This window comes from Hymenobacter sp. BT559, assembly GCF_016427535.1.
Lineage (GTDB): Bacteria > Bacteroidota > Bacteroidia > Cytophagales > Hymenobacteraceae > Hymenobacter.
Map to the genome: position 1 here is coordinate 1 of NZ_JAELXV010000005.1, position 57,522 is coordinate 57,522.

Sequence of the window (57,522 nt, forward strand, 5' to 3'; positions counted from 1 at the left end):
AAATATTCCTACACCTAGGCGAACCTAGGCTGATGTCGAGTGCTATCCTTGCTCGTAGTTGACGTTTGTCTAATTCGTGTCGTTTGGTTGTGTCATGCTTAGTAGGCTTGCGCTTGCTAGCGTGACTCCTCACGTTTTGTCTATTTCCAACATTCAAAGAACGATTGTTGCTTCCAATTGAAGCAACTTGGTGGGCTGCATAGCATCCCATTTCGCTGTTTGCAGCGCCCTATTTTTGATTGGGAGTGCAAAGCTAGTTAAATTTTTTGACTTTCCAAATTCGAAGCGAAAATTTTTTAATTTTTTTCCTTTCTCGTTTTCTAGTCTAACCGCCTCCTTTTGAAGCGGGATGCAAAGGTAAGGAGTGCACTTCCGACTTTGCAAGAGGTTTGAAAAATTTCTTTTTCTAGGTCTTGCGAAGGATGGCACGGTGCCTAAGACACATATACCAGCTGGGGAGTTCCGTGCGCTTTGCTTTTATCTGGGAGACTTGCGTTTTTCCAGGTTTCCAGCGGGCCTGTTGCCGTTTGGGACTGCAAAGATAGGACGACTTTTTAGGCGGGCAAGCGATGGATTACGAAATAAAATGAGTCCGGGTTATAAGTAGCTGGGTTTGGGAGAGAAAAATTTAATCATCTTCCAGTGCCACGCTTCTATTCAATATTATGTTGTTTACAGTGTACTATACGCTTTCTTCAGCTCTGTTTTAGCTTACTACTCTTTGTGTCAGCATCCTACGGATAAACTACGCTGGGTATGGAAGCTATACCAGCATCTGCTTTCACAAAGTGGATTGCTTCAACATCTAAAGCCTACAAAGGCGTTTACCACTTTGGGGAGTCGGAAACCGAGTCAGATTTCGCGCTAGTAGTAAGTGGAGGGATTATTACTGCTCAGATTCGCTCTAGTGAGTGGGCGACCAAGCCGGAGAAATGGCAGAAGATTTATCAGTCACTTACTAATGTTAGAATTGTTGGCAATAAATTCTATTCTAAGGAGACTGAAGGGGACTCCGCACTATTTACTAGTGATGGAAAGAAGACTTACGGGCTGAGAATAGGTAAGCCTTATAGCGGTTCGATGACTAAAGGGCAGTTTGAAGTTGGCGCAAAGACCGGGCTGCTCAGTACTTACTACGAGGGCACCTACCCACAGGCTTCTTACCGAGTCTTGAAACCGACAGACCTTAGTAAATACACTAAGGAACAGTTGGCACTGATGCGTAATGAAGTATTTGCTAGGTATGGGTACGCCTTTTCACACAATGAGCAGATGCGGCGCTATTTCACCAAAAAGGAGTGGTACCAAGTAGAGAAGGTATCTCTGGACTTGGTACTCACTCCTATTGAGAAGAATCTGCTGACTATACAGGCGGCAGAAGCTCAGGCGGGGTTAGCGAAATAGCGTGCTCACGCGGTCGGGACCGACGCTGACGATGCGGATGGGCACTTGCAGCTCCTTTTCGAGGAAGGCTAGGTAGTCTTGCAGAGGCTGTGGGAACTGGGCGGCGTCGGTCACGTGGGTGAGGTCGGTATTCCAGCCGGGGATGGCTTGGTACTCGGGGGTGATGGCTTCGAGCTGGCCGGGGTCGGGCAAGTTGGCGGTGCTTTCGCCGGTGGCGGTGCGGTAGTGGGTGCAGGCTTGGATTTCGGCGAAGCCGTCGAGCACGTCGGCTTTCATGAGGTGCAGTTCGGTGACGCCATTGAGCATAATGGCGTAGCGCAGGGCGGGTAGGTCTATCCAGCCGGTGCGGCGGGGGCGGCCGGTGGTAGAGCCAAACTCGCGGCCGGCTTGGCGGATTTGCTCGCCAACTTCATCATCGAGTTCCGTGGGGAAGGGGCCACTACCAACGCGGGTGCAGTAGGCTTTGGTGATGCCGTAGACCTTGTCGATGTGGCGGGGCGCGATGCCGAGGCCGGTGCAGGCGCCGGCGGCAATGGTGCTCGACGAGGTAACGTAAGGATAGGTGCCAAAGTCGATATCGAGTAGCGAGCCCTGGGCTCCTTCAGCGAGGATGCGCTTGCCTTGCTTCAGCAGGTCGTTGAGCAGAAATTCGGTATCGATGATTTGCAGGGTACGCAGAAACTCGATGGCGGAGAAGAAATCGGCTTCAAACTCGGCAATCTCCAACTCTTTGCCATAGTGGCCGGCGATGCTGGCGTGGTGGGCTACGGCCTCCTTGTAACGCTCTTGGAAATCGGGCAGCAGAATGTGGCTGACGCGTAGGCCTACGCGGCCGATTTTGTCGGAATAGGTGGGGCCGATGCCTTTGAGGGTACTGCCGATTTTGGTGTTGCCACGGGCCTCCTCGCTGATGCGGTCGAGGGCACGGTGGCTAGGCAGGATGAGCTGGGCCTTTTTGGAGAGGTAGAGGTTTTGGCTCCAATCTACTCCCCTATCGGTCAGTTTTTGCAGCTCGCCGCGGAATACGACCGGGTCGAGTACCACGCCGTTGCCGACTACGTTGAGGATGTGGGGGTGGAAGATGCCGCTCGGCACTTGGTGCAGCACGTGCTTCTGGCCGTCGAAGGTAAGGGTGTGGCCGGCGTTGGGGCCACCTTGGAAGCGGGCTACGGCATCGTAGGTGGGGGCTAATACGTCTACGATTTTACCTTTTCCTTCGTCGCCCCACTGGAGGCCTACTAGTACGTCTACGGGCATTTTTACAATTAACAATGAGCAATTAATAATGAGCAGCTACTGACCTGCTGATTAGTAATTACATCGTGAGGTATTCGGGGTTTGGCAAAAAAATAGCCGCCTAGGAGGCGGCTACGGTTAACTGTTGGCGGGCAGCGGCTTGGTCAGCGGCTACAGTGAAAATGTTGTTTAGCTTGGTGAGAGCCAGCATTTTTTTGGGGTGGTCGGCAGGGTTAATAAGCACCATCTCGCCGCCGCGGCTGCGGAACTTGGTGAGCAGCGACACCAGCACGCCGATACCGGTGCTGTTGATGTAGCGGATGCCCGAGAGGTCGACGGCGCAGTTGGTGACGGCCTCGCCTAGGTACTCGTTTACCGAGTCAAGCAATTGCTGAGTGTCGGGGCTGCCGATGAGGTCGCCGGTGAGGGTGAGGTAGAGAACGCCGTCGGCGAGGGTGCTGGTGGTGGTCATCTACTTGGTGGGCTCGGGGGCGGGGTGGGCGGCAGCTTTGGCACGGCAGTCGCCGCAAATGCCGTACAAATTTAGGGAGTGATGCAGAATATGAAAATTCAGCAGGTCGCCGACCATTGTTTGGATACCGTGGATACGGGGGTCGCAAAACTCAACCACCTTGTGGCATTCGGTGCAGATAACGTGGTCGTGCTGGCGGTAGCCGTAGCTTTTTTCGTACTGCGCGAGGTTGCGACCAAACTGATGCTTGCTCACAAGGCCTTGCTCAACAAGCAAATCCAGGGTATTATACACTGTGGCACGGCTCACCTGCAAGTTGCGCTCTTTCATGCCGGCGTAAAGCTCCTCCACATCGAAGTGACCCGAGCGGGCATAGATTTCTTCGAGGATGGCATAGCGCTCAGCAGTTTTGCGGAGGCCTTTATTTTCGAGGTGGGCGGTGAAGATTTTCTTAACTTCTTCGAGACGGTCGGTATTGAGCGTAGCTTGGCTGGCGGCGCTGGGCGCGTGGCGGGCGGCGTAGCCAGTCTCGGTAGAGCCGCCTAGGCTAGAGCCGGGGCCGCTGGTGGGCACCGGAGCGGGTGGGGCGTGGAGGTCGGTTTTCACGATAGTTACTTATTATATAGTATCGGTTGCTTGGCTAGTATTACTACAAAGCTACTACCGCTAAGATTCATACCTAGGTCGAGGTTAGTCGGCTGTGGCGGGGCGGGCCAGAGCTGCTACTGCCAACCCCATAACAGCGATAATGGCGAATGATACTCGCAGGTTAGTCGCACCGGCCACCAGCCCGATGAGTGGCGGACCGAGCAGAAACCCGGCAAAACCCACTGTCGAAACGGCTGCTAGCGCCACACCGGCCGGCATAGTGCGCGAGCGGCCCGCCGCGCTGTACACTAACGGCACCACCGACGACACCCCTAGGCCTACTAGCATGAAACCTAGGGATGCTAGTAGAAGTGTCGGAAACGCCACAGCAATCGATAAGCCCACTGTAGTCAACAATCCGCTGAGCTGCAAGGTCCGTGAGCGGCCAAACTTATCGGTAAACCAGTCGGCGATGAAGCGGCCGGTCGCCATCATAGCCATAAAGACTGAGAAGCCAATGCCTACCTGCGCTTTTTCGGCCAGCACTACCTTTTTGAAATACACGCCGCTCCAATCGAACATAGTGCCTTCGGAGAGTAGCGAGCAAAAGGCCAGTACACCTAGGAGCATCAGGCCTTTATCAGGCAATACAAAAATGGGTTGGTCGGCGGGGCTAGGAGCATCGGCCGGCACTAGATAAGGGCGCATCAGGGCCACGCCCAGCCAGATGAAAAGGGCCATGCCGGTGAAGTGCTGAAGCGGTGATATTCCCCAACCTATCATGGCCGTACCTAGGGCAGCCCCTACGAAGCCGGCTAAGCTCCAGATACCGTGAAACGTAGCTAGGATGGACTTGCCATAAATGGCCTCCACCCCTACCCCTTGGGTGTTGACGCTAATATTGGCCATGTTGCTGCCGAAGCCGAACAGCACGAGCGCGGCCAGCAGTTGCGGCACATTCTGGGCCAGGCCCAACAACGGCAGCGCCCCGGAGTAGAGCAGCACGGCCAGCACCGTCATGGTGCGGCTGCCGTGCTTGGCCACCAGCCAGCCCGTGATGGGCAGCGACGCGATAAGGCCCACTGGCACCGCCAGCAGCACACCACCCAACTCGGTTTCGGAGAGATGCATCTTTTGCTGCACCGTAGGGATGCGCGAGGCCCAGGTCGAAAAACACAGGCCCTGCAATAGGAAGGAGGCGCTCACGGCCAGCCGATGCACGTGGCGGGGCCGGGTAGCGGCAATGGAAGCTTGCATACGGGGACTACGCCCAGTGGGCGAAGTAGCCTAGGTGCCAGAGCAACCTAGGGCTTTAAATAAACGAACTGATATGAATGGGAGGCGATAGTGGGAATTCCTGCTACGGGTAGTAGCAGCGGATAAGATTACATTTCGAAGTACAGCGGATAATGATTGGCGCAGCCAGGGTTGAAAGCGGCCTGGCATAGCGGGCACGTATTCTCGCAGGCCAAATATTCGCTGATGCTCAACGTACTGCGGCAGTTACCACATAAAATGGCTTCAGTGTTGCGCTCGGTTTTCTTCCACACAACCGGCGCGTGTCCCGCTAGTTCGTTGTGGCACTCAATACAAGCGTAAAAAGTGCCGCAGCACTTATGCTTAATAGCGATGATATCGCGCTCGGAATGGTAGTGAGCGCACTGCGTGCGGGCGTTCGCGCCGCGGCCGTGGACTTGTATGTTAGTAGCGGTAGTCATTACGAATCGAACCGTTCTACTTGCAGCACGCCATTGACCCGGCTGAGGCGCTGAATGAGCTTGTTGAGGTGGTCGGTATCATTGACAAAAACCAAGATTTGCCCCTCGAAGAATCCGTCATTAGCTTCCACTGTGATGGAGCGCATATTTACTTTCAACGCCGTTGATATAATGCGCGTTACGTCATTTACGATACCTACCCGGTCAGAGCCTTTGAAGCGGATGCCAGCCAGGAAAGCGAGTTCGAGCTGGTCAGTCCATTTGGCGCGTACGATGCGGTTGCCGTAATTCGACATGAGGTCGACGGCGCGGTGGCAACTGGTGCGGTGGATGATGAGGCCGGTTTCAGTTTCGAAGCCGAATACATCGTCGCCTGGGATGGGGTTGCAGCAGCGCGCCAGACTGTGGTTGAACTTGTCGGTGCGCTCGCCGACTACCAGCATATTGGGGTGCAAGCCCCTGATTTTCTGAATCTCGCTGTCGAATTTCTTCGGCTCCAGCACCGAGGGGCGCGGCGAAATAAAGCCCTCCTGCCGAAACAGATTTTCTCGTATTTCGCGGCCGTCGAGTTGCCCCATTGCCAAGCGGAAATAGAATTCCTGGGGTGTAGGCGCATTGAAATAAGTCATCACCCGCTGGAAGTTTTCGGGCGTGTTGTCGACCCCAATCAACTCGAGCCGCTTTTCATAGATGAACTTGCCATCGTCGGCCTTCGAGCGCTTGTCGTCGCGCAGAAAGTCCTTGATGCGCGTCTTGGCTTTGCTGGTAATCACGTAGTTAAGCCACTCAGCCGTAGGCTTCTGCTTGTGCGAGGTCAAAATCTCGACCTGGTCGCCGTTGCGTAGCTTGTAGCTGAAAGGCTCCAACTTTTGGTTGACTTTGGCACCTAGGCAACGCAGGCCGATGTGAGTGTGAATGTCGAACGCAAAATCGAGCGCCGTCGCCTTTTCGGGGAGGATGATGAGCTTGCCCTTGGGCGTGAAGGTGTAAACCTCTTTCACGAAGAGGTTTTGCCGGAACTCGTCCATGAATTCTAGCGCGCTGGAATTGTTGGTTTCCAGCATTTCGCGCACGCGGTTCACCCAGGCTTCGAGTGTGCTCTCGGGCTGGAGGCTGCCGGTGTCCTTGTATTTCCAGTGCGCGGCGTAGCCTTTTTCGGCAATATCGTCCATGCGCCGCGAGCGGATTTGCACCTCTACCCACTGACCGGGGTGCGACATCACGGTAGTATGCAAACTCTCGTAGCCGTTGGCTTTGGGCGTGCTCACCCAGTCGCGTAGGCGGTCGGGGTTTGGCTGGTAGAAGTCGGTTACAATGGAATAAACCTGCCAGCAGGCAGCCTTTTCCTGGTCGTGCGGCACATCGAGAATAATGCGAATAGCAAACAGGTCGTACACCTCCTCAAAGGTCACGTTTTGCTTGCGCATCTTCTTGAGAATCGAATAGATGCTTTTAGGCCGGCCCTTTATTTCGTAGCTGAAGCCTTGGGCTTTCAACTCCTCATCAATGGGCTGCACAAACTCCTTGATGAAGCGATTGCGGGCGCTCTGGCTCTGCTTAACCTTGCCGCGCAGGTCGGTGTAAATCTCAGTGTCCGTGTACTTTAGATGCAGATCTTCGAGCTCCGTTTTGATGGCGTAGAGACCTAGGCGGTGCGCCAGCGGGGCGTATAGGTAGATAGTTTCCGACGCGATTTTGAGCTGCTTGTGGCGCGGCATCGAGTCGAGCGTCCGCATGTTGTGTAGGCGGTCGGCTAGTTTGATGAGGATAACGCGCACATCCTCGCTCAGCGTGAGTAGCATCTTGCGGAAGTTCTCGGCCTGCTCACTGGTGCCCTGCTCAAATACGCCCGAAATCTTGGTCAGCCCATCCACGATGCGGGCCACTTTTGGACCAAAATCACGCTCTACGTCCGAAATTTCGGTGGGCGTGTCTTCTACTACGTCGTGCAAGAGGGCCGCCACGATGCTGGTCGTACCCAGGCCAATTTCCTCCACCGCAATCTGAGCCACGGCCAGCGGGTGCAGGATGTAGGGCTCGCCCGACTTGCGGCGCATGTCTTTATGCGCCTCCAGGCTTTGGTTGAAGGCTTTCTTAATCAGCTTAGCATCATTACCTTGCAGGTAGGGCTTGGCGGTGCGGAGCAGGCGGCGGTACTGGCGCAAAATTTCCTGGCGCTCAGCTTCGAGGTCGATAACGGGAGACATAATACTATAACTAACAAGCGGGAAAGCAGAAAAGTGGCTGCCAATATAGCGGATGACTAGGTGCTGCTATCTGCATACGGAACTAGCAGTATTTTTAATCTATTGCAAAAGTTTAGAATCATTTTTTGCACAGACATAATTTCGTGAGTACCTTTGCGGCCCCGCAGCGAACGAGCAAGCGGGCAGCCAAACAAGCGGATGTGGCGAAATTGGTAGACGCGCCAGATTTAGGCTCTGGTTCCTTACGGTGTGTGGGTTCGAGTCCCTCCATCCGCACTTGTTTTTAACAAAACAGGCCCCTGGCTAAGTAGTTAGGGGCTTTTTTTTTAACCTTTCCCGACTGGCAAGCACCAGCTTGCTCCCACCGTTTTGAATATTACGCTTGACCGCAATGAGGAGCAGCTAACCGGGCTGCTGAACGTGCATCTCGACGAGGCTGACTACAGCGACGCTGTAGAAAAGCAAATCAAGGAAACCAGCAAAAAAGCGCAATTCAAGGGTTTCCGCCCCGGCAAAGTGCCGGCTGGTCTGGTGCGCAAAATGTACGGCAAAGGCATTTTGGCCGACGAAATCAATCGCCTGCTGGGTCAGAGCGTGGATTCGTACCTGAAGGACAACAACGTAAAAATCCTGGGCGAGCCGATTCCGGTACCTAGCGATGTAGACTTCGATACCGCTAAGTCGTTCGACTTCCAGTTTGAGCTAGGCCTGCTGCCCGACTTCGAGTTGCCCGCTGACCAGCAGCTGGAAATTAAGCGCTCGGCCGTGAGCATTGATGATGCTACGCTGGCTGAGACCAACGAGCAGATTGTTCGTCAATTTGGCGAAACCACCAACCCCGAGGCTTCGGAGGCGAACGACTACCTGCTGGGCAAGCTGAAAAAGGCTGGCGAAGAAGGTGAAGGCCTGAGCGTATTGCTGCCCATCAACAAGGTAACGAACGGCCAGGAGCAGTTCGTGGGCGTGAAAGACGGCGACACGGTAACGTTTAACCTGAGCGCTGCTTTCGGCGGCGACGCTAGCGCCATCCGCAACTTCACTGGCATGAGCCGCGAGGAAGCTGCCGCTGTAACTGGCAAGTACGAGCTGGCTGTTGAGAAAATCAACCGCACGGCTGCCCCCGAAGAAAATCAGGAGCTGTTTGACAAAGTATTCGGCCCCGAGACGGTTTCTTCGAAAGAGGAGTACGACGCTAAAATCCGCGAGACGATTCAGCAGAACTACGACCGTGAGTCGGATAACCTGGTAAACCGCAAGCTCATCGACGCGCTGATTGACAACACGACCATTCAGATTCCGACCGAGTTCTTCAAGAAATGGCTAGTGCGTGCCAACGAAGGCAAGCTCGACGCCGCTACCGTAGAGCAGCACTACTCGGACTACGAGCGTGAGCTGAAGTGGAGCCTCATCCGCAACAAAGTGGTAGAAGACATGGGCCTCAAAGTAGAGACCGATGAAATCCGTAACCGCGTGCTGGACAAAATCCTAGGTCAATTTGGCGGTGGCATGCAGCTGACCGACGAGATGCGCCAGGGCATGGTTGGCTTTGCTGACAACTACCTCAAGCAGGAGAATGGCAAAAACTACGTGCAGGAGTACGAGGCCATTCTGGCAGAGAAAGTAGTGGAAGCCCTGCGTGGCAAAGTTGTTGTTACGGATGAACCCGTAACGGCCGAAGAATTCCGCAACCAGAACGAGGGCTAAGCCCTAGGTTGGTTAAAGATTAAAAAAGCCCTTACGCCCCGCGTAAGGGCTTTTTTGTTGTTCATTTACACCGCTTGTTCTTACACGCGTAGCGAGGCAATTGCACCTGTCGAACGTTGCTGTTCGGAGGCGCTTGCTTGGCTACGCCTGCAGGGACAGAGAAAGTAAGTTGACAACATTCGGCCGCCGCGTCCGTCTTTTGTTTTTGAACACGGGCCAGCGCAAGCTTACCCTACATTTTTACCCAATGCTGAATAAACAAGAATTTCGCAAATTTGCCGTTAAGCATCAAGGGCTTAGCGGGTTGGGTGTTGACCAGTACATCCAGCACGTAGAGGGCCAGACGCGCGGTGGGCTTATCCTGCCGACTAACATGACCCGCTCGGTTATCGAGGAGCGTCCGCAGAACTTCCGCGAAATCGACGTGTTTTCGCGCCTCATCATGGACCGTATCGTATTCCTAGGTACGGCCGTGGATGACTACATCGCCAACATCCTGACGGCACAGATGCTGTTCCTGGAGTCGGCCGACTCGAAGAAGGATATCCTGCTGTATATCAACTCGCCCGGTGGCTCGGTATACGCTGGCCTCGGCATCTACGATACTATGCAGTACGTGAACCCCGACGTGGCTACCATCTGCACGGGCCTCGCGGCCTCGATGGGTGCCGTGCTGCTCGCCGGTGGTGCCAAAGACAAGCGTTCGGCCCTGCCCCACGCTCGCGTGATGATTCACCAGCCTTCGGGCGGCGCACAAGGCCAATCGACGGACATCGAAATCACGGCCCGCGAGATTCTGAAGCTCAAGAAGGAGCTGTATGACATTCTGGCAAAACACTCGGGCAAAACGTACCAGGAAATCTACGACAACTCGGAGCGCGACTACTGGATGCGCGCTGATGAGGCCAAAGAGTACGGTCTGATTGACGAGGTACTGGAGAAAAAGCCTGCCTAGACCGCAGATTCAAACGGATTTGTAGGATTTAACGGATACGCCTGCTGCGCAGGCTGGCTATGCGATACGAGAATGCCCTGGCTTTGCGGCCAGGGCATTTTTTGTGTAGCGCAGACTTTCAGTCCGCAAGTGGCAATGCGTTGCGCTTGTGGACTGAAAGTCCGCGCTATTTCCAACCTAGTGCCTGCTTAATGCGGGCGTAAATCTCCGTGTTCTGGTACATGCCAGTGAAAAGCTCGCTGCCGGGACCGTAGGCAAAGACAGGGACCATTACGGCAGAGTGCTTATTGGTGGAAAAGCGGGCTGTTACCTGGCCTTCGGCCATGCCACCGTCAATGATGCTGTAGCCGCCGGTTTCGTGGTCGGCGGTGACGACGACGAGGGTTTCGCCGTTGGCGGCGGCGAAAGCGAAGGCACGGCCTACCTGCTGGTCGAAGTCGAGGACTTCCTGCACGTTGTAGGTCGTGTTGTTGAAGTGGCCGGCGTCGTCGATTTGCGAGCCTTCAACCATCAAGAAGAAGCCATTTTTGTTGCGGCCGAGCAGGTCGAGGGCTTTGGTTACGCCTAGGGTCATGTAGGCGGCGGTGCGCTCGGGCATGCGGGGCGGGCCGGTTTCGGCTAGCAAGGCAATGGCTTTGGGCGTGGTGAGGGCCTGGGCGGCGGCGGGCGTGGTGGCTACCTGGTAGCCTTGGGCGCGGTATTGGGCCAGCAGGTCTACGCCATCCTGGCGGTGGGCGAAGTACTTAAGGCCGCCAGCGTACATAAAGTCGATGGGTGCGGCGGGGAATTTGGCGGCGATGGCCTCGGGCTGGTTGCGGTCGGGGTGCGTGATGGCAAAGGCGGCGGGCGTAGCATCGGTCAATTCGCAAGCCGCCACCAGGCCAGTGGCCTTGCCGTGCTCGCGGGCCTCCCACATGATGCTGCGGAAGGTGTGACCCGCAGAATCAACGCCTAGGGCGCCGTTGTAGGTCTTGTGGCCAGTGGCCATCGCGGTGGCACTGGCCGCTGAGTCAGTAATCTTGCCATATTGGTTGCAGGTGATAGACAGGCCGGTGGCCTGCGCCTGCTGCATGTAGAGCTGGCCGTGGTTGGCAATGAGGCCGCCCGTGACCTGAGCCGGACCCATGCCGTCGCCGATAAGCAGAATAACGTTTTTAATTGGCTTCCTAGGTCCGGCGTAGGGCCGGAGCGCGGGCACGGTGTAGGCGGGCTTCGCGGCCGTGTATTCACGCTTATAGAGCGGCTCCTCGACGGGCGGGGCTTTGTCGGGCTGGTGCTTGATGGCCTCGATAACAGCGCTACGGGCGGGGGGTGTAGCGGGCGTTTGGGCGTGAGCTGCTACGGGCAGGCCGCAGACTAGCAGCAGTAGCTTATGATTTAGCTTGGGCATCAATAACTTGTTTTAGTTCGGCTAGCTCGTCGGCCCCGACCAGCACGGCGGGGTAGCGGAGCAAGGCGGCCCACACAGCGCGGCGCTGGGCGGGCGTGGCGGCGGGTGTATTCCAAAAGCGGATTTTTTGGCCGGTGCGCTGGGCCTGGTCGTTCCAGGTGCGGAGGCGGGCGGCCTCGGCGGCAGGCATGGGGCCCAGGCCGTTCCACTTGAAGTAGGTGGCCCAGTCGCCATTTACGGTACAAATATGGGCGGCTTGAGCGGCCCCTAGGTCGGCTAGCTGACCATCCAAGAACACAAGTGCCTCGGGGTCGGCCAGCACCTCGGCGCGGGGGTAGCCGCCGGTGAGGATGACGCGCACGCCGGCCGGGCGCAGGTGGCGGGGCGTGGAAAGCAGGTCGCGGTAGCGGGCCAGTACCTGCCGCAGCCGGGCGTAGGTGGCAGGGCCGTCGTTTTTAAAATCAACAAACAGCCACAGTTCAGCGGGCTTAGTGTAGAAGCTCTGCGTTTGCTGAATTTTGCGCAGCGGGTCGAGGTAGAGGCTTTGTAGAGTAATAGCGCGGCGCAAGGCGGCGGGCTCGTGGCCCACTTGCAGGGTCGTGTCGATTAAGAATATGTCGGCTTCTACACTTTTAAAGCCTAGTTGGAGGGCGTCGTAGAGCGGATGTGGGCGCCAGTAGTCGTTATGCGAGTGGCCTTGGTTGAGGGGTGGCGCGGGGCGGAAGGTGGGAGTTTGAGTTGGGAGGAAAGCGAGGAGGGCGGCGAGGAGAATATGCGTAATAGGCATAGTAGGGTTATTTTTAGTTACTCGCCTAATGTGGGCGCCTCACCCCTAGCCCTCTCTTTGGAGAGGGGCTAGGGGTGAGGCGCCCACATGGGCACGTCTTAAAGTTGTCTACTACCAGCCTTGGTTCTGCTGAATCTGCGAGTTCACCACGTCGTTCGGCGGGATGGGCCACACGTTGTGAATAGCGGGGTTAAAAGTGCGCGCCGGCCATACCGTCACAACCGTGAAGGTCGAGTTGGGGTCGGTTTTATTGGCGTAGTCGCGGCCGGTTTGGGGGCGGGCATAGGTGGCCTGGGCATCACCCCAGCGCACGAGGTCGGCGTGGCGGTCGGCAAACTCGCCGGCTAGCTCTACTCGGCGCTCCTGCTTGAGGTCGGCGAGGGTAGCGCCGGTTTTGGGGGCCAGGCCGGCGCGCTGGCGCACGGCGTTGAGGGCCGCGTCGCCGCTTTTGCCCTGGCGAATTTGGGCTTCGGCTTTCAGCAGCAGCACCTCGGCATAGCGCATGAGGGGCACGTTGAGGTCGGTGGTGGGCTTGTCACCGTTGGCGTTAACATGGTCGCTGACGGGGGTGGTGAAGGGGTCCATGTACTTGCTGAACTGGAAGCCCGTGAGCGAGTTGCTGGAAGCGTAGCGGCGCGTTTGGCCCAGGTACTGAAAGGTGTCGCCGAAGGTCATCACGGTGGCGTCGCGGCGTGGGTCGCCGGTTTCGAAGGCCTGGTACAGCTCCAGCGTGGGGTGGAAGTAGCCCCAGCCGTTGTACTGGCCCCAGCCTTTGTTTTCGAGCAGCACGCCGGGCAGAATGCTGCCATCTTGCTTACCCGATACTACCGACCAGATGTATTCCTTCGACCAGTTATTGCTGATGGTGAATACATTGTGGAAGTCTTTACTGGGCTGGCCGGTGTTAATGAGCCCGCGGCCCGAGCCAGAGTTGGCCACGGCATCGGCGGCGGCTTCGGCGGCGGCCCACTTCGTATTGTCGTACTGCGCCCAGTAGGCGTAGGTTTTGGTGAGGTAGGCCAAGGCGGCGTCTTTGTGGGCGCGGCCCAGGTCGGTGCCCTGGTAGGTAGTTACGAGGGGCAGTAGGTCGGCGGCTTTCTTGAAGTCCTGCTCCATCAGCTGGTAATTCTCGATGACGCTGGCGGGGCGCGGAAACAGCGCCTGGTCCATGTTGGCCTCGGTCACAATGGGCACGCCGGCGCGCTGGTCGCCATAGCGGGTGGCGATGTGGAAGTAGCTGAACCCGCGCATAAAGTACGCCTCGCCCAAAATACGATTCTTGAGGCTGCTGCTGATGTTCATGCCAGGCACGTTCTTCAGCACCTCGTTGCAGCGGCGGATGACGCGATACGAGTAGCCGTACATCTTATTGATGTCGCCCTCTGAGCCGGTGGCCGTGAAATTGCGGGTGTTAGCGGCGGTGGCGCGGGTGCGGCCAGTCACCATGTCGTCGGAGGCGTTGATGAGCCAGAAGAAGCCCCGGCCGAACATGTCATCGTTGTTCATATAGCCATACAGGGCCGTGGAGGCTGCCACGGCATCGGCCTCGCTCTGCCAGAAATTGGCATACGTGACCGTGCCCTGGGGCGTGAGGTCGGTGAACTGGTCTTTGCAGCCAGTGGCGGTACCTAGGAGTAGGGTGGCGCAGATATAGGCGGAGAATTTCATAGAGAGTAGATAATTAAGAAGGTGTTGTGCGGACTTTGTAGTCCGCGTATATCCGGGCAGAGTCGTGCGGACTTTATTCCCCGCTTCCGTCTGGCTGTTCGCTAGCGGACGCGGACTACAAAGTCCGCGCAACATCAGATGCCCATATTCAGGCCCACCGTGAGCGTGCGGGGCACCGGGTACGCGCCCTGGTCCAAGCCGCGATTGCCCACCTCAGGGTCCATGCCAGTGTATTTGGTGATGGTGAATAGGTTCTCGACCGTCATGTAGAGGCGCAGGCTGGCGCCGTTGCGGATGCGGCTGGTGAGGCCGGCGGGCAGCGTGTAGCCCACCATCAGGTTTTTGAGGCGCAGGTACGAGCCATCTTCCAGAAACCAGTCAGAGGGCTGGCTGAAGTTCTTATTTGAGTCGTTGAGCGAGAGGCGCGGAACGGTGGCGTCGGGGTTGTCGGGGGTCCAGGCGCCGAGCACGCGGCTATCGAGGTTGTAGCCTTGCAGGCCGGCGTTGTAAGTCGAGAACTTGTAGGCGTTAAAGAGATTCACACCGCTCACGCCCTGCCACAGCATGCTGATATCGAAGCCCTTCCACTGGCCGCTGAGGGTGAGGCCGTAGGTGCGTTTGGGCATGGCGTTGCCCATGTACACGCGGTCGTTGTCGTCGATTTTACCATCGCCGTTGGCGTCTTTAAACTTCAGGTCGCCGGGCTTGGCGTTGGGCTGAATCTGGTTGCCGTCGGCCGTTTTGTAGGCGGCGATGTCCTGGGCGCTCTTGAAAATACCGTCGGTCTGGATGAGGTAGTAGGCGTAGAGCGGCTGGCCCACCGTCGAGCGGAAGGGGTAGAGCTGCGAGCGCACGTTTTCGCCGTGGGCGATGAAGGGGCTGCCGTAGCCGTCGAGGTCTTTCACCTCGTTTTTCAGCAGCGTCAGGTTGCCATTGGCCTGGTACTTAAACTCGCCCACCTGGCCGTTGTAGCCCAGGCTCAGCTCCAGACCTTTGTTGAGCACGGTGCCCACGTTGGAAGTCGGGCCCTCCCCTACCCCGCTGCTGGGGTTGGGGGCCACCGGCAGGATGAGGCCGCGGGTGTATTTCTGGAAATAATCGACCGTGAAGGTGAGGCGGTCGTTGAGCACGCTCATGTCGAGGCCAGCATCGAAGGTTTCCGAGCGCTCCCATTTCAGGCTGGGGTTCGACTGCTTGTTGAGGTAGTAGCCGTTGGTGTAGTTCGGATTAGACCCTAGGTAGGACTGCCCCACCACCAGCGGCACGTTGTAGGCGTAGTAGTCAACCGACTGAATATTACCAATCTGGCCCCATGAAGCGCGCAATTTTAGGGTCTGAAACACGCGGTTGCCGATAAACGACTCCGACGAGAGCTTCCACGCCCCCGAGATGGCCGGGAAGAAGTCGGCGTTATGAGTGGCGAGGCGCGAGGTGCGGTCGCGGCGCAGGCTGCCGCTCACGAAGTAGCGGTCGTCGTAGCTGTAGGTGAGGCGGCCGATGGCCGAAGTCAGAGCATCTTGGTACACGCTGCTGCTGGGGCGCACCACGGCTTCCTTGGCGTTGCCTAGGTACTGGTACCAGCTGTCTTCGCGGTCGAAGTTCTGCACCTGCACGCCCCAGTACTCGTAGTTGGTGCGCTGGGCCGAGTATACGGCCGTGAGGTCGAGTACGTGCTTGCCGAAGTTCTTGACGTAGCCTACCTGGTTGTCCCAAATCCACTTGTTCCGGCTTTCCTCGCTCTGGCTCAAGTAGTTCATGGTATTGGAGCGGCCCGGCTCCGGGATGCGGGGGTCGAAGCGCTTGTAGTCGTTGCGCAGCAAATCGATGCTGAAGCTGCTGCGCACGCGCAGGCCATCTAGCGGCCGGTACTCGAGGTAGCCGATGCCGTTGAGATTGAGGCTGGGGCTAGTGATGGTGGGGCGCAAGAGCAACGCCACCGGGTTGTACACGTCGCCGTAGGCGCCGGCAAACTGAAACGCTGGGGCAGGTGACATCGGCGTGACGCCGCCAAACGTACCGTCCGCGTTATACACCGGCGCGGCCGAGGGCATGTAAAGGGCGTTGATAATGGCCCCCGAGTACGAGCTGGACGTGTTGGCACCCTGGCCGCTGGTCTGGTTGATGTACACGTTTTGGCCCACCGTCACCTTACTTCCTAGGTCGTAGTCCGACTTGAGGCGCAGTGTATAGCGCTTGAGTTTGGTGCCAATGAGCAGGCCCTCGCGGTCGTGGTAGCCAAACGAGGCTAGGTAGTGGCCAGTGCCACTGCCGCCGCTCACGCTGGCATTCAGGTTATAAATGCTACCGGTGCGGAAAATCTCGTCTATCCAGTTGGTGCGCGTGGTTTGGCCCCAGGGGTTTTTGGTGGCGTCGTGGGCGTCGAGGCGGGCGCGGCCGTCATTGTCGGCGGCTTGGTTATAGGCGGCGGCCTGCTGGGGGGCAGTCAGGGCCTGCGGCAGCTTGTAGGCCGACTGCCAGCCCTGGTAGGTGTCGATGGTGACGCGCGGCGCGCCCTCGCGGCCAGCCTTGGTCGTTATTACAATCACGCCCGAAGCGGCCTGCGCGCCGTAGATGGCGGCCGCGGCGGCGTCTTTCAGCACCGTGATGCTGGCGATATCGTTGGGATTCAGCGGCCCGCCGTAGTAGGGCATACCATCGACCACGTAGAGCGGGGGCTCGGCATTTACCGAGCCCCCGCCGCGAATGACGACGCTAGCCGTGGCCGTGGGGTCGCCGGAGTTCTGCTGCACCGTCACGCCGGCCAGGTTGCCTTGCAGCATGTCCTGCACGTTAGTGATGGGGCGGCTGGCCTGCTTCTCGGCGTTGGGCAGCGAGGCAATGGCCGTAGTCAGGTTGTCGCGCTTGGCCGTGCCGTAGCCAATAACTACTACGTCATTTAGTCCCTGGGGCGCTTCCTTCAGGGTAATGGTTAGGCCGGCCTCGCCGTTATACGCCACTTCCTGGCTGGCGTAGCCTACGTAGGACAACATCAACACCACGGGCTTACCGGCTGGCGCGTCAAGCGTAAACTGGCCTTCCGCATTGGTAGCGGTGCCGATGCTGGTACCTTTGAGCACCACCGTCACGCCCGGCATGGGCTGGCCAGCCGCGTCGCGCACGGTACCCGAAACGGGCTGGCCGGCGGCCACCAGAGCCCCTAGGGTAGAGGAGGAAGCAGGCAGCGCCGCCAGCGCCGCCGTGGGCACCAGAGTGGCCGCGCTCAGCCCTAGGGCCGCCAGGGCCACGGGGCCAGCGGGCGCGTTAAGTAATCGGCGGCGCAGAGGTAGGGATGCAGTCAAGGCGAACTATAAAAGAGTGAGATAAGGCAGCAAGAACTCGAGCCCAACCGTTGATTTTTAGGCACAAGCGCACCCGTTGCCCCAAGGAGGGCAGGTAGCCAAATACCCGCAGTAGCGTGGGCCGCTGACCGGCCAGTGCCTAGGTCAGCGCGAGGGGGAGAATCAGAGAAGAACCGTAGGGCATTAATCGCCAGCAAGCAAGTGGCTTTGTGCGGGACAAAGGTCGGGCTAGGCTGTTGGCGTTATATTTTTCAAAGATTAACTTACCGTTAAGGCTGAGTTTATCCTAGTGCTGGCGGGGGTGAAGCGCTGCGCGGACTAGATAGTTCGCGACTTCACACAGCTGAACAAGGACTGTAAAGTCCACGCAACAGCCCACAGACGCAGCTTATACCTGGAAACATTCGCTTACCGGTGGCGCTTTAGCTTAATCCTGAACGGTTAGATTATCGGTGTGGCTTGCAACGCGGGCGCGTTTTGCGTCATCATTGCCCTGCTGCGTGGCGTATCTTTGAACCCGTTTCGCCGAAATCTGCTTTTGCTACCCAAGTTTATATAAGTTGCCCGATGCCAGAAATAGCCTGCTCTTTTTGCAATAAGCCCAAGCGCGACGTCGCGGTGATGATTTCGGGCATCAATGCCCACATCTGCGAGAAGTGCGTGGCGCAGGCCCAGCACATTCTGTCCGAAGAAACCAAGCTGCAAGCCGAGGCCCGCCAGCCCAAGTTTAACCTCATCAAGCCCCGCGAAATAAAGCAGCACCTCGACCAGTACGTGGTGGGCCAGGACGAGGCCAAACGTGTGATGAGCGTGGCCGTATACAACCACTACAAGCGCCTGATGCAGAAGCCCGCTGCGGGCCAGGACGAGGTAGTGATTGAGAAGTCGAACATCATCATGGTGGGCGAAACCGGTACTGGCAAAACCTTCCTGGCGCGCATGCTGGCCAAGATTCTGCAAGTGCCCTTCTGCATTGCCGATGCCACTGTGCTGACCGAGGCCGGCTACGTGGGCGAAGACGTGGAGAGCATTTTGACGCGCCTGCTGCAAGCCGCCGACTACAACGTGGAGGCGGCCGAGCGCGGCATCGTCTACATCGACGAGATTGACAAAATCGCCCGCAAGAGCGACAACCCTAGCATCACACGCGACGTGAGCGGCGAGGGTGTGCAGCAGGCGCTGCTCAAGCTGCTCGAAGGCACCCACGTAAACGTGCCCCCGCAGGGCGGCCGCAAGCACCCCGACCAGAAAATGGTGGCGGTGAACACCGAAAACATCCTCTTCATCTGCGGCGGTGCCTTCTCGGGCATCGACCGCATCATCAAGAGCCGCCTGAACACCAAGCCGATGGGCTTCGCCAAAACCAACCTGGACGAGAGCGTAGACACGCAGAATTTCCTGCGCTACATCACGGCCCAGGACATCAAGAGCTTCGGCCTCATCCCCGAGCTCATTGGCCGCCTGCCCGTGCTCACGCACCTCAACCCGCTTGACAAGAGCACGCTACGCATGATTTTGACCGAGCCTAAAAACTCGCTCGTGCGCCAGTACCAGCGCTTGTTTGGCATGGAGAACATCGCCCTGGGCTTCACCGAAGAGGCACTGGAGTACATCGTAGAGAAAGCCGACGAGTACCGCCTAGGTGCCCGTGGCCTGCGCTCTATCTGCGAAAGCATCATGACCGATGCCATGTTTGAGATGCCCTCAGAGGTCGGCACACACGAATTGATGATTACCGAGAGCTACGCGCGGGGCAAGTTCGAGAAGTCGCCGCTGCGGCTGATGCGCGCTGCGTAGATTTATGTGGTTATTACTAAAAAGGGCTCGCTTCGGCGGGCCTTTTTTATTACTCGCCGCTCGTGTGACCCCACCCCCGGCCCCTCCCCTCCGGGAGAGGGGAGCCGACTGAAAGCAAGTGTAAGCGAACGTGACCAGTCGTCAGGCTCCCCTCTCCCGGAGGGGAGGGGCCGGGGGTGGGGTCACACGAGCGGCGGGCAATTGCAAGAAGTCATACTAGCCCGCCAGCTCCCGCTGCGCCGCCTCGCGCTCGGCGGGCGTATTCACGTTGCGTAACGCATCGCTGCCAGGCGTGGGCAATACTTCTACATCGCTGTTGATGAGCATTTTGCGCGGACACGAATACCCTAGGCCCAAAAAACGCAACAGCTCGGGGTAAGCCCTAGGCTCAAAAATGGTGATGAGCGGCTCGGGAAAGTCGCTGCCGGGGCTCTGGAAGGCGGTGGCCAGGCGGGCAGTTTGGCGACCGGCCACGAGTTGGCGCAGTACATCGGCGGTCAGGAAAGGCAGGTCGCAGGCCAGCACCAGCCAAGCGGCGTTGGGGTCGTGGCGGAAGGCCGACAAAATGCCGCCCAGCGGCCCTAGGCCTAGGAAAGTATCGGGCAAGGGCTGAAGGCCAGCGGGTAGCTCGGCCGCTTGCTCGGCGCGGCACGACACGAAGATATCCTGGCAAACTTCAGCTAGCAGGGCGGCGGCTACTTCTCGCTGCTCGCGGCCATCGGGGCCATAGCGGAGGCGGCCCTTGTCGGTTTGCATACGCTGGCTAAGGCCGCCGGCCAGCACCAGGCCGCGTAGGGGGGCCTGGCGGCGCCCTAGCCACTGCTGCACCCAGGCGGCCAGGCCGGCCACATCGGCCAGCGCGAACTGTGGCAGCTGCGCGTGGTGCGGCAGGTGCGCTTGTAGGTAGTCAGGCAGCTGGGTTACGCCTTCAGCGAACACGAAGGCTTGTACGTCAGTCAGCTTATCGAGCTTGTGCGCAAGGGTTTTGCGCGGGTCGATGAGCACGATTTGATGGCGGGCGCGGAAGTGATTGCCGTTTACCAGCACGAGACTAGTGCCGGCCAGCAGGTCGGGCTGCGAGAAGCGGTCGAACGCGCGGCGCTCGTCGCGGCGGCGGAAGTGGATTTTGTCGGTCACTTCCACGGCCGCGCCGGCTTGCAGTAGCGGGCTCAAGGCCTGGGCTTCGTCGGCGTCGCCGCTGGCGTGGTCGGCATCGACGTAGCCCACGCGGTGCCCGGCGGGGGCCAGCGCGGCCGTGAGGCTAGCGGCGAGCCGCTGAATATCGCCGCAGGGCGCGCCTAGGAAGGCTAGCTCGTGGCGGGCAAAATCGCCTAGGTCAGGGCGGGCGAGGTCGGCGTGCTTGGTACGGGGCGGAGTCAGAGGAGTCATAAGGCTGTAACAGCGTAGCGCGAACTTTGTAGTTCGCGTATGCAAGCGAGCAGTACGCCCGCATTGCATTCAGTCTGTCCTCCTACGCGAACTACCAAGTTCGCGCTACTTCGCCCATGATTTCCGTCGCCGACGCTTACCAGCAGATTCTCGCCACCGCCCGGCCCCTGCCCCCCGAAACCGTGCCGCTGGCCACCGCCGTAGGCCGCGTGTTGCACCAGGAAATAACCGCCGACCGCGATTTTCCGCCCTACCACCGCGTGACGATGGACGGCATTGCCATCAGCTTCGCAGCGCTGGAAAAAGGCCAGACTACCTTTCCCATCGAGCGCACGCAGCTAGCCGGCGCGGCACCCGAGTCATTGCATAACCCGCAGTCCGCCATTGAAATAATGACCGGCGCGGCTCTGCCGCCCGGCACCGACACGGTTATTCGCTATGAGGACCTGGACTTCGTGGACAGCCCTACCCGCCAGGCCACCGTGCGCGTGGCCCCGCCCCGGCCGGGCCACAACGTACATGCGCAGGGCAGCGACCAAACGGCTGGCACCCTGCTCTTAGCTCCCGGCCTGGTCCTCAGCCCCGCCGATATAGCGGTAGCCGCCACCGTAGGCGCGGCTACGCTGGCCGTGGCCCGGCGCCCTAAGGTAGCGGTAGTGAGCACCGGCGACGAAATAGTGGACGTAGCCGACGCGCCCCTCCCCCACCAGATTCGGCGCTCCAACGCCTACATGCTGCAAGCAGCTCTGACACTATACGGGGCTACGAGCGACATTTTCCACCTCGACGACGACCTAGGTACCTTGAAAGCCAGCCTGCCGCCACTGCTAGCCGAGTACGATGCCGTGCTGCTGAGCGGCGGTGTCTCGAAGGGTAAGGCCGACTTTTTGCCGCAGGCGCTACGCGAGTCGGACGTTACGGAGCTGTTTCACCGGGTGGCGCAGCGACCGGGGCAGCCGCTGTGGTTTGGGCAGCGGCCAGGCGGCGCGGTAGTGTTTGCCCTACCGGGCAACCCGGTGGCGACGTTCGCCGCCTACTACCGCTACGTGCGCGGCTGGCTGCGCGCCTGCCAGCAGGCGGCCTCTAGGTCGTTAGTTTTTGCTGAGTTGGTCGAGGCCGTGGAGTTCAAGCCAGCGCTTACCTATTTTCTGGCTGTGCGGCTCGAAAGCGCGCCCGATGGCCGCCTGCTGGCGCACCCCGCACCCACCGCCGGCTCGGGCGACCTAGCTGGCCTGCTTGCGGCAGATGGGCTGCTGGAGCTTGCGCCCGACGCTACTCATTTTGCGACGGGCACAGCGTGGCCGGTGTGGCCGTATCGGGGGTAGCTGCCCATTTACCAGCGGCAGATAACCAGCAGCTTTCTTAGCTTAATATTCTGATTTACTTGGCACACGGTGCATCAGGCGGGTTAGGCTGAACTGTATATTTGATGGTGCTTAGCACACTCAATTAACTAGTCAGCTTCTTATCTCCACATACGCCAACTATGCCCCTATTTAATCCTACCGCCAGCGTTGCCCCAGGCGACCGGTTGGCGTTTGGCTGGCTAAAAGCCAGCTGGCTCTACCTGATGCTCATCCCGGCACTGGTCTGGGGTTGGTCGTCGCTGTCGCTGCCGCGTAGCTTGGCTTCGGTGGCGCTCACGGTCTTTACAGTGGGACTGGGCCACTCCATTGGGTTGCACCGCGGCGTTATTCACCGCTCGTACCGCTGCTCGCGGCTCATGCGTGGGTTTTTAGCGTATTGCTTTGTGCATTCGGGCCTAGGCGGGCCATTGTCGTGGGTGCGGGTTCATTACTTCCGCGACTACTGGCAAAACCGGCCCGACTGCCCAGCCTACTTCAGCTACGACCACTCGATGTGGCGCGACTACGGATGGAACCTTCACCTGGCCCTACGTCCTGCCGATGAGTCCCGCTACGCCATCCCATCCGAAGACCTGTACGACCCGTGGCTACAATTTCTAGAGCGCACTTGGTACTGGCATGTGCTGGGGGCAGCCGCTCTCATTTGGAGCTTTTTTGGTTTTGAAACTATGATAGTATGCGTGTGCCTGCGCATCAGCGTCACCATCTTGGGGCACTGGTTTGTGGGATTTGTGTCACATAAATACGGCTATGCCCGCTACGACATCGACCACGCCACCGAGCATGGCTACAACAACTTTGTGCTGGGTGCGCTTTCGTTCGGCGAAGGCTTTCACAATAACCACCACGCGCACCCCAGTTCGGCCAAAATGAGCACCGCCTGGTACGAGCTCGACCTAGGCTGGTACTTGATTGCAACCCTACGCGCCCTAGGTCTGATTTGGGACGTGCAAGTGGTAGGTCAGACGCCCACTCAAAAGCCGCAGGCTAAGGCCCGCGCCTACCGTTGGCGCTGGCCCTGGCAAGACTAACGGCCACTGCCTTAAAACAAAAAGCCCCGACGCTCACACCGAGCGCCGGGGCTTTTATTTTCGCTGCAAAGCGCTTACTTAAACAGCGCCAGCGCCTTAATGAACGTTTGCGAAACGCCCCACGCCAGCGGAATACCTACGTAGAGCCATGCCAGAATAGTTGAGCCACCGGCCGACTCTTCGGTAGCGGGGGCAGTAGAATTTGGTTTCGGATTCATTGCTAGTCAAGCTTAAAAGGTGATAAGCAGCGGCCTAGTGGCCGCCCGCTTCGATAGTAACCGGGCCTTTCTCCTGGTATTTCTCGTTGACGGCCGTCACGGCCAGGTCAGCAAGGAAGCCCACGGCCAGCAGGCCTGCCATCGTGTAGAACACCGTTTGGTAAGCGGCGGCGCCGGTGAAACCAGCGGCCTTGCGGCCTTCCGACAAACTGTGCACAATGAGTGGACCTAGGACGCCCGCCGTGCTCCAGGCCGTGAGTAAGCGCCCGTGGATGGCACCTACTTGATACTTGCCAAAGAGGTCGGACAGGAAAGCCGGCGCGGTAGAAAAGCCGCCGCCATACATGCTGATAATCACGCAGGCTACTACTACAAACAGCGTGAGCTGCCCATTGAGGCCCAGCGTTGGAGCGAGCGCATAAAGAACAACCCCCAGGCCGAAATAGATGAGGTAGATAGGCTTACGGCCCAATTTATCTGAAGCAGACGACCAGAAGAAGCGCCCCAGCAAATTGAATAGGCTGAGCAAACCCACAAAGCCAGCACCGGCTGCGGCGAGCGCGACGGTATCCATACCTTTCCCTTTCTCGGTCCCGGAAATGACGGACTGAATGAGCGGCGAAGCGGTTTCAAGCACACCGATACCAGCAGTTACGTTGCAAAGCAGCACTACCCACAGCAGCCAAAATTGCGGCGTTTTGATGGCGTTGTCGGCCGATACGTTGCCAGTCGTAATCATGGTGTTGTGCTCCTCATTGGGCACGTAGCCGGCAGGCTTCCAATCATCAGCAGGCACCCGAATAGTCCATACACCCCACTGCATGAACAGCAAGTAGATGATACCCATCACGATAAATGTGGGTGCCACGCCCTGCGGGGCCGAGCCTTTGAAGTGGTTCATGAGCGCCACGGCCAGCGGCGAGCCTATCATGGCGCCGCCCCCAAAGCCCATGATGGCCATACCGGTAGCCACGCCCTTGCGGTCAGGAAACCACTTGATGAGCGTGCTCACCGGCGAGATGTAGCCGATGCCCAGCCCGATGCCGCCTACGAAGCCGTAGCCGAAATACACCAGCCAGATATTGTGCAGATGCACGCCCAGCGAGGCTATCAAGAATCCACCCCCGAAGCACAACGCCGAGGCCAGCATGGCCTTGCGCGGCCCCACGCGCTCGAGCCACTTGCCAAAAATGGCAGCCGACAAACCCAGCAGCACAATGGCGATGGAGAACGTCCAGCCAATCTGGCCGGGCGTCCAGTCGGTAGGCGCGGGGTGGGCCGGGTCACCGCTGATGAGCGACCCTAGGGGCTTGTTGAACACGCTAAAGGCGTAAGCCTGCCCGATGGCCAAGTGGATGGCCAGCGCGGCTGGCGGCACTAGCCAGCGGTTGTAGCCAGGTGGCGCAATAGTACGGCTGCGGTCGAGCAGCCCAGCGGAAGTATCGGGCATAAGGGAATTTGAAAGGTGAGAGAGTGGTGAATATTTTGCGCCTAAAGCGCTATGTTGGTGCAAGGTATAGGCGTTGTGTAAGCAGGCAAGCTCGCAAACGGATTATTTTGCTAATCTGTTATAGGTACGTTGTCGCAGTGCGCTAGTTGTAGTGCTCCATAGCCTGACATTGAAATAAAAAGCCCCTAGCTTGAGGCTAGAGGCTTTTCAAAATACTAGTGCCGCACCTAGGCGGGTACTGCTTCGGCTCGCTGCTTTTGGGTCTGCGGAGCCTTTTCGACCTTGGCCGGAGCCACGGTTACTACCACATATTTCGAAGTAGGTGTGTTGCTCACCTTAGCTACGCTCGAGATAGGAACCAGCGGGTTAGCTTCGGGGAAATAAGCCGACACGTTGCCCTTCGGGATATCATAGGGAATAACCAGGAACCTTTCAACTGTGCGCTGCTGGCCCTCAAAGTGGCTCGTGATATCAACTGGCTGCTTGGCCTTGAGGCCCCGCTCGGCGATATCTTCCTTATTCATGAAAATTACGCGACGCTCGCCGTGAATGCCACGGTAACGGTCGTTGTAATCGTAGATGGTCGTGTTGAACTGGTCGTGGCTGCGCACGGTCATCAGGATGAGCTGGCCGGGCTCTAAGCTGTACTTCTCCAGCTCGGTGGTGGTGAAGTTCGCCATGCCGTTCTTGGTCGTGAACTTGCGCTCGCGGGGGCCATTGGGCAGGTAGAAGCCACCGGGCTGTCGCAGTTGCTCATTGAACTTCTCGAAGCCCGGAATAACGCGCGAAATGTGGTCACGAATCACGTCGTAGTTCTCAGTCATAGCCACCCAGTCGGCCACGTTGGTACGGTCGGGACCTAGGGTGGCAATGGCTACACCCGCCAAAATGGCGACTTCGCTCATCATCTGGCCAGCTACTGGCACCAGCACGCCCTTATTCTGGCTGACCACGCCCATCGAATTTTCGCAGCTTGTCATCTGGTGGCCAGACTTTTGCATGTCGATATCAAGGTGCGTGAAGCACGGCAGCAGCAAGCTGGTTTTGCCGGTAGTGAGGTGCCCACGATTGAGCTTAGTACCTACAAATACGGTTAGGTTCTGCTTGCGCATGCCCTCGGCAATCACCTCTGTATCGGGGCCAGCCGCCAGCAAGTTGCCACCTAGACTGAAGAAAACCTTCAGCTCGCCGTGGTACATTTTCTTGATGGCTTCTACCGTGTCGTAGCCGTGCTCGTAGGGCGGCTGGAAGTTAAATTCCTTACCTAGGGCGTCTTGGAACACCTTAGTTGGCTGCTCCCACACGCCCATCGTGCGGTCGCCCTGCACGTTGGAGTGGCCGCGCACCGGGCAGGTGCCCGCACCGGGCTTGCCGATGGCGCCCTTCATAAGGTGCAGGTTGACAATCTCCTGAATGGTTTGTACACCCTGGCGCTGTTGCGTCACGCCCATGGCCCAGCAAGTGATAATCTTCTGCTTGGTAGCCAGCATATTGGCAGCTGCCAACAGCAAAGCACGGCTGATGCCGCTGAGCTCTTCAATATCCTCCCACTTGGTGTTGCGGATGTTCTGCTCAAACGACTCGAAGCCCGTGGTAAACTCCTTGATAAAGGCGTGGTCTACCACCTGACCGGGGTTCATATCCTCGGCTTCAAACAAATGCTTCATGATGCCGCGCAGCAGGCCCATGTCGCCATCCACCCGCACTTGTAGGTAGAGGTCGGTGATAGGGGTGCCATCGCCCATCAGCGCACCTAGGGCACGCAGCGGATTCATGAAATCCTGCGGGTTTTTGAAGTGATTCAAGCCCGCTTCAATCAGCGGATTGACACTGATAATCTTGGCACCGTTACGCTTGGCTTTCTGCAAAGCCGAGAGCATGCGCGGGTGGTTGGTACCAGGGTTTTGGCCAATAATGAGAATGACCTCAGCCTCGTAGATGTCGTTGAGCGTAACGGAGCCTTTGCCCAGCCCTAGGGTTGGGCTGAGGGCCGCGCCGCTGCTCTCGTGGCACATGTTCGAGCAGTCGGGTAAGTTATTGGTGCCGAACTGCTTGGCAAACAATTGAAACAAGAATGCCGGCTCGTTGGGCACCTTGCCCGAGGTGTAGAACGACGCCTCATTAGGCGAATCCAGCGCGTTCAGTTCTTTGCCGATAAGCTCGAAGGCTTCGGGCCACTCGATGGGCTCGTAGTGCGTGCCGCCGGGGCGCTTCACCATGGGGTGCGTGAGGCGCCCTAGGTTGTTTTGGTCGCGGTCGGTCATTCGCGAGAGGTCGGCCAGGCTATGCTTGGCAAATATCTCGGGGCCACAGGCTTTGTCATCGGCATCGGAGGCAGTGGCCTTCGCGCCGTTTTCGCAGAACTCGGCTATCGAGCGGTGGTCGTCGGGGTCGGGCCAGGCGCAGGAAGAGCAGTCGAAGCCGTCTTTCTGGTTCATTTTGAGCAGACCGTGGGTACCACGCGTCATGCCAGCTTCGCCCCAGCTAAACTGCATCGACTTCATCACCGCCTCTACACCGGCCGCGATTTTCATGCGGTTTTCGAGCTTGAGGCCGGTAAACTCCTCCGTGGGTTGGGCCAGCACCGGGTTGTGGTACTTGGCACCGGCCACGTCGGGGGCCGGGATAGGCCGCTCGTCGCGGTCCTCCTGTGGGTCGGGGCGATAGTGGTCGTTGGTGGGAGCTACACCTTGGTCCGAGCGCTCGCCACTTTTGGGGGCATTTTGCTCGGCGCCTTGCTGCTCGCTTTTGCCAGCCTTGCTGGGGTCGTTGGTGGGCGACTCTTCCATAATATTATCGGGTATGAACGGGTGGGATACTTACTTTAAAAGTAATGACAACTGGCGACCGCCGCGCCAGCGGCACTGCGCAGCTTAGTGGCGGCAGTCCAAGTCTTTTTCTACTAGGATACGTAATTCGCGCCCTTCAGCGACAACGATTTGGGCCGAAAAACCATTTTTTTCGGTATTGGTCCATTCCTGCGCCAATGCGGCGGGCACTTCTACGGCTAGCGCTCCAGCGGCATAGCGCACCTGCACGGCCTCGGCAGAAGCCGTAGCGGGCAGTTTCTCCAGCGAATAATGCAAGGTCTGGTCGGCGCCGGGGCCAAATACAATGGTATAAGCCACGCGCCCGCTGTGAGCAAACTCTTGTACCTCAGCCTCTGACACCCGTAGGCGCAAGGAATTTTCTTCTAGTCTAAGCTTCATAAATCACGGATTAGTTCTGATTAAACCGGATTTCACGGGTTTTGTGGACGCCATTTGCCGGTGTCTGGTAGGCCGTAGTGGCCATACGCGCGAGCAAGCGTGGCTGAGAATTGGTAATTCTGGGCGCGTCTAATGTGCTTTACAACCTCTACAAAATCCGATTCAATCCGTGCTAATCCGTGATTCGTGGGTGTAGATATTAAACCGCTCGTTGCGCACGAAGCCCAACAGTGTGATGCCAAATTCGTCGGCCGCTTCTACGGCCAAGCTGCTCGGCGCGCCCACCGCCGCCAGAATGGCCACGCCCGCCAGCGCCGCCTTCTGCACCAGTTCGAAGCTGGCCCGGCCGCTCAGCAGCACTACGTGCTGCCCTAGGGGAAACTGCCCGCTCAGCAGCGATGCGCCCACCACTTTGTCAAAGGCATTGTGGCGGCCCACATCCTCACGCAGCAGTTGCAACTCGCCATCGGCCGAGAACAGGGCCGTGGCGTGCAGCCCACCCGTTTGTTCAAATACCGCCTGAGCCGCCCGCTGCCGCTCGGGTAGCGCGTGGAGGAGGGCGGCAGTCACCCTAGGGCTGTCTAAATCGGGCGGCAGCGGGCAGGCTGTGGCGCGCACCGCCGCAATGCTGGTTTTGCCGCACACTCCGCAGCTGGAGGTAGTGTAGAAATGCCGCTCTAGGCGGTCTAGCTCTACGGCCACGCCGGGGGCCAGCTCGGCCTGGATTACGTTGCCGCGCTCCTCGGGCCTCCTAGGGTCGGCGCGATGCTCGATGCGTAGTATATCAGCGGGTTGGCTGATTATGCCTTCGCTTAGCAGAAAGCCCGCTACCAGCTCGGCATCGTGGCCAGGCGTGCGCATGGTCACGGCCAGGGCGCGCGTCTGGCGCTGGGCGGCGGGGCCGTGCAGCAGGCTGATTTCCAGCGGCGCTTCCACGGCCAGCAGGTCGGTGGCGTGGGTGGTGGCCGCGCCGGTTACGCGCACTACGGTAGTGCGAGTGGCGCTGGCGGCGGATGGGGGCTGAAGCGGCGAGGTCATGAGCGAAATAACCTCGGCGGGCCGTTGCGGCTCACCGAGGTTATTGCTTTTTTAACCACGAATGGGAGCGAATGTTCGCCGTAGCGCGGACTTTCCGTCCGTGGGCCAATACGCTTTTCAGTAATATCTCAGCACTCGCGGACTGAAAGTCCGCGCTACTTGCCTTCCCGCAAGTACTTCACCATTAGGGTAGCCGTTTGGCGGGCGGCATTGTGCTGGCCCAGCTTGGTGCGCAATTCGGCGTAGCCTGCTTTCTGGCGAGCTATGTAGTCTTGGTCCGTCAGCAGGCGCTTGAGTTCGTCAAGCAAGTTGCGGGCGGTGAACTTGCTTTGAATGAACTCCTGCACCACCTCGCGGCCCATAATGAGGTTGACCAGCGAGATGTACGGCACTTTTATCAGCGCCTTGCTCACCTGGTACGTGAGGGCGCTGGTGCGGTAGCATACCACCTGCGGCACGCCAAACAGCGCGGTTTCGAGCGTAGCCGTGCCGCTGGTCACGAGCGCGGCGCTGGCGCGGCTCAAGAGGTCAAACGCCTGGTCGAATACCAACTTGATGCCGTTACGCTCGAAGTGCGCGTAGTACGCGCGGTCGAGGTTGCTCACGCCGGCCACCACAAACTGGTACTCCTGAAACGCGGGCAGCACGGCGAGCATCTCATGCAGCATTTCTTCGATTTCCTGCTTGCGCGAGCCGGGTAGCACCGCAATTATTTTCTTCTTAGGGTCGAGGCCGTGCTGCGCCTCAAAGCCGGGGTTGGGCACAAAGTCGGCTACCTGGTCGGCGGTGGGGTTGCCGATATAATCGACCTTGTACTCAAAGCGTTGGTAGAACTCTTCCTCAAACGGCAGGATGACGAACATCCGGTCCACGTGCGCCTTGATTTTCTCGACCCGGCTCTGATTCCAGGCCCAGATTTTGGGCGAGATATAGTAATACACCTGCACGCCGTGCGCCTTAGCCCAGTCGGCCATGCGCAGGTTGAACCCGCCGTAATCGACCAGAATCAGCACGTCGGGCTGGTAGGCCAGAATATCGCGCTGGCACTCTTTTAGATAGCCCCGAAATTTGAGAATGCTCGTGGCCGTTTCCCAAAAGCCCATCACGGCGAGCTCGCGGTAGTGATGCACGAGGTGCCCGCCCTCGGCTTGCATCAGGTCGCCGCCCCAGTAGCGGAAGTCGGCCGCAGCGTCCTGCTTTTTCAGCTCGTGCAAGAGGTGGGCGGCGTGCGTGTCGCCGGAGCGCTCGCCGGCTATCAGATAGTATTTCACCTTCTTAGTGTCATCCTGAGCGCAGCGAAAGACCTTGTCACGCCTGCACCGCCGGGGTTAATAATTGCTGACCAAAGCTACCATGATAAGATGCTTCCTTCGCCAGCAGGACAGGCACGCTAGCCGTAGTATTCCACCGCGTTGCGGGGCGTTTCGTAAATCTTGATGCAGTGCAGTTGCGCCCCGGTGATAGCGGGCAGCTCACGCACCAAAATCTGCCAGAAAGCCACAGCCAGGTTTTCGGTGCTGGCTAGCTGGCCCTTCAGGAAGGGCACGTCGAGGTTCAGGTTTTTGTGGTCGACCTGGTCGGTAATGTGCGTGCGGATGAGGTCGCTGAGGACTTTGAGGTCCACTACGAAGCCAGTGTCGGGGTCAGGCTGGCCCTTCACAGTCACTATCATCTCGTAGTTGTGGCCGTGCCAGTTTTCATTGGCGCAGGGACCAAATACCTCTTTGTTGCGCTCGGGCGTCCAGGCGGGGTTATAGAGCTTGTGGGCGGCATTAAAATGCTCGCGGCGACTAACGTATAGCATAAATTAATAGGAAGGCGAAAGATGGACCTAGGCGGGCTACTTGCCCACCGGCAGTCAGTTCCAGCGCCACTTTTTGGGGCGGCAAAGATACGATGCTTGCCCCCGGCAGCACGGCCACCCTTTTTGGGCTAGCTAGTGCAAAAAGCAGTGGCCGCGCCAAGCCCAGCCCGCCAGCCAGCGCTACCTTTAGGGCCAAATTTGCTTTTCTATGATAGTCGTAACCGGTGCGGCCGGCTTTATTGCCAGCTGCTTAGTCTCGCGCCTCAACGCCGCCAACTTCAATGACATTGTGGTGGTCGACAACTTTGCCGTGGAGAAAAAGCTCCCTAACATCCGGGGCAAGAAGCTGCGCGAGTATGTCGACCGACTGGAGTTTTTCGACTGGCTCGACCAGCACCACGAGCAAGTCGAGTTCGTCTTCCACCTAGGGGCCCGCACCGATACCACCGAGCAGGACTACGCCGTACTCGACCTGCTTAACCTCAACTACAGCAAGCAGATGTGGCAGGCCTGCGTGCGCTACCAGCTGCCGCTGGTGTACGCCTCCTCGGCCGCTACCTACGGCGACGGCACCCTCGGCTACTCCGACAACGACGCCCTGCTGCCCCAGCTGCGCCCGCTCAACCCCTACGGCGAGTCGAAAAATGACTTCGACAACTGGGCGGTGCAGCAAACCGAAAAGCCCTACTTCTGGGCGGGCCTGAAGTTCTTCAACGTGTACGGCCCCAACGAATACCACAAGGGCCGCATGGCGTCGGTAATATTCCACGCCTTTCACCAGATTCGGCAGTACGGCAACATGACCTTGTTCCGCTCGCACAACCCCAACTACATCGATGGCGGCCAAATGCGCGATTTTGTGTACGTGAAGGACGTGGTCGAAGTGTGCTTCTTCCTGCTCAACCACCGCACGCAGTCGGGCATCTACAATCTGGGCAGCGGCCAGGCCCGCACCTTCATGGACCTCACCCTGAATACCTTCGCAGCCCTAGGTGCCACGCCCGACGTGCGCTTCCGCGATACGCCCGAGGATATTCGCGACAAGTACCAGTACTTCACCGAGGCCGACATGAGCAAGCTACGTAGCATTGGCTACGACCTGCCCTTCACCTCGCTCGAAGCTGGCATTCAGGATTACGTGCAGCAGTACTTGCTACCCGACCGCTACTACTAGCCTCGGCACGCTCTAGGTCGCCCAACAAAAAGCCGCCGTTCGCATATGCGAACGGCGGCTTTTTGTATGATAAGGAGACTTAGCCTAGACCTAGGCGGCCAGTGGCAAGCCTGTGGGGTACATGGGCAGCACCGGCGTTTCGGTGGTTTCGAGCGGGCGCTGGGGAGCAGCGGGCGTAGCCGCAACGGCTGCTTCATCGGCGTGGCGGCGCAGGGCGCGCATGAGCAAATACTTGTACTTCTCAGCATCGGCCAGGGCCTGCTCTACGGCGTGCAGCGCGTCGGCGTAGCCCACTACAGGCTGCAGCTCGCGGCGCGGGCGGCGGGCTTCAAATACGTGCGGAGCGAGGTATTCGGCGGGGCTTTTCATAGTGGCGATAGGTAAGTAACTGTTGCTTGTACTGTCAACGCCTAGCGGGTCGTCAAAATTCATTCTAGGGCAATTTTACAATGAATTAAACTACCTGTTTATCAACGATTAATAAATTATTTTCGATTTGATTTTCTACTTTAAAATGCACTACTAAAAAGCAGCTTTCGAGGTAGACAACAGCACTGACCCTCCCCTATTCGGTGCCCGTTTTGCTTAAAACTTGGCACGGCTTTTTCTAGTAAATAGCCTAGATAGTTGCCTGTGATTACCACGCGGTTTAGGCGCCGTTGCGCTCGTTTGGCGAATGGCTTTTAAACCCGGGGACCTTACTCGCATCTAACTCGTGTTCTTCTATCTAGTAAGACCTAATTAAAGCGCTTCGGCGCTCCAGCTATGCGACTCAAATCTTTGTTTGCCTTGTTTTTTGCACTGAGCTTTGGCCTGTTGCTCAGCAGCTGCACACCCGGCGTGTATGTGGGTGCCAGCACAGGCTCCCCCTATGGGTACGGCGGGGGATATGGCTACGGCTACGGCCCGCGCTACTACGGCCGGCCCGGCTACTACGCCCCACCCGTGCGGGTGCGGCCAGCCCCCTACTACCGCCCAGGCCCGCGCTTTCGGGGCGGCTACCGGGGCGAAGGTGGTTTCCGCGGGGGTAATGGCGGTTTCCGCGGCGGCCCCGGTGGCTTCCAGGGGGGTGGCCGGCGTGGAGGTCGGTAGTGTTCACCCGGCTTTTGCTGGTTTTCAGCAGCCTTTCACCTTGCTTCTATAAGTTTCTCACTCTTAACCTAGCGCGCTGCGGCGCGTCCCCTCCCATGCGCTTTCAACCTCTGTTCTTTGCTTTGCTGTTGAGCCTGGGTGTGCTCGGCACACGGGCGGTTTCAGCCCAGGTAGTTATCAATGCCCAGATTGGCCGGCCCTACTACGCCCCGCGGCCTTACTATGGGCCCCGCTACTACTACCCGCCAGTAGCGCCCCCGGTAGTAGTGGCACCGCCGCCGCCCGTGGTGGTGTATCCGCAGCCTTACTACTACGCGCCCCGGCCGCGGGTGTACTACGCCCCTCGCCCCTACTACCGCCACGGGCGCGGCTACGGCCGCCGGTGGTAGCATCCTAGGTACCTAGGCAGGCCAGAAACACAAAGCGCCTCCGATAGCCACGGCTGTCGGGGGCGCTTTTTTTTTAATGAGTAAAGTGACCCTAGGGCACCGCTAGGCGTCCCCCAGTTCGTGCACCCGCGTGCCGCCACCATCCTCCTCGGCGGCGCGCAGCATGGCTTGGGCCACTGCCTTGGCCTTGATGGGCCGGTACTTCTGCCAGCGGCCACGCAGTATGGGGCGCGCCAAGGCTAGCAGCCAGCCGCCAATGCGCTCGCCCAGCCGCGGGGCCGCTCGCTCGCCGAGCAGCAGCGAGGGCCTGAAAATGTGGATGGCCCGAAAGGGCGTTTGGCGCACAGATGCTTCCATTTCGCCCTTTACCTGGCTGTAGTAAAAACGCGACTCGGTATCGGCCCCTAGCGCCGACACTACCAGAAACTGGGCCGCAAAATTGGCCGCCGTAATGGCCGCCAGCTTTACCACGTGTAGAAAATCGACTTCGAAAAAAGCCTCCTTGGAGCCCGCTTGCCGCATGGTAGTACCTAGGCAGCAGTATACATCGTCGGCAATGAGGCGCAGGCGTTCGGCTTCGAGCTGGCTGAGCTCCGTGACTACCTGCGTGAGCTTGGGGTGCTGCACGGCTACTGCCCGGCGACCCACCACGATTACTTTGGCATAGCGCTCCGAGGCAAGCAGCAGCGGCAAGAGTGCGCTGCCAACCAAGCCCGTGGCCCCGGCGAGTAAAGCTGTTTTTTTCATTGAAAGTAGAATAGCAAGGCGGAGGATAAGACTGCTGTTTTTAACTAAAGGTTTAGCCTAGCAGCTTAGCCACACTGCGAAGTGAGATGCCCTACCGCGCCGCAATAGACTATTAATCTGCCGCTTACTTACTGGCTACTCATAGGTGCGTGCAATTAGAATCTTCGCAATAACGCTGCAGCCTCGCTACTGACGCATGTCATTATTCCAATAAAAACTCGTAGTCTTGTGGTGTCTTTATTATTCTAGCCCCCAGCTTATTCTTTCCTGATATACTAGCATCGCAGCCTAAGGCATTTACCTCTCCCTAAAATCAGTAGCCATTGCCTTGCAACCGATAACCGACGAGCACAGCGCCCAGCTTTGGGAGGCCTTTCGGGGAGGTGAGGCCCGAGCGCTGGCCACGCTCTTTGATGGCTACTACGAGGCGCTGTACCACTACGGGCTGAAGCTGACCGGCGACGAGGAACTAGTAAAGGACTGCATCCAAAATCTCTTTCAGAAGCTGTGGCGGCGGCGCGAGGGACTGCGGGCCGTGCAGGTGGTGAAGGCGTACCTCTTCAAAGCACTGCGGCGGCACCTAGGCGACGAAACCAAGCTGCTGCGGCAGCACCGCTACCTGCTACCGGCCTACTCCGATTCGTTTGAGGTCACTTACTCGCACGAGGAGTTTTTGATTGCTCAGCAGGGCGACGCCGAGCAGCAGGCCCGGCTGCTAGCAGCCCTCAACCGCCTTTCCAAGCGTCAGCGTGAAGCACTGTATCTGAAGTTTTTCGATGGGTTTGCCTACGAGCGCATTGCAGAGGTGATGGGCCTTAACACCCAGTCGGTCCGCAATTTGGTTTTCAATACTTTGCAAGTGCTACGCAAAGTATTAGCGATGGTAGTACTGCTGCTTTCCGGGCTAGCCGCCTAGCTTTAAATAGGGTGACAGACACCTATCTGGTAGCGCTTCAAAGAAAAGTTTTTGCGGGCATGAGTATAAACGGCCTCTTAGGCCGTGATGGAGATGAACCGGGCTGCTAGACTACCTAGGAGCCCGCAGCGGCACCCTGCTGCTAGCCCGTTTAGCCCACTGCTTATGCCCTACAACGACTACTCGACTGATGATTTTTTGGCTGACGAGTCGTTTCAATCCTTCGTGATTGGCCACGACCCGGCGGCTGGCCAGTTTTGGCGCGCCTGGGTAGCCGAGCACCCTGCCAAGCAGACCGAATTTGACGAGGCCGCGGCGCTGCTGCAACTGCTAGCCACCGGCCAGTCGCCCCGCCTACCCCACTCGCTAAAGCAAACTGAAGCCGCAAAGCTGTGGCAGGCCATGCATGCCGCTCCCGCACCTCAACCACAGCCTATGCTGCGCGTGGGCCAACGAGCCCGCCGCTGGGCGGGGGCCGCCCTAGGTGCCTTGGCGTTGGGTTTTGCGGGCCTCGGGCTGTGGCAGCGCGCCGCCGTGGCCCCCACCCCAGCCTGGACCAGCTACGCCACCAAAGCGGGCGAGCGCCGCGAACTGACGCTACCCGATGGCTCCCGCGTGATGCTGAATGCCAACTCAGTACTGAAGCTGGCCACTACCTGGCAGCCGGGCCACGCCCGCGAAGTATGGCTGGCGGGCGAAGCTTTTTTCCGGGTGCGCCACACGGCACCGGCGCAACTCATGGCGGTGGCTGCTGCCCCGGCCAATGTAAAGTTTACGGTGCACGCCGGGCCGCTCGATGTGGCGGTACTCGGCACGCAGTTCGACGTGCTGAACCGGCCGGGCCGGGCCAAGGTCGTGCTGCAAACGGGGCAGGTGCAACTGCGGCACGTGCGGCCCGGCGGCACTGAAACGCTGCTGCTCAAGCCCGGTGAGTTGGCCGAGCTGCGCCCAGCGGCGGCGGCCGCGCCGCTGGCCAAGCGCCCTGTCGATGCCGCGCTGTATGCAGGCTGGACTAGCGGGCACCTAGACTTTGCCGACACGCCGGCCTCGGAGGTCATTGCCCTGCTCGAAGACACTTATGGGTTGCACATCACGCTGGGCAACCCCGCTTTGCGCCAGCAAAAGCTTAGCGGCTCGGTGCCTAGTCAGGACCTAGACGTGCTGCTGGCCACGCTCGCTAAGTCACTAGATACGAGTGTGCACCGCACGGGCACCCACGTGCGGTTCGACTGATTTTCGCCTGCCTTTTCGCCGTTTCTCACCCTCTTTTCCATTCCCACCCATGGTTCATTATACCCCATCGATTAAGCTGCTGCCCCTTTTGTTTGCCGGGGGGCTGCACGTGGCACGGGCGCAAAGCCCCGTCGTGGCCATGCTGCGGCCCACGCAGGATGTCACGGCTGGCGCGGCGCGAGCCGCCGAGCGTGGCACCTCGCTCGAAAGCATTTTGCAGGAGCTGAAGAAGACGCACCACGTCTTTTTTATGTACCGCAGCGAGCTGGTTAAGAACAAGTTCGTGAATGTGGAAGCCCGCACCTTTCGCACCTGGGAGGAAAAGCTGACCTACGCCGTGACGGCCAGCGGCCTGCGGGTGGAGAAGACGGACCACAACGTGTACGTCATTTCGCAGCCCAAATTGCCCGGTCCTGAGGCTCAGACGAGCTCGACCACCAGCGGCCCCAATGCCGCCCCGGATGCTACCCTCTCCCCCACCGCCGTACCCGTAACCGGCCGCGTAACTGGCCCCGACGGGGCGGCCGTGCCCGGCGTGACGGTGCTAGTGAAGGGCACTACCAACGGCACGACCACCGATGCCAACGGCAATTTTTCGCTCACTTTGCCCGATACCAATGGCACGCTGGTAGTGTCGGCCATCGGTTTCGTGACGCAAGAGCTGCCGCTGCAAGGGCGCACGCAGCTAAACGTGGTGCTGGCCAACGATGTGCAGGCCCTAGGTGACGTAGTCGTCCTAGGTTACACTACCGAGCGCAAGGCCGACCTCACTGGGGCCGTGGCGCAGGTGAGCCAGCGCGACATCAGCGGCCTGCCGGTGACGACGCCCGCGCAGATTTTGCAGGGCAAGGCGGCGGGCGTGGCCATTACGGCGGCCACTGGGGCGCCGGGAGAGAACATCGCGGTGCGCATCCGGGGGGTGGGCACTATAAATGACAACAACCCGCTTTATATAATTGATGGTGTGCCGACTAAGGACGGCATCAACCAGATTTCGCCCAATGATATTGAGAGCATCAACATTCTAAAGGATGCATCGTCGGCAGCCATCTACGGGGCGCGGGCCTCGAATGGCGTGGTGGTGGTGACGACCAAGCGCGGCAAATCGGGCAAGCCGCGGCTGAGTGTGAGCGCCTACAGCGGCGTGCAAACGGCGGTTAACCTCATCAAAATGGCTAACACGCCGCAGTACGTGAACGCCTACAACGTGGCCGCCCAGAACGATGGCCGCACCCAGATTCCGGCGGCGGTAGCCGCCACGCTGCCCGATGTAAACTGGCTGAAGGAAGTACTGAAACCAGCCTGGCAGCACAACGTGCAGCTCGACGTGAGCGGCGGCGGCGAAAACTCGCAGTACATCGTGTCGGGCAGCTACCTGACGCAGGATGGCTTGATAAATAACTCATCCTACGACCGCTACAACCTGCGCACAGCCGTGAGCAGCTCGCTGTCGAAGTATGTAAAAATCGGCACCAACGCCAACCTCTCGTACAGCAAAACCCGGCAAGTGGGCACTTCCGGCGACGGGTTTGGTGATGGCAATCCGGGAGCCAGCGTGGTACGCTTTGCGCTGTTTCGCACGCCGGGCACACCGGTCTACAACGACCTAGGGCAGTTTGTGGACTTGCCTACGGCGGGCGGGCAGCCGGCCTCGGCCTTCCTAGGTGACGGTATCAACCCGGTGGCGCTGGCCGACGCGGCCGACCGCAATTTCAACGCTTACTCGGTGCTCGGCAACGCTTATATAGAGGTGACGCCGGTGGCGCATTTGCGCATCCGGTCTGACTACGGCATCACGTTTCGCATCACCGATTACAAGCAGTTTTTTAAGACCTACGGCATCGACCGCTCGTTCAACTCACCGGCCTCATTGGCGCAGTCCAATACCAACGAATTCAATTTCAACTGGACTAACACGGCTGTTTACGACCTATCTGTGGGCAAGAGCACATTTGCCTTTTTGCTGGGCACCGAGGCCATTAAGAATAATTCGCGGGGCATTTCGGCCTCGCGGCGCGGGTACGTCGACCAGTCGCCCACATTCCAGTACCTCGACAATGGCACGGGCATTCAGCAGAATGGGGGCGGCGAGGCGCACTCGGCGCTGCTTTCGGGCTTTGGCCGGCTGACGTATGACTACGACGGGCGGTACCTAGCTACCGTCAACTTCCGGCGCGATGGCTCGTCGCAGCTTTCGCCGGGCCGGCGCACCCAGAATTTCTACTCCGGCTCGGTGGGCTGGAACCTAGCACGCGAAGCCTTTATGAGCAACCTAGAAGCCATTTCGCTACTGAAAGCGCGGGTGAGCCTAGGGCAGCTCGGCAACTCGGCCATCGGCAACTACCCCTACGCCTCGCTGGTGGGCAACACGGGCTATTACCCGTTTGGGGGCGTATCGACGCAGGCGCTGAGCGTGGTGACCAAGGGCAACCCGGACATCAAGTGGGAGACCAGCACCCAAACCAACTTCGGCCTCGACCTAGGGCTGCTGAAGGGCGCGCTGCAAATCTCGGCCGACTACTTTATCAAGAATACCTCGGATGTGCTGCTGTTTTTGCCGCAGCCCAGCAGCGCCGGCAACGGCGGCAACCCGGCCGTGAACGCCGGCAAGATTCAGAACCGAGGTTTTGAGCTGGAGCTGAGCTACCGCAACACCATCGGCAAGGACTGGAGCTACGGCCTGAACGGCAACCTGGCCACGCTACGCAACGAAGTGCAGTCCCTAGGTACGGCCACGCCCATCGTGGGCGGCCGCATCGACAACAACTACTACGCCACGCTGACTACAGTGGGCCAGCCGATTGGAGCGTTTTACTTGCTGAAAACGGAGGGTATTTTTCAGACCGCGCAGGAGGTGTTTACGCACGCCTACCAGGGGCCGGGCATTCAGCCGGGCGACGTGAAATTTCAGGACCTAAGCGGCCCCGATGGGGTGCCCGATGGCGTGATTGATGGCTACGACCGCACCTTCGTGGGCAGCCCCATTCCGAAGCTGACCTACGGCCTGACCGGCAACGTGAGCTTTAAGAACATCGACCTGAGTGTGTTCTTTCAGGGCGTGCAGGGCAACAAGCTCTATAACCAGGTCAACACGGACATCGAGGGCTTTTACCGCGCCTTCAACCTCACCGAGCGGGCGGCCACCAACTACTGGACCGGCCCCGGCAGCACCAACCAGTTTCCGCGCCTGTCGTGGACCGGCGCTTCCAACAACAAGCAGCCCTCCGACCGCTTCTTGGAGGATGGCTCCTACCTGCGCCTCAAGAACGTGCAGCTCGGCTACACCTTCAATGAGAAGCTGCTGAGCGCGGTGCGCATTTCGTCGGTGCGCATCTACGCCAGCGTGCAAAACCTGCTCACCTTCACCAAGTACACCGGCCTCGACCCCGAGCAGGGCACCAACAGCAACTCGCTCGGCGATGGCGTGCGAGCCACCGGCATCGACTTCGGCACCTACCCCTCGGCGCGCACCTTCACGGTGGGCATCAACGCTGGCTTCTAACCTTTTCGCGCGCTATCTATCATGAAAATCCCACCCGCCGCCCTCCTACTGGGGGGCCTGCTGCTCGGCACCGCCAGCTGCAAAACTTTCCTGGACCAGCCCGTGCTAGGGCAGTATGAAGCCGGCCAGTTTTTCACGTCAGACACCAATGCCATCCTGGCCGTGAACGCGGCCTACGTGCCACTGTCGTTCCGCGACGCATCGTCGAACGCGCTGTGGGTGCTCGGTGATGTGGCCTCCGACGACGCCGTGAAGGGCAGTAATCCTGGCGACCAAGCCGACTTCGAAAACATTGATATTTTCAACATCACGCCCATTAACTCGGCCGTGGAGGCCCAGTGGCGGCGCTACTACGACGGCATCCTGAAGTGCAACGTGGTGCTCGACGGCCTGCCCGCCGACAATGCCAGCGTGAGCGCCGCCGTGCGGCAGCAGGTGACGGGGCAGGCGCAGTTTCTGCGGGCGTATTACTACTTTCAGTTGGCGGCCATTTACGGCAACGTGCCACTGCGCCTGAAGGTGGAAACGCCCGCCGAGCTGCAAAGCCCGGCCGTGCCCCAGGCCCAGATTTTTGCGCAGGTAGAGCTAGACTGCCAGGCCGCCATGGCCGCGCTGCCCGCCACCTGGACCGGCACCGACGTGGGCCGCGCTACCAAGGGCGCCGCCATGGCGCTGCTCGCCAAAACCTATCTCTACGAGCAGAAATGGACCCTGGCGGCTCAAACCGCCCAGGCCGTGGAGGCCCTAGGTACCTATAGCCTGCTGCCAGTGTTTGCCGACAATTTCCGGGCGACGACCAAGAACAACCCGGAGGCCATTTTCTCGGTGCAGCACACTTCGGGCCTCAGCCCCAACCAGGGCAACAACCTCAACCAGTGGTTTGCCCCGCGCCCGCAGAATGGCTACGGGTTTTTCTGGCCCACCCAGAGCCTCGTCGACAACTTTGAGCGCACCTCGGCCGGCGTCGTAGACCCTAGGCTCGATTATTCGGTGGGCCGCAGTGGGCAGTCGTTTTTCGGTGTGCCCTTCGACCCTACTTGGAGCGGCACGGGCTACGTGTCGAAAAAGCACTTGCAGCCGCTGACCGAGATACCCACTACCATCAAGGGCGATGGCAACCTGAACTTCCAGGCCATTCGTTACGCCGACGTGCTGCTCATTGATGCCGAGGCGTCTAACGAAGCTGGCAACAGCGCCAACGCGCTGAAGGCGCTAAACCAAGTGCGCAAGCGTGCCCGCGAGAGCTACCTCTACGACACCTCGCTGCCCAACTCGGGCACGGTGCCCAGCGGCCTGCTGCCCGATGTGACTACCACCGACCAAAGCCTGCTGCGCGACGCCATCCGGCGCGAGCGCCGCTCGGAGCTGGCGCTGGAGTTTCAGCGGTTTTTCGACATCACGCGCTACGGGCAGGCCTACGCCCAGCAGGCGCTGGCCGACCGGCCCAACTTCAACTACAGCCGCAACCGCTTCTACCCCATCCCGCAGAGCGAGCGCGACACCAACAAGGGCTTGTAGCCGCCTTTCCTTCCCACCCAACTCTTCGCTAGGTTATGAAAAGCTCTAAATTTTACGTGTTAGTGCTGTCTGGGCTGCTCGGGGCGCTGACGTTTGCCTCGTCGTGCTCGAAAGACAACGACGACACTGCTCCCGTGGGCCCCGTGGATAAAACCAAACTCACGGCCCTCATTGACTCCGTGACCGTCGGCTACAATGCCGCCGTGGAGGGTAACAAGCCCGGTAACTACGCGCCGGGCGCCAAGGCCGCCCTCAAAACGGCCCTGGACCTATCCACCGTCACCAAAAACGACCCTAGCTACAACCAAGCCGCCGTGAACGCGACCACCGCCAACCTGCGGCGGGCCGTGGCGGCCTTCAAGTCGGCCCTGGTGCAGGAAGTGTCGGTAGCCAACCTAGTGGCGCAGTGGAAGTTTGAGGGCAATGCCAACGACGCCACGCCTAATGCTAATAACGGCACTCTGAAATCGGGCCCCACCGGCCCCGGCACCGCGCCCGGCGATGGCGGCACGCTGCCTACGCTGGTAGCCGACCGCTTTGGCCAGGCCGGTCAGGCTTATGAGTTTACTAATGGCGCCTACATCGAGGTGCCGTACAAGGCGGCGCTGAATCCACAAGCCATCACTATCAGCTTGTGGTGCAAGCGCTTTGATGGCAATGATGCCAACTACCTAGTGTCGCTAAACCGCTGGCAGAGTTACAAATTCCAGCTGCAAGGCGCGGGCAAGCCTTTCCTCACCGTGGGCACTACGTCGACCATCGCGGACAAGGACGCCGACTCGGGCATCGTGCCCATCAATACATGGACGCACGTGGCTGCGTCGTACACCGACGGCAGCATGAAGTTTTACATCAACGGGGCGCTGGTCAAAACCTGGACCGACGTGAAGGGCCCGCTTAAGACTGCCCCGCAGGCCGTGCCGCTGTGCATTGGCCAGCAGCTGCCTAAGGACATCTACAACAGCACGCCCACCGGCGGCCAAGCTACCGGCTACTTCGACTACTATGGCCCGGCCTTCTTCAAAGGTCAGATAGACGACATCCGCCTCTACAACCGCGCCCTGACCGACGCAGAGGTGCAGTCCATCTATACTATTGAAAAATAGCCGCTTTAGCTTGTCCTTGCGAGCGCAGCGAAGCAATCGCACCCGAACGGCGACGCTTAACAGGTGCGATTGCTTCGCTGCACTCGCAAGGACAGACAAGTTCAGTCTGTCTCCCACTCTTTCCTACCCTCTTCACTCTCCGAAACTGCATGCGCAATTTCTCTCGCTACGCCCATTGCCTCGCTGGCGGCACAGCCCTACTAGCCCTCCTAGGTGGCTGCAACGGCTCTTCTAAAACTGATACCGCGGCCACCGCATCTACCATGACGCCCTCAGCAGATACTACGGCAACGGCCGCCGCTGGCCCTAGCTGGGCGCTGCTAGGCTTTGCCAAAGCCGACAGTGCCAACCCCATTATGGGGCCCAGCACCGTAGGCAAGTTCACTGACCCCATTCTGAAAAAGGTGGTCTTGTGGGAAGAAAAAGACGTGTTCAACCCCGCCGTAGTAGTGCGCGATGGCAAGGTGTACATGCTGTACCGGGCCGAAAACAAAATCACCACTTTCGGCAAAGCCTCGCGCGTGGGCCTGGCCAGCAGCACCGATGGCATCCACTTTCAACGCGAGCCAGAGCCGGTGCTCTACCCCGCCAACGATGCCCAGAAGAAGTACGAAACTGGTGGCACCGAGGACCCTAGGGTGGTAGAAGACGACAAGGGCACTTACTACATGACCTATACGGCCTACGATGGCAAGCTAGCCCGCCTGCACGTAGCCTCCTCGCCCGACCTACGCCACTGGACCAAATACGGCAATGCCTTCGGGGGCAAGTACCTAGATAAGTGGAGCAAGTCAGGCTCCATCGTGTCGCGCTACGAGACCGATGGCCGCATTGTGGCCGCCAAAATCAAGGGCAAATACTGGATGTACTGGGGCGACGCCCAAATCTGGCTGGCTACTTCAGACGACCTCATTCATTGGACGCCCGTCGAGATGGCGCCCGGCGAGAAGCCCCCCGTGCCCCTACGCGCCCAGGCCCTCACCCTGCCCAATCTAAAAGTGGTGCTACCTACCCGCGCCGGCAAGTTCGACAGCGACCTCGTAGAATCTGGCCCACCCGCCATGCTCACCGACCAGGGCATTCGTCTGATTTACAATAGCCGCAACATACCCGCCATCGGCGACAAGTCGCTGCCCGAAGGCACTTACACGGCTGCCCAGGCCCTGTTTGACAAAGACGACCCGACCAAGCTGCTCCAGCGCCTAGACACCTTCTTCATGCGCCCCGAGAAGCCCTACGAAACCACCGGCCAGGTCAACCAAGTGGTGTTTCTGGAAGGGTTAGCGCGCTTTAAGTCCAAGTGGTTTCTGTATTATGGCACCGCCGATTCGAAGATTGCCGTAGCCGTGCGGCCGCAGTAGCCAGGCTGCTGCAAATGCGGAGCCTTCCCTTTCTTTACAAGTCCCTCTCCCATTCATCCCACCTATGCAACCTACTGCGACCGTTAGCCCACCCGCGAAAGCCCCGTTTACAGAGAAGAAATACATTCCCACACTGGTTTTTGTCTCGTCGCTGTTCATGCTTTGGGCCATCGCCATCACGATGGGCGACGTGCTCAATAAGCACTTCCAAAACGTGCTCAACGTAAGCAAGGCGCAGTCGGGGCTGGTGCAGTTTTCCATCTTTGGGGCGTATGCCGTGATGGGTATTCCGGCCGGCTTGTTCATGAAGCGCTTTGGCTACAAGCGCGGCGTGCAACTGGGCCTAGGGCTGTATGCGCTAGGGGCCTTCCTATTTGTGCCCGCGGCTAATGCTAGCTCATTTGGCTTCTTCCGCGGCGCGCTGTTTGTGCTCGCCTGCGGGCTGGCTACGCTGGAAGCTGTAGCGCACCCCTTTATGGCCGCGCTCGGCGACCAGCGCACCAGCGACCAGCGCCTCAACTTCGCGCAGTCGTTCAACGGCCTCGGGGCAATGATAGGGCCGCTGCTGGGAAGCTACTTCATTCTTAGCGGCGAAAACTCCCACACGGCCGGCGACCTCACTTCGGTAAAAACGCTGTACCTGTTTATTGGCAGCGTGATTCTGGCTATTGCCGTGGCGTTTTCCTTCGTGAAAGTGCCTGCTCTACAGGACGCCCACGCCGCTGATGCCCACGCCGACACCGAAGCCGGCTTCTACGCAGGCACTGCCGACGCGCCGCCCGCACCTAAGGGCTTGTTGCAGCGAGCGCATTTTCGGTGGGCTTGGCTAGCGCAGTTTCTCAACGTGGCCGCGCAAGGCGGCACCTGGGCCTTCTTCATTAACTATGGTGTCGAAAAAATGCACTTCACCGATAAGGTAGCCGGCAATTACTTCTCTCTATTTATGGGGCTGATGATGGGCGGACGCTTCGTAGGCACCTTCCTCATGCGCTACATAGCCCCTAGTCGGCTGCTAACTGCCTTCGCTCTGGCTAATGTGCTCATGTGCCTCGTGGTGGCCCAAAGCTGGGGCTGGCCCTCGTTCATAGCGCTGCTGCTGATTAATTTCTTTTTCAGCATCATGTTCCCCACTATCTTTTCGCTGGGTATTAAAGACCTAGGGCCCCAGACCCAGCAGGCATCGTCCATCTTAGTAATGGCGGTAGCGGGCGGCGCAGTTTTTCCCTACCTAATGGGGAAAATTGCCAACCACGACATTGCGGCGGCCTATTACCTGCCTATTATTTGCTACGCCTTCATCGCGTTGTTTGGGGCGCGGCTCTACCGGGTAGATAAAGTAGCCCACCCACGCTTTTAGCAAAACGAACGCCTGTCATGCGGAGCCCCGCGAAGTATCTCTATCGGTCTGGTAGAGATACTTCGCGGGGCTCCGCATGACAGGCGTATTTGTAGGTAGGCTGCCTCTTCTCGGCTGGCTATTTACCTAGCTCTTCGGCGCGGTCGCGGGCGGCGGTAGCCCCGGCAATAAGCCCTTCGCGCACGGCAGTTTGTCCAAAGGCGCGCATGGCTGCTTCGGTGGTGCCGCCCTTCGATGACACGCGGGCTATCCAGTCTTGGCAGCTGAGGCCGGCCTGGCTGTAAAGCTCCACCGCGCCGCGGAAGGTTTGGCTGACCAGCAGCTCGGCCTCGGCGGGCGCAAAGCCCATTTGGGCGGCGGCGGCCATGAGGGCTTCCATACAGTAGTACACGTAGGCCGGGCCGCTGCCCGAGATGGCGGTGCTAGCGTCGATGGCAGCTTCGTCTTCTACATACACCGTTTTGCCAGTAGTTGAGAGCAGGTTTTGTACCTGCACCAGTTCGGCGCGGGTCACTTCATCGGTGCTGGTGAAGGCCGTCATACCCATGCCGATTTGGGCGGGTAGGTTGGGCATGGCCCGAATCACTTTGGGGGTACCTAGGGCCTCGCGCAGAGTCTTTATCTGCACCCCCGCCATGATGCTGATGATAACCTGCTGCGGCTGCACCAGCCCGCGCAACTGCTCAAATAGCGCGCCCGAATCCTGCGGCTTCACGGCCAGAATAATGATATTGACGCCCGGCACGCAGTCTTCGGGCCGGCCCCAGGCAGTACCAATTTCGTGAGCGGCCAGCGCCGCTACGCGCTCGGGCGAGCGGGCCAGCAATCGCAAATCGAGGCGTGAGGTAACGTGGGCGCGCACAAAACTGCGGGCGTAAGTAAGACCCATGTTGCCGCCACCAATGATAAGAATTTTCATGACCTAGCGCAGGCCAATGCTTCGGAATGAAGGACCGGCTTGCCTGAAAGTTGAGGCAAAATTTCTTAGCTATCAAATAGTTGCCTTGTATGCAACTATGATGCAATTGTAACAAAGCTTATTTTGCAACACTGCTACAACAAGCTTGCTACTAGGCTAGCCTTAGACTTTCCATATCCATCGCCGATGGTATAAAAAGTTCAGCACGACCATCCAGATAAGCAAACATACCACTGCGCCGGCTAATGACGCATTGCGCGGGTCGCTAAAAAATGGGGCGATGCCGCTCTGGTATAGCCACTCTTGTAGGCCCATTTCCTGGCCGCCGGGCCCAGCTAAGTGAAACATCCCGAACGTGCGCGAGAGAAGCGCCGACCCCACAAATACTGCAATGGCATTGACCCCAAACGCGATGGCGGGCGTGGCCCAGCGCCGGTAGCCTTGCACGTCGCACAGCCAGTAGAAGCTAGCCAGTACCACCATCGCCAGCCCACCAGTGAAGAGCACAAAGGAGCTTGTCCAAAGGGCTTTGTTGATGGGAAACCAGATATTCCAGAGCAGCCCTAGGAGGGCCACCAGTACGCCCGCACCGAGCAGCCCTCGCACTTTGGCCGGGGCCCCTAGGTCGGGGCGCCGCAGCCACTGCGCTGCTAATCCGCCTAGTAGGCCGGTACCTAGGGCGGGCAACGTGCCGAGCAGGCCCTCAGGGTCCCAGGTGCGCGACTGCTTCCAGAGGTGCGGCTCCGTAAGCACCAGGCGGTCGAGCCAGGCACCTAGGTTGGTAGTAGGCTCTAGGTTGGCGGGGCCAACGCCAGGCACGGACACGAGTTGAAGCAGGGCGGCGTAGCCGAACAAAAAGACAACCAGCAGCACTACGCGCGTGCGCCAGCTAGTTTTCAAATACAGCACGCTGCACCCCAAATACACCAGCCCGATGCGCTGCAACACGCCCAAAATCCGCACCGTCGAAAAGTCGAAATGCGGATAGAGCGACGTTAGCAGCCCCAGCCCAAACAACACCGCCGCGCGCCGTAGCACCTGCGCCAACACGGGCCCTTGTGGTTCGTGGCGCTGCTTTACGCCGGCCAGGGCATAGACCAAGCTGACCCCCACGATGAAGAGGAAGAAGGGAAAAACCAGGTCGGTGGGCGTGCAGCCGTGCCAGGCGGCGTGCTCTAGCGGCGGGTAGATGTGGCCCCAGTCGCCGGGATTGTTTACCACGGTCATCGCCATCACGGTGAGTCCGCGAAAGACGTCGAGACTGATGAGGCGGCTAGGGGCGGCGGGAGTAGCAGTGGGCATAGGCAGCGGCGCGCACATGAGCGCAGAAGCTGCAAAGTAGCTTACTAACTAAAAAAGGACTGTCATGCTGACGAAGGAAGCATCTTATCGCGCTGCAATGAGGCATTCGACCTTGATAAGATGCTTCCTTCGTCAGCATGACAGTCCTTGATTTAAGGTAACTGCCTAGGTTACTTCAAGCCGAACAAGCGAGCGAAGAAGCCGCGGCGCCGCTTTTTCACTGGCTCCTTGGTTTTGACTTTCACTTTCGCAGCTTCGGCGCGGGCTATTTCACCGGCTACTGGCGAAGCCGGACGGGCAGCGGGCTTGGGTGCGGGCGGGCGCACGGCCACCGGGCGGTGGTCCTGGGCCGGCATATTGAGCGGCGCGGCGGCTAGCACTTCCACCGGCAGCTTGCCTTCGGAAAACACCCGAAGCGGCGCGCTCTCGTTGTGCAGGCGGTCTACGGCCGTGAGGAAGTACGCGTAAGCCGTGCCTTGGCGGGCTGTGGTGTCGGCAAAGGTGGCGGGCTGCCCTAGGCCAGTGGGCCGCACCACGGCCAGGATGTGGCGCGGGTCGGCGGGCGACATGACCTGGCCGCGCTCGAAGCGGTAGAGCACGTAGTAGGCGGCTAGGTCGCCGTCGGCGGCCGGCACGGGGTCGGGCGCCCAGGTAAGGGTGGCCACGGCGCGGGTGCGGTTGAGCACCATTTCGCGCACCGGGCGCGGGGCCAAACTATCAAGCCAGGGCATGGTGGGCACCAACGCCGGGGCGCGGTACAAGTCGAGGCGCAGCGAATCGGTGGTGTGCAGTGGGTTATTCAGCAGCGAATTAGCTGAGAAATACACGCTACCCTGCACGTCGTCGGGGTAGTTGCGGTTGAGGCGCACCTGGCCGGGCAGTTCGCGGGGGTTGCGCCAGGCGGTATCGGAGCGGGTGCTTTCGCGCATGCGGTACATGCCGTGGCCGATGTAGAGGTGGCGGTCGAAGCGGTTGCGCGCCCACCAATCCACCATCGTGGCGTAGGGCACCAGCTTAAACTTGGTGCTCCAGTACAGCTGCGGCACGATGTAGTCTATCCAGCCTTGGCGCAGCCACAGCCGCGAATCGGCGTAGAGGTTGGAGTAGCTAGGCTGCCCGGCGCGGGTGTCTGAGCCGTCGGGGTGGGCGCTCTTATTCATCCACACGCCGAAGGGCGAAATCCCGAATTTCACCCAGCGCTTAGCCGCCCCTATGCTGTCGTGCAGGTCGTGAATGAGCGTGTTCACGTTCTGGCGGCGCCAATCGGCCAGCCCTAGGTTATCGGGGTTTTGCTCGGCAAAGGCTTGCTCGTCATGAAAGACCTGGCCCACCTCGGGGTACGGGTAGAAGTAATCATCAAAGTGGACGCCATCAATGTCGTAGCGGCGCACTACATCAAGTATTACGCGCTTGATGTGAGCGCGCACCTGGGGCAGGCCGGGGTTGTAGAGGTACTGCTTGGCGTAGCGGATAAACCACTCGGGGTGCTGGCGCAGCGGGTGGTTGGGGGCCAAGGAGCGCGTCACAGTATCCATGGTGGCCCGGTAGGGATTGAACCAGGCGTGGAATTCCATGCCGCGCCGGTGCGCCTCGGCAATGAGAAAAGGCAGCGGGTCGTCACCCTCGCTAGGCGCCTTGCCTTGGCGGCCGGTAAGGTACCGGCTCCAGGGCTCTAAATCAGACTTGTAGAAGGCATCCGACGCGGGCCGAATTTGCACGAACACCGCATTGAGGCCAGCACGCTGGCCGGCGTCGAGCAGGCGGCGGTACTCGCGGCGGTACACTTCCGGCGATTCGCCGCGCTGGGTGGGCCAGTCAATATTGGCCACTGTGGCAATCCAGAAGGCGCGCAGCTCGCGCTTGGGTGGGGCCGGCACTTCGGCGGTTTCGAGCAGCACGTCCGCTCGCGTGAGCCTAGGACTAGGCAGGGCGGCCTGGGCCCGCAAGGCCCCCGGACCAGCCCACGAAAACACAACGAGCAGCAGGCAATAAACTAACGAGAAAGAACGCATCAACGGCAGGCGGGCAGCAAAAATCACGCTGCAAGTTACGCCGCGCGCGCGCGGGCCGCCGCGGTAGCCTGCCTCAATGGTCGCTCTGCACCCCAGCCGGAATGGGTACTACCAGGCGGTTTTCGGCAGGCGGAATGGGACACGAGTAGGCGTGATTATAGGCGCACGATGGATTGTAGGCGCAGTTGAAATCGAGGGTAATCAGCGCAGTACCAGCGGGCGGAATGCGCAGGTCGATGTAGCGCCCGCCGCCGTAGCTGCCGTGGCCGTTGGTGAGGTCGGTGAAGGGCAAAAACAAGTAGTCGGCAAAACCTGGCTTTTGCATTAGGGCAAGACTTTGGTACACGGTCAGGCGCTGGGGTTGGCCGTTTAGCTCAAAGCGCAGTTCCCCATACTTGCGGTACATGGGCAGCCGGCTAGTGCTGGTGGGCATGGCGAATGGCAGGGCCGTGGAATCGCGCACCAGTTTGGCCACCACGCAGTATTGGTAGACTACCGGGTAAAAAGGCAGGCTCTTAAAGGCCGCCCGCTCGGCGGCCGACAGCGGCGACTCGGCCGGGTCGCTAAACTCGTGATTGATTTTTTGCTGAAAGGCCGCTACCTGCTGGGCATGAGCGGTGGGCGTGGGCCGCGCCTGCCCCAGCACACCTAGGGGTAGCAGCGCGGCAGCTACTAAAGCAACAATTTTCATGGGCTAAATAACGGCTCCATCAGCGCCATTTTTCACTAAAGCAAGCACAAAAAAGGCCGCCGCAACAGTAGTTGCAGCGGCCTCTTACGTAGCTTATCGCCTAGGTCGGCTATACCGCGTTGTTGCCCTCTTGGGCGGCGTTGGTCGGTTTTTCGTCGGCGCGGTCGGGCGTGGTATCGGCGGGCGTCTGCTCGCCGCCTTCGAGGCCGGTGGTCTGGTCCGAGTCGCCGTAGTCGCCGCGGATGCCAGCGCCGTCGCTACCAGCGAGGTCCGACTGGGTTACAGTTTCGGGGTTGCCGCTGGCGTTGGGGTCTGGGTCAGCGTCTTGGTTGGTGATGGGGCCACCCGTGCTGGGCACTTTGTTTTCTTCAATGTCAGAAGGACGGCCGGCGTCGGGGGCAGGATTCGGAGTAACCATGAGGATGGGGAAGTTAGAATAAGAAAAGGAGGATGGGGAATGAGATTTCCGGGCACAGGCGCTTACTCCCATTACCCATTGCGCTCATTACCCTAGGTTGACCTGGCCGATGCTGCTGCCGCTGCTAGCCGTGCCGCCGCTCACGCCACCGCCCTTGATGGCGCCTTCGTTCTGGTCAGCCGACTCAATGGTGCCGTCTGCTTTATTGGCAGGCACGGCGTCGAGGTTAGTGGGGCCAGCGTTGCCGCCGCTGCCCGAGTTGTCGTCGGCGTTGCCGCCGTACAGGGCGTCGGGGTTGGTGGGCTCTTGGCGGCCGTCGGGTTGGTATTGGTCAGACTGCGTGGGCTGGGTAGCCTGGTCTTGCTCGGAGCGGGTGGTAGGCATGGGAGAAAATCGAAAAAGTGAACTGCCCTAGGTGTACGCACAGCGGCGCGCCTGGTTCAGGCTGGGCCGTATTCCGTTTTTGTCGCCAACTTGGCCGCAGCAACTCTTAATTAGTGCTCCCTCATTCGCCTCATGGCTCGCTTTATCACCTATCATCTTGCTGCCACTGCTGCTGCCGGCGCCCCCACCAAGGCTGGGCTTGCGGCAGGCGCAGCCAGCCCTCCCAAACGGTGGCTCCGGCCCCTGGCCGGCCTGCTGCTGGCTACCAGCAGCCTAGTGCTGTGGCAGTGCCAGCCCGCCACTCCTACCGAGCAATCGGCGGCATCCGCCACGCCGGCCGACTCGCTGAAGCTCGAAACTGCGGAGGCTACGCCCATTCCCAAGTTTGATACCGAGAGCCCCATTTTGCGACAGCTGGCTCTGCTGCCTGCTGCCGAGCGCAACATTGCCCCGGCCTCTATGCGCCGGTACCAGCTCCTCACCCGCCGTTTTTGGCTGGCGCACTACTCCACCGATTTTCTACTGAAAGAAGCAAAAACGCCGCCTGCCAATCTGCCCGTATTTGCGCAGCAAATGGCTCTTACGCAGGGCCATTGGCGCGTGGTGCGCGAAGGCATCGACCAAACCAAGGGCCTCCCCCCTACCATGGCCGACCACCTCCAACGCATGCAGCAAGTACAAGAAATCCAACGGGCTGCCCTCGGCGACCTGCAGGCCGATGTAACCAACCAGCGCCCCCTAGCGCTCGACGCGGCCACCCTAGCAGCCCAGCCACAGGTAGCCAAGCTGCTGGCGCCCTTGCGGCGCAAGCCCGGCCCCATCAGGGTGCAGCTACATTAGGAGGCAGTAACTGCCACTGCCAATATAGTACTGCTTAGCAGCCTTAAACAAGCCTCCACGCCGCGCTTATAACCTGGTTTAGGCTTTTTGGAATGGAAGTTGATACCATTTAGCTTTACCGCAGAATCAAACAAAAAGCGTCAAAACTTCAATTCCTCTTTTGCTGCCTTTCGTTTAAGCCTCGCTTTCCTTCCATTCTTTTTTCACCAGTTCACCTTGCTTCCCATGAAAAATCTGCTGCTCCTAGCCGCTCTGGCCTTTGCCACTACCGAAGCGGCCACCGCTGCACCTAGCCAAACAGCGCCATCGGGCACCATGACCAAAAAAGAGCGCAAAGCCGCTCGCCAGGCTGCTCGCCAAGCTAAAGACCCCCAGGTGTATAAGGGCTCGGTAGCTGAGCAACGCCGCGTGTTGACCGATGCCCCCGGCGCCGAAGACACAGACAACGGCGATAACACGACTACCAAGTCAAAACGCAAATCAAAGTCTAAAGAGTAGCCTCAGCCGCTACTAAATCGAAAAAGGCCGCTCTACTGACGTAGTGCGGCCTTTTTCGATTTAGTAACTCAGCATCAACCTAGGCGATGGCGCAAGATGCTTTCCACCTTCTCGGCTAGGCGGCGGGGCTCGTAAGTGCGCCAGGGCAGGTCGTCAAGTTCGCCGCCAAAGTTGATGTAGTTGTCTAGGTTGTACTGGCTCATTTCGCGGCGCACGTGCTCCTGAAAGTTGATGCCCGCAATCCAGCCGTCTTCCACTTCCTCAAACCACTCCTCGTAGTAGCTGTCGTCGGAACCGTGAAAATTGAACACGTTTTCGCCGATGAGCACGAAGCGCTTGATGCCCTCGTGCAGCAGCACGTCCAGGATGTTGCGCTTCAAGCTCATGATGTCGTTTTCGATAGCATCGTTCCATTCGCCGATAAACTCCAGCACGGCGATGCCATCGTCGTAGTCGGCCCACAAAATCTTGAAAAATAGTGTGTCCGACTCTATACTATCCCACTGCGGATGAATGTAATAGCCGTAGATGGTATTGGAGTATGTGTCGAGGCTGTACTCGGCCCCGTAGAGCGGCGAGCGCGGGTCTTCGGCAGCCGAGTACTGCTCAATCCAGTTATAATGGGGCTCGATGGTGTGCATGGCAAATAGGCGAGCTAGGGCCGGCCTAGGTGCAAAAACGCCATTTGCGCTAAATCGTTCGGTTTAGCTTACTGCTCCTACCCCTGTTTTGCCAGCAGCGCCGCCCGCACCGAGCCATGTTTTTGTAGTAGCTCGGCCGCCTCGGGCTGGGCAATGCTGAGTTCGTCCATGAGCATGCGCTGGCCGCGGTCTACGAGCTTTACGTTGCTAAGCTGCATGTCTACCATTTTATTGCCGCGCACCCGACCTAGGCGGATGAACGTGGCCGTGGTAAGCATGTTGAGCGCCAGCTTTTGGCCCGTGCCGGCCTTAAGGCGCGTGCTACCTGTGATAAACTCGGGCCCGGTCACGACCTCCACCGGAAACTCGCAGGCCGCCGCTACCGCCGAGCCCGCATTGCACACGATGCAGCCGGTGGCTAGGCCGGCGGCGCGGGCGGCTTGCAGCCCCCCTATCACGTAGGGCGTGCGGCCCGAGGCGGCGATGCCCACCAGCACGTCTTTCTCGTTGGCCTCGAACTGCTGCAAGTCAATCCAGGCTTGATTAGCATCATCCTCAGCGCCTTCCACCGCCTTGCGGATGGCCCCATCGCCCCCGGCCATAATGCCCACTACTAGCCCGGCCGGCACCCCAAAGGTGGGCGGACACTCCGACGCATCAACTACCCCTAGGCGCCCGCTGGTGCCCGCCCCGATGTAAAATAGCCGCCCCCCAGCTTGCATCCGCGCCACAGTGGCTTCAATGAGCTTTTCGAGCTGCGGCAGGGCCTTTTGCACAGCTAGCGGCACGGTTTGGTCGAGCTGGTTCATACCGGCCAGAATGGCCGCGGTAGACAGCGTTTCGAGGTTGTTGTATTCGGAGGGTGTTTCAGTAGTCACGGCGAGAAAGAGTAAAAACGAACGGCTAGCTTTTCAGCCGACCAATAACTGGAAATTTATCGAATACCGTGGCAATGTGCGGCGCGTCTTCGTCGAGTTCGCGGGTCAGGTCTTGGCCGGCCCAGTGCTCGTAGTGGTTGCCACGCTGCCACAGCCGCGAGCGCGTCACGTCGTAAATAACACCTTGGTACGCCACCCAAATTTCGTCGCGGTCCTGGCCGTTGCGCAGGGCCAGTTGGCTTCGAGTATAGGTCTTTATATTTTCTTCGTCAGTCATGCTAAACAACGGTTGTCAGGCTGACAAAGGAGCATCTTATCACGCCAGGGCTAGTCAAGCGAACCTAGCAAGATGCTTCCTTCGTCAGCATGACAGGTGTAAGTAAACTTACCCCAACAGCGCCTGCGTCCGAATCCAGCGCTGCGGCAAGTCGCCCTGCGCAGCGTGCAGGTAGTCTTGGTGGGTGCAGGGCACAATGCGCTTCACCGAGTTATCGGCCAGGCTTTCCACTTCCATCCACCACTTGTCGGTGTCCGAGCGGCGCGATTTATAGAACACCAGTTCGGTCGGCGTGCCCTTGCCATTGCCCGGCAGCACCAGCGTGTAGGTAAGGAAACGGTACGTACCGAAGCCCGTTTCGGGCTTGCGATGATAGTAGCCTTCAATGAAGTACCACAGCATAGCCGCTAGCGTACCTGCCGCCAGGCCGTGCGGGTCATGGTCGGGCCGATAGCCGTAGAGGCCGATGGAGGTGAGCTGCTCATTGTGGCCCGCGTACCAGCAGAGCTGGGCCGCATCCTCGTTGCTGAGCCCAAACGGGCTGGCCGGATAATAGCCCGGCGCGTCTTGCCAGCGAATGGCCGCAATATCGAAGCTTAGAAAATTGGCCTGCCGCAGCACGGGCTCGGCCAGGCGGCGGTCGGTGCGCAGCTCACCCACACTCATGGTTTCGAAGTGTAGCTTCTCGAACGCAGCCAGAATGTCGGGCGGCGTGAGGTACTGCTGGTGCCCTAGGTGCGCGCAGCTAAACACGAAGTTGGGATGGTGCAGCAGCAGGCGGCGCAGGTGGCTGTCCTCAGCCGGGGTGCCGGGCATGGGCAGCGCCATATCGGGCCGCGAATCGACCACGGCAAAATTAATAGCTGGCGCTGGCTCGTCGTGCGGCGGCTCGTAGGCCAGAAACTGGCCGTAGTCGAGGTCGTGGCCGCCGCCCAGCAAGATGGGTATGGTGTTGGCTTCCAGCAAGGCGCGCACTATTTCGCGCAGGCGCTGGTAAGTATCTTCCAAGCTAAGGCCGGGGCGCAGGTTACCTAGGTCGACCAGGCGCAACGGGCCTGTGCTGCGCTGCAGCTGGTAAAAGCGCTGGCGCACGCAGTTGGCACCGTGCTGGCCCGCGGCGGGCGCGCCGGCGGCTGTGCCCCGCCACTCATCAAGGCCAATGATGGCCAGGTCGGCGCTGCGCCAGTCGGGGAAGGACTCAGCAAAGCGCGTGGCGTAGGCGGCTACCGTGGTGGGGGCGGCCGAAGGGGCGGTCAGCTCGTCGGGTAGCGAGTCAAAAAATAGAGCCAGATTCATTCGTTAGCGCGGCGGGGCGCGGCCAAATTTACACTCCGCGCCGGCCAGATTGGTTTGGCCCGGGCCCTGCCGAGTTATTGGGCGCACTGAGACCGGAAAATATTTCGGTAAAAAGCTTGTTTCTTTAACCCCGCATTCCCACGCCTCTCGCCCCCTTTTATGGACGTCCGCCGCTCCTTCGATATCCTAGCCAATCAGCTCGAGAAATTTCCCAAGCCCGACGCGCTAGCCGCTAAAATCAACGGCCAGTACCAGCCGCTCAGCAGCCAGCAGGTGCAGGACCAAACCAACCTAGTAAGCCTGGGCCTACTGGCCCTAGGGCTGCAAAAGGGCGATAAAGTGGCCATTATCAGCATGAACCGGCCCGAGTGGCTGCTCGCCGACTTCGGCATTGCCCAAATCGGGGGTACCAGCGTGCCCATGTACCCGAGCATCACGGTGGAGGACTACAAGTATATTTTCACTGATGCGGGCGTGCGGGCGGTTTTTGTAGCCGACAAGCAGCTATTTAATAAGGTAAAAGAAGCTACTGCCGGCCTCGATATTTCGCCCCAGAACGTTTTCACTTTCGATAAGGTAGCGGGCGCCCGGGACTTCGATGAACTGCTAGAGCTAGGCAAGCAAGGCAACCCTGCCGACTTAGAGCCGCTGAAGGCCGCCGTGCAGCCCGATGACCTGCTCACGCTCATCTACACCAGCGGTACCACTGGCGCCCCCAAGGGCGTGATGCTCAGCCACGACAACCTGCTCAGCAACTGCCGCAGCTCGGCCCGCTACGTACCCGTGGGCCAAGAAGACAAAGCACTCAGCTTCTTGCCTCTGTGCCACATTTTTGAGCGCATGGTGACGTATTTATACATGATACACGGCGTGAGCATCTACTACGCCGAGAGCATGGAAAGCATCGCCGACAACCTGCGCGAGGTGCACCCCAGCATCTTCACCACCGTGCCGCGCCTGCTCGAAAAGGTGTATGACAAAATCGTGGCCAAGGGCCACGAGCAAACCGGCATCAAGCACAAGCTTTTCTTCTGGGCGCTCGACCTAGGGCTGAAATTCGACACCCAGAAAAACCAAGGCTTTATCTACAATACCGAACTGGCGCTCGCCAACAAGCTTATATTCAATAAGTGGCGCGAGGCCCTAGGTGGCAACTTGCGCTGCATCGTCAGCGGCGGCGGGGCCTTGCAGCCGCGCCTGGCCCGCGTATTCTGGGCCGCCCAAATCAGGGTAATGGAGGGCTACGGCCTCACCGAAACCTCGCCCGTGATTGCGGTGAACGGCTACGAGCCCGAGAACAACATGATAGGCGCGGTGGGCCCGCTCATCGATAACATGGAAGTGAAGATTGCCGAAGACGGCGAGATTCTGACCAGGTCGGCCTCCGTAATGAAGGGCTACTACAACAAGCCCGAGCTCACGGCAGAGGCCATCGACAAGGATGGCTGGTTTCACACCGGCGACATCGGCGAGTTTGTGGATGGCCGCTTCCTGAAAATCACCGACCGCAAGAAGGAGATGTTCAAGACCAGCGGCGGCAAGTACATTGCCCCGCAAGTCATTGAGAACAAAATGAAAGAAGACCCGCTCATCGAGCAAATGATGGTCGTGGGGTCCGACCGCAAGTTTCCGGCCGCGCTTATCGTCCCGGCCTTCGACGAACTACAAAAGTGGGCTGGTAAGAACGGCGTCACAGCTACCTCGCACGCAGACCTAGTGAAGGACGAAAAGGTGGTAAAGCTCTACCACGACCTAGTAAAGAAGTACAACCAGGGCTTTGCGCAGTGGGAGCAGGTGAAGAAGGAAGTGCTGCTGCCGAACCTATGGACGGTAGAAACCGGCGAAATGACTCCTACTATGAAGGTGAAGCGTAAGGTGATAACCGAGAATAACAAGGATATCATCGAAGAGCTGTACAACCGCGCCGAGCGCGAGCCGCACACGGCTACACGTCATTAGAGATTCTGATTGTCATGCAGAGCGTAGCGAAGCATCTCGCGTGGAGCAGTAAACCCTTGCACAAAGAGTTACTGCTCCACGCGAGATGCTTCGCTACGCTCTGCATGACGGTTATTTTTATCACAAACTAGTATGCAAGCCTAATAAATTTCTTCGTAAGTTTACCGCACTTTCCCCGCCCGCGCATGAAACCCGAAGAAACCGTCGACTATAATATAAAAGTGGCCTGGCACGCTATTTCGCGCATGTACAATGTGCAAGCGGCCCGCTACGACATCACG

The 57,522-nt window shown here is 59.3% G+C and carries 50 protein-coding genes and 1 tRNA gene (1 of these 51 only partly in view); 21 read left to right on the plus strand and 30 right to left on the minus strand.

The features are described 5' to 3' along the window. Window positions 1-756 precede the first annotated feature (756 nt). Window positions 757-1,404 (plus strand): YARHG domain-containing protein, encoded by a 648-nt coding sequence (locus JAO77_RS16360; protein ID WP_198991469.1) that lies wholly within the window; start codon window positions 757-759, stop codon window positions 1,402-1,404. On the opposite strand, the gene JAO77_RS16365 is transcribed toward JAO77_RS16360, so the two are convergent. The 6 genes from JAO77_RS16365 to JAO77_RS16390 form a co-directional block, all read right to left on the minus strand. Next, window positions 1,393-2,661 (minus strand): adenylosuccinate synthase, encoded by a 1,269-nt coding sequence (locus JAO77_RS16365; RefSeq protein WP_198991470.1) that lies wholly within the window; start codon window positions 2,659-2,661, stop codon window positions 1,393-1,395. The two genes, JAO77_RS16360 and JAO77_RS16365, sit on opposite strands and share 12 nt — an antisense overlap. A gap of 100 nt (window positions 2,662-2,761) precedes the next feature. Beyond that, complete coding sequence (locus JAO77_RS16370) at window positions 2,762-3,112, minus strand: STAS domain-containing protein (RefSeq protein WP_198991471.1); 351 nt, start codon at window positions 3,110-3,112, stop codon at window positions 2,762-2,764. Continuing rightward, window positions 3,113-3,559 carry a Fur family transcriptional regulator gene (locus JAO77_RS16375; RefSeq protein ID WP_370550234.1) on the minus strand — a complete coding sequence of 149 codons (447 nt, stop codon included), beginning with the start codon at window positions 3,557-3,559 and terminating at the stop codon, window positions 3,113-3,115. 243 nt (window positions 3,560-3,802) lie between these two features. Continuing rightward, complete coding sequence (locus JAO77_RS16380) at window positions 3,803-4,957, minus strand: MFS transporter (RefSeq protein WP_198991472.1); 1,155 nt, start codon at window positions 4,955-4,957, stop codon at window positions 3,803-3,805. A gap of 128 nt (window positions 4,958-5,085) precedes the next feature. Further along, window positions 5,086-5,418, minus strand: a complete 333-nt coding sequence (locus JAO77_RS24565) for a CHY zinc finger protein (protein ID WP_198991473.1) — start codon at window positions 5,416-5,418, stop codon at window positions 5,086-5,088. After that, window positions 5,418-7,625, minus strand: coding sequence for a RelA/SpoT family protein (locus tag JAO77_RS16390; protein WP_198991474.1), 2,208 nt, complete (start codon window positions 7,623-7,625; stop codon window positions 5,418-5,420). Before JAO77_RS16390 ends, JAO77_RS24565 begins: the two co-directional genes overlap by 1 nt. A gap of 194 nt (window positions 7,626-7,819) precedes the next feature. Here JAO77_RS16390 and JAO77_RS16395 point away from each other — a divergent pair. From JAO77_RS16395 to JAO77_RS16405, 3 genes are all read left to right on the plus strand, one after another. Then, a tRNA-Leu gene (locus JAO77_RS16395) sits at window positions 7,820-7,901 on the plus strand. Between the two features lie 93 nt (window positions 7,902-7,994). After that, on the plus strand, window positions 7,995-9,329 hold the full coding sequence (gene tig / locus JAO77_RS16400) for a trigger factor (protein WP_198991475.1): 1,335 nt from the start codon (window positions 7,995-7,997) through the stop codon (window positions 9,327-9,329). Window positions 9,330-9,576: 247 nt separating this feature from the next. Then, window positions 9,577-10,284: a ClpP family protease gene (locus JAO77_RS16405; RefSeq protein ID WP_286192472.1), complete on the plus strand. Its 708-nt coding sequence runs from the start codon at window positions 9,577-9,579 to the stop codon at window positions 10,282-10,284. 166 nt (window positions 10,285-10,450) lie between these two features. Here the strand turns inward: JAO77_RS16405 and JAO77_RS16410 are convergent, their stop codons facing one another. The 4 genes from JAO77_RS16410 to JAO77_RS16425 form a co-directional block, all read right to left on the minus strand. After that, the gene (locus JAO77_RS16410; protein WP_198991476.1) at window positions 10,451-11,674 is read right to left on the minus strand and encodes an alkaline phosphatase; all 1,224 of its coding nucleotides are present in this window, start codon (window positions 11,672-11,674) and stop codon (window positions 10,451-10,453) included. Continuing rightward, window positions 11,655-12,461, minus strand: a complete 807-nt coding sequence (locus tag JAO77_RS16415) for a PI-PLC domain-containing protein (protein ID WP_198991478.1) — start codon at window positions 12,459-12,461, stop codon at window positions 11,655-11,657. Before JAO77_RS16415 ends, JAO77_RS16410 begins: the two co-directional genes overlap by 20 nt. A gap of 111 nt (window positions 12,462-12,572) precedes the next feature. Next, window positions 12,573-14,129, minus strand: a complete 1,557-nt coding sequence (locus tag JAO77_RS16420) for a RagB/SusD family nutrient uptake outer membrane protein (RefSeq protein ID WP_198991479.1) — start codon at window positions 14,127-14,129, stop codon at window positions 12,573-12,575. 134 nt (window positions 14,130-14,263) lie between these two features. Further along, complete coding sequence (locus tag JAO77_RS16425) at window positions 14,264-17,428, minus strand: SusC/RagA family TonB-linked outer membrane protein (protein ID WP_198991480.1); 3,165 nt, start codon at window positions 17,426-17,428, stop codon at window positions 14,264-14,266. Between the two features lie 567 nt (window positions 17,429-17,995). On the opposite strand from JAO77_RS16425, the gene clpX reads away from it, so the two are divergent. Beyond that, complete coding sequence (gene clpX, locus JAO77_RS16430) at window positions 17,996-19,225, plus strand: ATP-dependent Clp protease ATP-binding subunit ClpX (protein WP_198991481.1); 1,230 nt, start codon at window positions 17,996-17,998, stop codon at window positions 19,223-19,225. 216 nt (window positions 19,226-19,441) lie between these two features. Here clpX and JAO77_RS16435 read toward each other — a convergent pair whose 3' ends face one another. After that, entirely contained in the window at window positions 19,442-20,614 is a 1,173-nt protein-coding gene (locus JAO77_RS16435; protein ID WP_198991482.1) for an NTP transferase domain-containing protein, read from the minus strand. A 116-nt stretch (window positions 20,615-20,730) separates the two neighbouring features. On the opposite strand from JAO77_RS16435, the gene JAO77_RS16440 reads away from it, so the two are divergent. Further along, on the plus strand, window positions 20,731-21,939 hold the full coding sequence (locus tag JAO77_RS16440) for a molybdopterin molybdotransferase MoeA (protein WP_198991483.1): 1,209 nt from the start codon (window positions 20,731-20,733) through the stop codon (window positions 21,937-21,939). A 161-nt stretch (window positions 21,940-22,100) separates the two neighbouring features. Next, a complete protein-coding gene (locus JAO77_RS16445) occupies window positions 22,101-23,012 on the plus strand; it encodes a fatty acid desaturase (protein WP_198991484.1) in 912 nt (303 codons plus the stop codon). A 74-nt stretch (window positions 23,013-23,086) separates the two neighbouring features. Here the strand turns inward: JAO77_RS16445 and JAO77_RS16450 are convergent, their stop codons facing one another. The 7 genes from JAO77_RS16450 to JAO77_RS16480 all read right to left on the minus strand — a co-directional run bounded on the left by JAO77_RS16450 (window position 23,087) and on the right by JAO77_RS16480 (window position 30,731). After that, window positions 23,087-23,230, minus strand: a complete 144-nt coding sequence (locus tag JAO77_RS16450) for an MFS transporter small subunit (protein WP_198991485.1) — start codon at window positions 23,228-23,230, stop codon at window positions 23,087-23,089. 34 nt (window positions 23,231-23,264) lie between these two features. Continuing rightward, entirely contained in the window at window positions 23,265-24,680 is a 1,416-nt protein-coding gene (locus JAO77_RS16455) for an L-lactate MFS transporter (RefSeq protein ID WP_198991486.1), read from the minus strand. A 227-nt stretch (window positions 24,681-24,907) separates the two neighbouring features. Continuing rightward, complete coding sequence (locus JAO77_RS16460) at window positions 24,908-27,469, minus strand: FdhF/YdeP family oxidoreductase (RefSeq protein WP_198991487.1); 2,562 nt, start codon at window positions 27,467-27,469, stop codon at window positions 24,908-24,910. An 84-nt stretch (window positions 27,470-27,553) separates the two neighbouring features. Next, window positions 27,554-27,889, minus strand: a complete 336-nt coding sequence (locus JAO77_RS16465) for a DUF7009 family protein (protein ID WP_198991488.1) — start codon at window positions 27,887-27,889, stop codon at window positions 27,554-27,556. A 162-nt stretch (window positions 27,890-28,051) separates the two neighbouring features. Continuing rightward, window positions 28,052-28,927, minus strand: a complete 876-nt coding sequence (gene fdhD / locus JAO77_RS16470) for a formate dehydrogenase accessory sulfurtransferase FdhD (RefSeq protein WP_198991490.1) — start codon at window positions 28,925-28,927, stop codon at window positions 28,052-28,054. Between the two features lie 155 nt (window positions 28,928-29,082). After that, the gene (gene lpxB / locus JAO77_RS16475) at window positions 29,083-30,198 is read right to left on the minus strand and encodes a lipid-A-disaccharide synthase (protein ID WP_198991492.1); all 1,116 of its coding nucleotides are present in this window, start codon (window positions 30,196-30,198) and stop codon (window positions 29,083-29,085) included. A gap of 119 nt (window positions 30,199-30,317) precedes the next feature. After that, window positions 30,318-30,731, minus strand: a complete 414-nt coding sequence (locus JAO77_RS16480; protein WP_198991493.1) for a 6-pyruvoyl trahydropterin synthase family protein — start codon at window positions 30,729-30,731, stop codon at window positions 30,318-30,320. A 208-nt stretch (window positions 30,732-30,939) separates the two neighbouring features. Between JAO77_RS16480 and rfaD the strand changes: the two genes are divergently transcribed. After that, window positions 30,940-31,905, plus strand: a complete 966-nt coding sequence (gene rfaD / locus JAO77_RS16485; protein WP_198991495.1) for an ADP-glyceromanno-heptose 6-epimerase — start codon at window positions 30,940-30,942, stop codon at window positions 31,903-31,905. Between the two features lie 90 nt (window positions 31,906-31,995). Here rfaD and JAO77_RS16490 read toward each other — a convergent pair whose 3' ends face one another. Further along, complete coding sequence (locus tag JAO77_RS16490; protein WP_198991497.1) at window positions 31,996-32,274, minus strand: hypothetical protein; 279 nt, start codon at window positions 32,272-32,274, stop codon at window positions 31,996-31,998. Window positions 32,275-32,670: 396 nt separating this feature from the next. Between JAO77_RS16490 and JAO77_RS16495 the strand changes: the two genes are divergently transcribed. Continuing rightward, window positions 32,671-32,997: a hypothetical protein gene (locus JAO77_RS16495; protein ID WP_198991499.1), complete on the plus strand. Its 327-nt coding sequence runs from the start codon at window positions 32,671-32,673 to the stop codon at window positions 32,995-32,997. A 95-nt stretch (window positions 32,998-33,092) separates the two neighbouring features. Further along, window positions 33,093-33,386, plus strand: a complete 294-nt coding sequence (locus JAO77_RS16500) for a hypothetical protein (protein ID WP_198991501.1) — start codon at window positions 33,093-33,095, stop codon at window positions 33,384-33,386. A gap of 102 nt (window positions 33,387-33,488) precedes the next feature. Here JAO77_RS16500 and JAO77_RS16505 read toward each other — a convergent pair whose 3' ends face one another. After that, entirely contained in the window at window positions 33,489-34,133 is a 645-nt protein-coding gene (locus JAO77_RS16505; RefSeq protein ID WP_198991502.1) for an NAD-dependent epimerase/dehydratase family protein, read from the minus strand. A 328-nt stretch (window positions 34,134-34,461) separates the two neighbouring features. Between JAO77_RS16505 and JAO77_RS16510 the strand changes: the two genes are divergently transcribed. The 7 genes from JAO77_RS16510 to fucP all read left to right on the plus strand — a co-directional run bounded on the left by JAO77_RS16510 (window position 34,462) and on the right by fucP (window position 45,126). Beyond that, window positions 34,462-35,049: an RNA polymerase sigma factor gene (locus JAO77_RS16510; protein ID WP_198991503.1), complete on the plus strand. Its 588-nt coding sequence runs from the start codon at window positions 34,462-34,464 to the stop codon at window positions 35,047-35,049. A 165-nt stretch (window positions 35,050-35,214) separates the two neighbouring features. Further along, window positions 35,215-36,282: a FecR family protein gene (locus tag JAO77_RS16515; RefSeq protein ID WP_198991505.1), complete on the plus strand. Its 1,068-nt coding sequence runs from the start codon at window positions 35,215-35,217 to the stop codon at window positions 36,280-36,282. 49 nt (window positions 36,283-36,331) lie between these two features. Continuing rightward, window positions 36,332-39,784 carry a SusC/RagA family TonB-linked outer membrane protein gene (locus tag JAO77_RS16520; RefSeq protein ID WP_198991507.1) on the plus strand — a complete coding sequence of 1,151 codons (3,453 nt, stop codon included), beginning with the start codon at window positions 36,332-36,334 and terminating at the stop codon, window positions 39,782-39,784. A 21-nt stretch (window positions 39,785-39,805) separates the two neighbouring features. After that, the gene (locus JAO77_RS16525) at window positions 39,806-41,302 is read left to right on the plus strand and encodes a RagB/SusD family nutrient uptake outer membrane protein (RefSeq protein WP_198991508.1); all 1,497 of its coding nucleotides are present in this window, start codon (window positions 39,806-39,808) and stop codon (window positions 41,300-41,302) included. Between the two features lie 35 nt (window positions 41,303-41,337). Beyond that, on the plus strand, window positions 41,338-42,408 hold the full coding sequence (locus JAO77_RS16530) for a LamG domain-containing protein (RefSeq protein ID WP_198991509.1): 1,071 nt from the start codon (window positions 41,338-41,340) through the stop codon (window positions 42,406-42,408). Window positions 42,409-42,557: 149 nt separating this feature from the next. Beyond that, on the plus strand, window positions 42,558-43,769 hold the full coding sequence (locus JAO77_RS16535; protein WP_235998477.1) for a glycoside hydrolase family 130 protein: 1,212 nt from the start codon (window positions 42,558-42,560) through the stop codon (window positions 43,767-43,769). 64 nt (window positions 43,770-43,833) lie between these two features. Then, entirely contained in the window at window positions 43,834-45,126 is a 1,293-nt protein-coding gene (gene fucP / locus JAO77_RS16540; RefSeq protein WP_198991510.1) for an L-fucose:H+ symporter permease, read from the plus strand. Between the two features lie 118 nt (window positions 45,127-45,244). Here the strand turns inward: fucP and proC are convergent, their stop codons facing one another. The 6 genes from proC to JAO77_RS16570 all read right to left on the minus strand — a co-directional run bounded on the left by proC (window position 45,245) and on the right by JAO77_RS16570 (window position 50,852). After that, window positions 45,245-46,045 carry a pyrroline-5-carboxylate reductase gene (gene proC / locus JAO77_RS16545; protein ID WP_198991511.1) on the minus strand — a complete coding sequence of 267 codons (801 nt, stop codon included), beginning with the start codon at window positions 46,043-46,045 and terminating at the stop codon, window positions 45,245-45,247. A 162-nt stretch (window positions 46,046-46,207) separates the two neighbouring features. Further along, window positions 46,208-47,347 (minus strand): acyltransferase family protein, encoded by a 1,140-nt coding sequence (locus JAO77_RS16550; RefSeq protein ID WP_235998478.1) that lies wholly within the window; start codon window positions 47,345-47,347, stop codon window positions 46,208-46,210. Between the two features lie 170 nt (window positions 47,348-47,517). Beyond that, window positions 47,518-49,359, minus strand: coding sequence for a glycoside hydrolase family 10-like protein (locus JAO77_RS16555; protein WP_198991513.1), 1,842 nt, complete (start codon window positions 49,357-49,359; stop codon window positions 47,518-47,520). A gap of 73 nt (window positions 49,360-49,432) precedes the next feature. Beyond that, window positions 49,433-50,050 carry a DUF1684 domain-containing protein gene (locus JAO77_RS16560; protein WP_198991514.1) on the minus strand — a complete coding sequence of 206 codons (618 nt, stop codon included), beginning with the start codon at window positions 50,048-50,050 and terminating at the stop codon, window positions 49,433-49,435. 109 nt (window positions 50,051-50,159) lie between these two features. After that, window positions 50,160-50,468 carry a hypothetical protein gene (locus JAO77_RS16565; RefSeq protein WP_198991516.1) on the minus strand — a complete coding sequence of 103 codons (309 nt, stop codon included), beginning with the start codon at window positions 50,466-50,468 and terminating at the stop codon, window positions 50,160-50,162. Window positions 50,469-50,555: 87 nt separating this feature from the next. Next, window positions 50,556-50,852: a hypothetical protein gene (locus JAO77_RS16570; protein WP_198991518.1), complete on the minus strand. Its 297-nt coding sequence runs from the start codon at window positions 50,850-50,852 to the stop codon at window positions 50,556-50,558. A gap of 132 nt (window positions 50,853-50,984) precedes the next feature. On the opposite strand from JAO77_RS16570, the gene JAO77_RS16575 reads away from it, so the two are divergent. Both JAO77_RS16575 and JAO77_RS16580 read left to right on the plus strand, forming a co-directional pair. Beyond that, window positions 50,985-51,692: a hypothetical protein gene (locus JAO77_RS16575; protein ID WP_198991520.1), complete on the plus strand. Its 708-nt coding sequence runs from the start codon at window positions 50,985-50,987 to the stop codon at window positions 51,690-51,692. A 225-nt stretch (window positions 51,693-51,917) separates the two neighbouring features. After that, window positions 51,918-52,190, plus strand: coding sequence for a hypothetical protein (locus tag JAO77_RS16580; protein WP_198991521.1), 273 nt, complete (start codon window positions 51,918-51,920; stop codon window positions 52,188-52,190). Window positions 52,191-52,264: 74 nt separating this feature from the next. Here JAO77_RS16580 and JAO77_RS16585 read toward each other — a convergent pair whose 3' ends face one another. The 4 genes from JAO77_RS16585 to JAO77_RS16600 all read right to left on the minus strand — a co-directional run bounded on the left by JAO77_RS16585 (window position 52,265) and on the right by JAO77_RS16600 (window position 55,282). Next, a complete protein-coding gene (locus tag JAO77_RS16585) occupies window positions 52,265-52,831 on the minus strand; it encodes a hypothetical protein (protein ID WP_198991523.1) in 567 nt (188 codons plus the stop codon). A 77-nt stretch (window positions 52,832-52,908) separates the two neighbouring features. Beyond that, window positions 52,909-53,709 (minus strand): N-acetylmuramic acid 6-phosphate etherase, encoded by an 801-nt coding sequence (gene murQ, locus JAO77_RS16590; RefSeq protein ID WP_198991525.1) that lies wholly within the window; start codon window positions 53,707-53,709, stop codon window positions 52,909-52,911. Between the two features lie 25 nt (window positions 53,710-53,734). Further along, window positions 53,735-53,986 carry a cytochrome b5 domain-containing protein gene (locus JAO77_RS16595; RefSeq protein WP_198991527.1) on the minus strand — a complete coding sequence of 84 codons (252 nt, stop codon included), beginning with the start codon at window positions 53,984-53,986 and terminating at the stop codon, window positions 53,735-53,737. Between the two features lie 108 nt (window positions 53,987-54,094). Further along, window positions 54,095-55,282, minus strand: a complete 1,188-nt coding sequence (locus tag JAO77_RS16600) for a formimidoylglutamase (protein ID WP_198991529.1) — start codon at window positions 55,280-55,282, stop codon at window positions 54,095-54,097. A 159-nt stretch (window positions 55,283-55,441) separates the two neighbouring features. On the opposite strand from JAO77_RS16600, the gene JAO77_RS16605 reads away from it, so the two are divergent. Then, on the plus strand, window positions 55,442-57,241 hold the full coding sequence (locus tag JAO77_RS16605) for an AMP-dependent synthetase/ligase (RefSeq protein ID WP_198991530.1): 1,800 nt from the start codon (window positions 55,442-55,444) through the stop codon (window positions 57,239-57,241). 185 nt (window positions 57,242-57,426) lie between these two features. Next, window positions 57,427-57,522: the 5' portion of a MarR family winged helix-turn-helix transcriptional regulator gene (locus JAO77_RS16610; RefSeq protein WP_198991531.1), read on the plus strand. 381 nt of this gene lie beyond the right edge of the window; the window shows 96 of its 477 coding nt (coding positions 1-96); its start codon is at window positions 57,427-57,429; its stop codon lies beyond the right edge, outside the window.

Coding starts and splice junctions, on each gene's coding strand:
- JAO77_RS16360 (WP_198991469.1), top strand. CDS start 757: ATGGAAGCTATACCAGCATCTGCTTTCACAAAGTGGATTGCTTCAACA.
- JAO77_RS16365 (WP_198991470.1), bottom strand. CDS start 2,661: ATGCCCGTAGACGTACTAGTAGGCCTCCAGTGGGGCGACGAAGGAAAA.
- JAO77_RS16370 (WP_198991471.1), bottom strand. CDS start 3,112: ATGACCACCACCAGCACCCTCGCCGACGGCGTTCTCTACCTCACCCTC.
- JAO77_RS16380 (WP_198991472.1), bottom strand. CDS start 4,957: ATGCAAGCTTCCATTGCCGCTACCCGGCCCCGCCACGTGCATCGGCTG.
- JAO77_RS24565 (WP_198991473.1), bottom strand. CDS start 5,418: ATGACTACCGCTACTAACATACAAGTCCACGGCCGCGGCGCGAACGCC.
- JAO77_RS16390 (WP_198991474.1), bottom strand. CDS start 7,625: ATGTCTCCCGTTATCGACCTCGAAGCTGAGCGCCAGGAAATTTTGCGC.
- JAO77_RS16405 (WP_286192472.1), top strand. CDS start 9,577: ATGCTGAATAAACAAGAATTTCGCAAATTTGCCGTTAAGCATCAAGGG.
- JAO77_RS16410 (WP_198991476.1), bottom strand. CDS start 11,674: ATGCCCAAGCTAAATCATAAGCTACTGCTGCTAGTCTGCGGCCTGCCC.
- JAO77_RS16415 (WP_198991478.1), bottom strand. CDS start 12,461: ATGCCTATTACGCATATTCTCCTCGCCGCCCTCCTCGCTTTCCTCCCA.
- JAO77_RS16420 (WP_198991479.1), bottom strand. CDS start 14,129: ATGAAATTCTCCGCCTATATCTGCGCCACCCTACTCCTAGGTACCGCC.
- clpX (WP_198991481.1), top strand. CDS start 17,996: ATGCCAGAAATAGCCTGCTCTTTTTGCAATAAGCCCAAGCGCGACGTC.
- JAO77_RS16435 (WP_198991482.1), bottom strand. CDS start 20,614: ATGACTCCTCTGACTCCGCCCCGTACCAAGCACGCCGACCTCGCCCGC.
- JAO77_RS16440 (WP_198991483.1), top strand. CDS start 20,731: ATGATTTCCGTCGCCGACGCTTACCAGCAGATTCTCGCCACCGCCCGG.
- JAO77_RS16445 (WP_198991484.1), top strand. CDS start 22,101: ATGCCCCTATTTAATCCTACCGCCAGCGTTGCCCCAGGCGACCGGTTG.
- JAO77_RS16450 (WP_198991485.1), bottom strand. CDS start 23,230: ATGAATCCGAAACCAAATTCTACTGCCCCCGCTACCGAAGAGTCGGCC.
- JAO77_RS16455 (WP_198991486.1), bottom strand. CDS start 24,680: ATGCCCGATACTTCCGCTGGGCTGCTCGACCGCAGCCGTACTATTGCG.
- JAO77_RS16460 (WP_198991487.1), bottom strand. CDS start 27,469: ATGGAAGAGTCGCCCACCAACGACCCCAGCAAGGCTGGCAAAAGCGAG.
- JAO77_RS16465 (WP_198991488.1), bottom strand. CDS start 27,889: ATGAAGCTTAGACTAGAAGAAAATTCCTTGCGCCTACGGGTGTCAGAG.
- fdhD (WP_198991490.1), bottom strand. CDS start 28,927: ATGACCTCGCCGCTTCAGCCCCCATCCGCCGCCAGCGCCACTCGCACT.
- JAO77_RS16480 (WP_198991493.1), bottom strand. CDS start 30,731: ATGCTATACGTTAGTCGCCGCGAGCATTTTAATGCCGCCCACAAGCTC.
- rfaD (WP_198991495.1), top strand. CDS start 30,940: ATGATAGTCGTAACCGGTGCGGCCGGCTTTATTGCCAGCTGCTTAGTC.
- JAO77_RS16490 (WP_198991497.1), bottom strand. CDS start 32,274: ATGAAAAGCCCCGCCGAATACCTCGCTCCGCACGTATTTGAAGCCCGC.
- JAO77_RS16495 (WP_198991499.1), top strand. CDS start 32,671: ATGCGACTCAAATCTTTGTTTGCCTTGTTTTTTGCACTGAGCTTTGGC.
- JAO77_RS16500 (WP_198991501.1), top strand. CDS start 33,093: ATGCGCTTTCAACCTCTGTTCTTTGCTTTGCTGTTGAGCCTGGGTGTG.
- JAO77_RS16505 (WP_198991502.1), bottom strand. CDS start 34,133: ATGAAAAAAACAGCTTTACTCGCCGGGGCCACGGGCTTGGTTGGCAGC.
- JAO77_RS16515 (WP_198991505.1), top strand. CDS start 35,215: ATGCCCTACAACGACTACTCGACTGATGATTTTTTGGCTGACGAGTCG.
- JAO77_RS16520 (WP_198991507.1), top strand. CDS start 36,332: ATGGTTCATTATACCCCATCGATTAAGCTGCTGCCCCTTTTGTTTGCC.
- JAO77_RS16525 (WP_198991508.1), top strand. CDS start 39,806: ATGAAAATCCCACCCGCCGCCCTCCTACTGGGGGGCCTGCTGCTCGGC.
- JAO77_RS16530 (WP_198991509.1), top strand. CDS start 41,338: ATGAAAAGCTCTAAATTTTACGTGTTAGTGCTGTCTGGGCTGCTCGGG.
- JAO77_RS16535 (WP_235998477.1), top strand. CDS start 42,558: ATGCGCAATTTCTCTCGCTACGCCCATTGCCTCGCTGGCGGCACAGCC.
- fucP (WP_198991510.1), top strand. CDS start 43,834: ATGCAACCTACTGCGACCGTTAGCCCACCCGCGAAAGCCCCGTTTACA.
- proC (WP_198991511.1), bottom strand. CDS start 46,045: ATGAAAATTCTTATCATTGGTGGCGGCAACATGGGTCTTACTTACGCC.
- JAO77_RS16550 (WP_235998478.1), bottom strand. CDS start 47,347: ATGCCCACTGCTACTCCCGCCGCCCCTAGCCGCCTCATCAGTCTCGAC.
- JAO77_RS16555 (WP_198991513.1), bottom strand. CDS start 49,359: ATGCGTTCTTTCTCGTTAGTTTATTGCCTGCTGCTCGTTGTGTTTTCG.
- JAO77_RS16560 (WP_198991514.1), bottom strand. CDS start 50,050: ATGAAAATTGTTGCTTTAGTAGCTGCCGCGCTGCTACCCCTAGGTGTG.
- JAO77_RS16565 (WP_198991516.1), bottom strand. CDS start 50,468: ATGGTTACTCCGAATCCTGCCCCCGACGCCGGCCGTCCTTCTGACATT.
- JAO77_RS16570 (WP_198991518.1), bottom strand. CDS start 50,852: ATGCCTACCACCCGCTCCGAGCAAGACCAGGCTACCCAGCCCACGCAG.
- JAO77_RS16575 (WP_198991520.1), top strand. CDS start 50,985: ATGGCTCGCTTTATCACCTATCATCTTGCTGCCACTGCTGCTGCCGGC.
- JAO77_RS16580 (WP_198991521.1), top strand. CDS start 51,918: ATGAAAAATCTGCTGCTCCTAGCCGCTCTGGCCTTTGCCACTACCGAA.
- JAO77_RS16585 (WP_198991523.1), bottom strand. CDS start 52,831: ATGCACACCATCGAGCCCCATTATAACTGGATTGAGCAGTACTCGGCT.
- JAO77_RS16595 (WP_198991527.1), bottom strand. CDS start 53,986: ATGACTGACGAAGAAAATATAAAGACCTATACTCGAAGCCAACTGGCC.
- JAO77_RS16600 (WP_198991529.1), bottom strand. CDS start 55,282: ATGAATCTGGCTCTATTTTTTGACTCGCTACCCGACGAGCTGACCGCC.
- JAO77_RS16605 (WP_198991530.1), top strand. CDS start 55,442: ATGGACGTCCGCCGCTCCTTCGATATCCTAGCCAATCAGCTCGAGAAA.